This is a genomic window from uncultured Gimesia sp., assembly GCF_963972345.1.
Lineage (GTDB): Bacteria > Planctomycetota > Planctomycetia > Planctomycetales > Planctomycetaceae > Gimesia.
Window position 1 is genome coordinate 1 of the sequence record NZ_CAXAVM010000017.1, and the last position, 56,032, is coordinate 56,032.

Consider the following 56,032-nt stretch of genomic DNA (forward strand, 5'->3'; position numbering starts at 1 on the left):
ATTCTCTTTAATGTTGATTATGAGCCATAAGTCCTTTTGATTTAATTGGATATGATTATTTTGTTTTTTGGGTGTCTAAAATGGCATGGGTTGTGCAGTTAGTTGTTTCCGTCAAAATGGAAGAAAAACCCTCAAGGGGTTCAAATAACTTCATCAATCTTGTTTCTGGATTTAAGGAGCAAAAACCATGTTAAGCACACGCACACACAAATTGGGATTTCCTTTTTCTGCGAACCTTCGAAATGAATTAGACGATGCTTTCAGCCAGATGTTTGGAAAATCGTTGAATGGCCTCGAAGGTGCCTATTCTCCCTTGTCTGTCTGGGAAGAAAACAGTCAGTATCACATCGCACTTGATGTTCCGGGGATGAAAAAGGAAGAGCTGTCACTGGATATCCAGGATGGTTACCTGATTCTGACAGGAGAACGTAAAACAGTGGAAGAACGCGAATTTCTGCATAATGAGCGTCGTTATGGAAAGTTCAAACGAGTGGTGCAGCTGCCAGACTGGGCTGATCCAACCTCTGTTAAAGCAACTCTGGACTCGGGAGTTTTGACTGTGATCCTGGATAAAAAGCTCGAAATGCAGCCGAAAAAAATTGAGATTCAGGATGTACCAAAATCTGAATAATCACTGATACCATTTCGGACAGAGGAAAATATTGTTGGTTGCGCTGCCCCGGTCCGCTTGTCAAAGTGGGCCGGGGTATTTCTATGTAGTCCGGATACGAATCTTCCTGAAATCAGTTCAGTCAGTTCTCCTGGATCTGTCTAATTCCTGAGCAGCATCGCCTAAATGCTAAGTCTTCCTCAATCGCTCAGTATGAGTTCCGGATAAAGATTTCGTGGTTTTCAGATCAATCCTGCAAAAGGATGCGGGTTAAATGTTGTTTTACAGTAACAGCTTACGGCGATCAATGTTTACCGGTCATCATTCCGGTCTCCCGAATCCGGCACGGCAATTGCGAAGTCCTTTAAGTATGTTTCTTTGAAATGCGCCAAAAATTCTTCAGCAGATGCGATCTAAAATGAATTGTTCTGATGGTCAATTTGGAGTGGAAAACTAATAAGTGAATTCGCCTGTGAACGGCAGGTATTCTTCCAAGACCCGATTCAAACACTGATTTCTCAGTGAGCGCGCTCCAGCATCTGAAGATCTCCTACATGAGTCTCGACTCATTTTATTAATTCAAGGACTGAACGTGATGTTACCAGGATTTTTGATTGACATGGATGGTGTGATCTACCGTGGAACTGACCTGATTGAGGGGGCAGTTGGATTTATCAACGAGTTGAAAAAACGTGATCTACCTTTCATGTTTTTAACCAATAACAGCCAGAGGACCCGTCGTGATGTTGTAACAAAACTGTCGCGAATGGGGATTACTGTGGGCGAAGAGCATATTTTTACCTGTGCGATGGCGACAGCCCGCTTTCTGGCACAAAGCAAGCCGAATGGGACTGCCTACGTAATTGGAGAAGGGGGGCTGCTGCATGCCTTGCACAGAAATGGATATTCGATCGTGGACCATGATCCCGATTATGTGGTCGTCGGCGAAGGTCGTTCGATGAACTTTGAAATGATCGAAGCGGCAGTTCGCATGATTGAAAATGGGGCAAAACTGATTGCCACAAATATGGATCCGAACTGCCCGACTCAGAATGGGCCCCGGCCCGGCTGTGGAGCCATCGTCGCCATGCTGGAAGCAGCCACAAAAAAACAGGCTTTCAGTGTCGGTAAGCCCAGTCCGGTGATGATGCGGAGTGCCCGGCAGGAACTCGGTATATCCTCTGCCCAGACGACAATGATCGGTGATACGATGGAAACAGATATCCTGGGAGGGGTTGAAATGGGCTACCGATCGGTACTGGTTCTGTCCGGGGGAACTGCGTTGTCCGACCTGGCTAATTTCGCGTATCAGCCAGACCTGGTGGTGGATAGCATTGCCGATCTGAACAACGAAGAGTTCTTTCAGTATGAACGGACTCGATTTCTTAAGCCCGAGCGTTTACTGGCCTGAAAATCCAACTGTCGAGAGACTTTTTACCCGGTTTCGGCAGGAAATTCGCTTTGATTGATGCAGAACCCGTTGATGCGCGCATTGAGGTATTTCTGATGGTTCGCTACAATTCCTGAAAATATCACGATAATGTGATTCGATACCAGATTTACAGGATTTTGCAGGAACTTCGATGATCTGCTGTTTTCGATCCATCGAGAAAAAACAGCAGCAGGAATACTTGAATGGCACGTCTGACGCAGGCCGATTTATCAGATTTGAATGAGTCGTTTGAAGAACGGACTCCGCTGGAACTGATTCACTGGGCACAGGAAATGTTTGGCACACGGCTCGCGGCATTATCGTCGATGCAGCGTGCGGGGTGTGTTGTCGCCCATATGCTGAGTGAGATTAAAGCCGACATTCCGATACTATTCGTCGATACCGGAGTTCTGTTTCAGGAAACCCTGGAGACCCGGGATCGCCTGGTTCAAGAGTATGGCGTCAACATCGTCACACTTGAGCCTGCCAAAACCATGCAGGAACAGACTGAGGAACTGGGGGTTCTCTATCTCTCTGTTGAGGGGCAGGAGCAGTGCTGTGATTTACGGAAAACCCAGCCCTTAATCCAGGTTGCCGAGCAGTACGATGCTCTGATTGGGAGCCTGCGTCGTGCGGATGGCGGTCAGCGTGCCAATGTACCGATTCTGGCGATTGACCCGGCCATGAACTGTCTCCGCGTGAATATTCTGGCCAGTCTCTCCAAAGAGGAGTTTCAGAATTACCTTGAGGAAAACCAGGTCATTACCAATCCATTGCATCGGCAGGGATACCCGACGATCGGATGTAACCGGTGCACCACGCCGGTGATGGAAAGTGAGCCAGGTCGAGCGGGCCGCTGGCGACATCTGGGGCCCTGGTCGCAATATTGCGGAATCAATCCGACCGATGTTGCCGGTAAGCACGCACCTTCGATAGAACTGCCACAGGATCTGGTGGATCGAGTACTGGGGCGTGAAACTGATTTCATGATCTGATGGATATCATTGCGACTCTGTCGGTTCCAAGTGTAAACGGGTAGTAGAACTCCCCCAGGCGGGAATGAACCCCGCAGCGCGGCTTTTCTGAAAGAACTGTTTCCGATCAGCTTTCGTGTCTGTATAGCCGAGCGTGAAGACTGTTGTATGCCCCTGCTGCTGGATTTGCCGCAGCTCGCGTTCTTTTGCTTCGATCCATTCACCGGAATGCATGTAAGCAGATTCCCAGAGTAAACCATCCGGATTGTGAGGATGTTGCTGTTGCAGGTCTAATCCCGGCACAAAAACTCCGGCGGCATCTCCCACAAACACAGTCTTACCGATCAGATTCAATCCTCGGTTCTGCAGAATGAATTTTTCAGGTGAAACCGCTTTGATCTCCCTGATCAGGGAAATCATTGATTTCACGCTTTGTGCTCTGCGTGGGACAGGCCAGTCTTTCTTTGTGATATATAAATCAACCGAATCGATGGTGTCCAGGAACAGGCCATCGACTGGCAGTTGATAAATCTGCCTGACTCGCTGCATGACAAAATCGCGCCAGGCTGGTTGTCTGACATCCATATGCCAGGACTGGAACGTTTCGTTTTTGCTGAGACTCATCTCTGCCAGAGAAGACTGGGGCGCATGTTGCTTTAAATACTGTTGGAAATTCTGTTGTTCAATCTGACCCAGTTCTCCCACACTGAGGTATGCGATCATTTTTGCTTTAACCTGCTGCGCGCGATCAGCCAGCTTTTGAATCTGTTCTTTACTCAGCCCGCGGAGTTCGATTACCACTACCTGTCCTGGTTGCATGCGCTGCTGTAACAGGTTCAGTACTTGAGGGTCGCTGCCATAATAGAGTTGAAAGCCGACAGGTTTGGATTTATCTGTTTCCTCACCCATTATCGCTGGAGGTGAAATCACGAAGAGCATCAGATACATTACTGCTGGATTGATACGGGGCAAAATGTAATTCATGAATCGGGATCCCGAAATGTTGTTTGTATTTTCTCGAAAGCATCTGTTATTCTAAAGTAGATTACCAGCTTATCGAAAGTATCCTTTGTTGAAATCATCTGAAAGTACATCCATGAGTCTGAATCAGATCCAGCGTCACCGTCGCAGCCTATGCAAAATCATCAGTCTGACTTTACTGGTTTGTCTGTTTTCGATCCTCAGGGTAAATGCTGCTGACACGCCGCCCAATATCATATTGATTGTCAGCGACGATCAGGGATATCGGGATCTGGGCAGCTTCGGCAGTGAGGAGATTATTACACCCCATCTGGATCGTCTGGCAAAAGAAGGGGCTAAGCTGACCAGTTTCTATGTCACCTGGCCGGCCTGTACTCCCAGTCGAGGCAGCCTGCTGACGGGGCGTTATCCTCAGCGAAACGGGATCTACGATATGATTCGCAATGAAGCACCGGACTATGGTCACAAATACAAACCTGAGGAATATGAAGTGACGTTCGAGCGGATTGGCGGTATGGATGTCCGTGAAAAATTACTGCCAGCACTGTTAAAACCGGCAGGATATGTCAGCGCCATTTATGGGAAATGGGATCTGGGGATACACAAACGGTTTCTGCCCCTTGCCCGGGGGTTCGATGAATTTTATGGTTTTACGAACACCGGCATCGATTACTTCACTCATGAGCGATACGGAGTGCCTTCCATGTATCGCAATAATCAGCCGACTGAGGAAGACAAAGGCACGTATTGCACGTACCTGTTTCAACGGGAAGCGGTGCGTTTTATCAAAGAAAATCATCAGCGACCATTTTTTCTTTATTTGCCTTTCAATGCACCCCATGGAGCCTCCAGCCTGGATCCCCGAATCCGTGGCGGTGCCCAGGCCCCGGAAAAATACAAAAAAATGTATCCGCATTTGCAGGATACGCTGGTGACGAAGAAGAAAACGGGACGCTATGAATTTCGTGAAAGTCCAGGGGGGCCTGTCATTAATCAGGGGGTCTCTGCCAGCAAGCGACGACTGGAGTATGTGGCTTCCATTACCTGTATGGACGATGCGATTGGCGAAATGCTGGGATTGCTGGACGAATATCAAATCGCCGACAATACCATCGTGGTTTTCTTCTCTGACAACGGGGGCAGTGGCGGTGCAGACAACAGTCCTCTCAAAGGAAAAAAGGGGATGATGTTTGAAGGGGGAATCCGCGTGCCCTGCCTGGTACGATACCCCGCCAAAATAAAACCGGGAACGGTAAACGATGATCTGCTGACGTCACTGGAACTGGTTCCGACGTTCCTCAAAGAAGCCGGGATTCCAATGCCAGCTGATACCGTCATTGATGGTTACGATATGCTGCCTGTCCTGACGGGGAAGACGGCCTCTCCCCGGGACGAAATGTTCTGGCAACGTCGCGCCGATAAAGCAGCGCGGGTCGGGAGCTGGAAGTGGGTGGAGTCGGCGAAAGGAAATGGTCTATTTGACCTGTCGCAGGATATCGGCGAAAAACATGATCTCTCCAAAGCACATCCTGAAAAGCTTAAAGAAATGAAGGCCCGTTTTGCAGACTGGAAAAAAGCGATGGCCGATGCAGAACCGAGGGGGCCGTTCCGTGATTATTAATCCGCAGGGAGTTCGAATCAGGGTTTTGTGAGCAGTTCCAGTTCTTGTGCAGGCAGTTCTACGAGTGAATCGACAGGCAGACTCTGTTCAATCAGTTCCAGACCGCAGATCAGCGGTTCTCCTGTAAGCGCAGTGAATGTCAGGTTCAGTTTCTGATCCAGGTGGATTTGTGAAAACTCGCGCACCAGAATCTTCTGGCTGGATTTTGTCTCCTGAAAAATATCGAACTGGCTGATCAGGGGCTTTCCATTGAGCGAAATATCAAAGACCCGTTGCCCGGTGCTGGAAAACTGCGGCTCTCTGAAATAGAGCCGGACTGTGTAATCTCCGGCTTTTATTTGATTCAATCGGATTTCACGAACGCCCGTGATACCTGACGCGCCCACCCACGGCCAGCCTCGTCCTCCTTCTATCCAGAGAGAATGCTCATAGAAAGGTTTTACTGATATCGGGCTGACCTGCAGATCAAGTTCTGGAGAAGGACCACCCACGCTGGGAATATCCAGCCAGAGGGTGCCTTTGTCGGTCATTCGATCGCCGGGCGCACCAAAGTTTAAACCGACGCGATGAACCTGTTGCACATCGCTTTTTCCCCAGACCATCCATTGCTCGTGTGTCTCGGGCATCGCGATCAGGGAAAGTCCCACTGGCAGGGGATAGCTGCAGGTGCATCCCTGAAAATAGTAGGGGACGTTGAGCAATCCATTGGCGGGGACGATGCTGTTGGTACAGCCGGAACGGGGGCCGCTGATATGAATTGTGCCGCTTTCGATTCGTTTATCGTAAAACGCCGCCGTTCCTGATCGCATGGTATAAAGGTAGCTGTAGTCGACGCCTCCATCGCAGCCATAACTTTTAGGGAACGCGCGCGGCTCGGTTTTACCCGTGAGTGGGTTGGTGCGTTCTCCAATGACGGGAGGAGCCGGGCTCCAGTCGTTTTTCTGATAAGGGGGCCGATATTGACTGGGTTGTTTTTGTGCCTGGTCCAGTGTTGGTAATTCTGTAGTCAGCATTTCTGCCTGCGATGCAGTCAGTTTTCTTCCGGTATACACGTCCGCAAACTGTGGTGCGAGTAATTGATACGGTGGGCGAATGCCAGCCGGATAGCCTTGCCAGTACTTCGAATGCGAGATCATGACTCCATCTACAAACAGTGGTTGCGGTGCCCGTTTAAAATTTCCCACGCTGTCGTCATACCAGAGAACTCCGACGGGAGCTTTCACAAGTTCGTCAGGACTGGACCAGCCCCCTGTATAATTTGTTGATCCGGGGATTGCACCTGATTTTTCAAATACCGTATACCCGTCAATACGTGAAATTTTGGCTTGAGAGAGCGTTTCAAACTCTGCAGCCAGCTTTTGATGGTCGGCTTCTGAACATTTCAAAAGTAATCTGCCACCATAGGGTCTGAGTGCCGGGTAAAGAAGGGAAATCAGGTCTGAATACGATTTCACTCCCGAGGCAATGTGTTCTGCGGCGATAATCGTTTGAGCAAAGTAGGGGGGAAGTTGAATCTCCTCCAGCGTGCCGGATAGAAATGACAGTTGGGAACTGGAATGTCCCCGTTCGTGATATAGCTGACGCAGGGATTTGATCTGTCCTGCATGCTTCACTGGATAAATCAATTGCAACTGCGGTTGAGTCAGTAATGAATCGAGCAGCCTGGCATCGGGAATGCCTGCCAGAAGGACGTAACCTCCTGCCTGAAGCGGTCCTGAAAATATTTCTGGTATGGGGTTGGATTGAGGCGTGTCGGGTTGCTTTGTCGGCTGCTTCAGTAAAGGTGATTCGTAGGTGACTGGTGTGGTGGGTTCTGAACCCAGGCAATAAATGCTGCCTTCGAGAGTCACTGCGATCAGATAATCCGAGGCAACGAGCAGAGAATGGATGGTCCCGTCTACACCCGGGATGGGGGTCTGATATTTGAGGCTTTGATTGCCGACCTGAATCTGCTGCCTGAGCCCGCGCTTGCCATCGGGACCATAGTTCTGGCCATTTTCATGACGGGCTGAATTCACGTCGCGATCGAATTGCAGACTGGGAGTGGCGACTTCAGTTTCGCCTCGTCGTGCTGCTTTATCTGCTGCGGTAAACCAGCCTCCAGGGGTACGCCCCGGTTTGGGGAGTTCAAATGCAACCAGTTTTCCTGTCTGTTTATTCAGACGGGCGGGGAATGCAGTACCACAGGGAACAATCAGTTCGTTGTCAGAGATAACCAGATAACCCTGCGGTGTCACGCCTCCCAGGGCTTCTGCGGCATGGGGGTGTTGTCCATACAGGAATCCCAGGCGATCATTCATCCATTTGACTTTACCGGTCGTTGTATCGAGGGCATAAATAAAAACGCCTTCAAACGGCCAGACCCCTGCTGCGAAATAGACTGTGTCATTTTCAATGACGGGGCCTCCCCTTACAGGCCAGACTGAGATCAAGCGGCGATTGCCGAGAATCAGACGCCTGGATGGGACTGCACGGAATTTCCAGAGCAGTTTGCCGGTCTGAGCAGAGACAGCATAGAGACAGCCATCATCGGAACCAAAATACACAGCATCTTTCCAGGACACCGGTGCAAAGCGTATCGGACCCTCCGTTGTATACTTCCAGAGTTGTTTCCCCGTTTTCAGGTCAAGGGCTGTCACACTGTCATTCTGAGAGGAACCGAAAAACAGAATTTCATCTTTGACCACCGGTTCGTAGCCCGCGTCAAACTGCAGGCGTTCATTTTTATATGCCGGTTCCAGCTGGGGGAGTCGATGTACCCACTGCAGATGAAGCGACTCGGGAAGTAGCTGTTCCGTTTGTGCCGAACGAGCCGGGTCCTTGCGCCACATCGCCCAGTCACTGGCCTGAACTGCTCTCTCCTGTAGTGAACCCAGGAGAAGCAGCAGCAGGGATACTCTCAAAGCAGAATAGCGCATTCAGCCAGCCCTTTATCAGGAATGCAGGAAAGCAAAACTTGAGAAAGCGTTCTCTCAGACTTTAAAACTATCAGCTGTATCCGTTCGATTCAACTCTCTTCCTGAGTGGATTCTTCTGGATGTGGAATGGAAGAGTCCGGGTGTGATACCTGTAAACTGGCCCAGATTGCTGCCAGACAACTGAATACCAGCTCTATAGTCCAGAACAGTTGAGGCCAGGGTGCTTCGACACGCGCCACGGAGGATATCCGATGTTGCAGGTAGGACGAGACAGCCAGTAACTGTTGTTCTTTGTCTTGCCGTTCCTGTTTGGCAGCTTCGAACTGCTTCAGTACCTGATCGTATTGCTTGCGGGACTCCGGATCGGTGGGAGGTTCCCCTTGCATCATCCGGTTCAGCATCAACGAAGTTTTGTCTAATTTGAATTGCTGCAGAGTTGCTTCTTTATAACGCTGATGCGACAGATACAGGACCAGTGACTGGCCGAATACAGTCAGGCAGAGGATGGATACAAGCAGAGATCGCTTGACAGGTACATCCAGTTTGACAGCCAGGCTCGTCAGTAATCCACCTGCAATCAGACCATAGACGACAGCAAAAACGAGCAATAATTTCAGTCGTTCCGGCAGATGGACTGCCAGAATTGAAAGTGCCGTAATCAAAACCAGCCCGATACAGAACCATTGAAAAAAGCTGGACTTCGAACTGATCGTCGCCGCGGGGGATACTAAAGACGGATCCGTCATATTCTCAGTTTCATTTTGCTAAATGTTTTGATCCCAGGCCACAGGCGGCCTGAACCCGGTCCAGTACCTGCTTCCCTTTTTCTCTGGCTTTGCGGGCACCTTCAGCCAGAATATCATTCAGGGTATCGGTATCTGCAGCGAGTTGCTCTCTTCGTTCCCTGGCCGGGCCGAAGTATGCGAGGGCAGCATCGTGAACAGCCTGTTTCGCTTCACCATAACCCATGCCCCCGGCGCGGTAACGCTGCGCCAGTTCTGCCTGCTGTGTTTCATCTGCGAAGAGTCTGTAAAGTGCATAAACGGCACACGTGTCGGGGTCTTTAGGGTCTTCCAGTGCAGCCGAGTCTGTTTTGATGGACATGACTTTTTTGCGCTGCTTTTTGGGATCCTCAAATATTTCGATCACATTTTTATAACTTTTGGACATCTTTTCGCCATCAATGCCAGGTACCTTCGCTGAAGTATCCAGGACGCGTGATTCGGGTAGAATCAGTGTTTCACCAAACAGAGAATTAAAGCGTTGTGCCAGGTCACGAGTGACTTCGACATGCTGAATCTGATCCTGGCCGACGGGGACCAGATCACTGTCATAAAGTAAAATATCAGCAGCCATCAAAACCGGGTATGTAAACAATCCCGCGTCGGCGGCGATCCCTTTATCTTTCTTATCTTTGTAAGCATGACATTTTTCCAGAAGGCTCATCTGAGTGATTGTCATCAGTATCCATGTGAGATCGGTAATCTCGGGAACGTCTGACTGTCGGAACAGTGTGGCTTTCTGAGGGTCCAGTCCGAGTGCGAGGAGATCGATGGCCGCTTCCTGTGTATTCTGACGCAGGCGCTTGGCGTCCCGGATTGTGGTCAGGGCGTGTAAGTCGGCAATGAAATAGAAAGCCTGCTGATTCTCCTGCAGGTCGATGTATTGCTTGATCGCGCCAAAGTAATTTCCCCAGTGGAAGCGGCCCGTCGGTTGGATTCCAGATAACACTCGCATGAATGGATTTTCTATATAGTCTTTGAAACAGAGAGTAATTGATCAAATGGTTCTGCCACAACGGGTATTGGAAAGGGGGTCTACCGTTCCGGATACTTCAGGGAGCCCACAAGTTCACTGATATGTGAGCATTTTTCGGAGACGAGTATCTCTTCCAACTCATTGACCAGTTGTGCCGCAAGACCTGGATTGTAGAAGTTGGCAGTACCAATTTGAACAGCAGAAGCACCAGCGACGATGAATTCCATGACATCATCGATATTGGCAATACCACCTACCCCAATAATCGGGATGTCAACAGCGCGGGCCACCTGGCAGACAACCCGTAAAGCGACCGGTTTGATAGCGGGGCCGCTGAGGCCTCCAAAAATGCCACCCAGTATCGGCTTTCGACGGCGCCAGTCGATGGCTGTTCCCTGGACAGTGTTGATCAGGGAGACGGCATCTGCTCCCCCGGCAGTGGCCGCCTGGGCGATCTCAACAACGCTGGTCACATTTGGCGTCAACTTTGCGATGATGGGTAACTGGCAGCTCTCTGTGACCTGTTTGAGCATCTTTTCGGTCATCTCGGGCTGTGTACCGTAATCAACACCACCACTGACGTTCGGGCAGGAGATATTCAGTTCCAGTGCTGCAATCTGATCGGGGTATTGATCAAGTCGGGAAGCCATGACGGCCATTTCATCAATGCTGCGTCCGGCGATATTCACAATCAGCGCTGTTTCGAGGGAAGAGAGGTAGTTCAGATGCTTTTCCAGAAAGAGATCAATGCCGTCATTATCCAGGCCAATGGAATTGAGCAGGCCAGCACTGGTTTCCACCGTACGGGGAGGGGGGTTGCCGATACGTGGTTCTGTGGTAATCGTTTTGGGAATAATTCCCCCCAGGCGGGAAAAATCCAGGAATGCTGCCATTTCTTTTGCGTAACCAAAAGTCCCCGATGCCACAAGGACGGGATTTTTAAGATGCAGGCGGTTCAGGGAAACCGCTAAGGGATCCGTTTGGGTGGGAGCATTCATCTAATCAGGTCCATGTAGCCAGTGGCTACTTGCTCATTCTATTTATAAAAAATATCAGGTTGGCAGGCCAGCCATCTGGCTCTGAGGTCTATTTTCTAATCTGGAAATCCACTGAACCACATCTTAGCGTTCCTTGATGATGAGAACCAGTTAGGGCGGTATGGAAAACAGTGACCACAATAGCAAGAAAAGCTGCCGGGAATGAATTCCCGGCAGCTTTAAATATATTCGAGGCAACAGCCGGTTCAAATGGAGTTGATCCAGTCAAACGACTTGCGCGTGAGTCCCTGAGCTATAAAAACTAAATGACACCACCATGGGTGCGGTAGGGGGTGGCCACATCCGGCATATCCAGGCCCCAGATTCGCTCCCAGATTTTGGGAATGTGCCGCATACTTTCTGATTGGAAAATTAATTGACGAGCACGGTCATCTCGTGAAGATGAGTAGATAGGAACCACACATCCGACCTGAGTGAGGGACATTGCAATTAACATGCTGGCCAAAAGGAACTTACGCATTTTTTTCTCCATGATATGGTCGTGCCATATTTGCTGGTCTTGATCCCAGGCAACGATCCCTTTATTCAAACCATTGAATGGAAGGCATCAAACCGATATCGAAGGGGTTAAAGTGCTGAATTGTGAAGCGAGGAGAATGGAGAAGCAGGATTATAAATACCGCTTTTAATTTCCTCTAGGTCGTTTTATCGACATTCAGATCAGGTGACTTTGGTAAAAAATGCGGATTATTCCAATTATTTTGGTATTCTGGTTGAAGAGGATGATTTCGATTATGAAATGGCGAGAGGGCATCACATGAAACCATAGTATTGTTCCACCTGGTATTCCCGGTGCAAATGGATTGGGTGACGTCAAGGTAAGCATATCACAGTAACACGAGACACCGTCTATCTTACAACGCGATAGTGGTTGTCAATGTTCACTTACTTTGGGCAGGTGAGTCCGTAAAAAAGCCGGCCTGTTTGTGTACACTAAAACAGACCGGCTATGAGAAAGTTCATACCAGCTCTTTCAACAATAAAGTCTTTGGAGATCAGGTCTAAGGTGTATGCTGAGATCCTGAACTGTAGGAACCGTTATTGTAGGTTCCCATCGAAGGTGCTCCTGGCGTGGCACCAGGGCTCGGAGGAGCCTGTGGTGTCTGGTGCGGCGGTGGTGCCGAACCTGCAGGAGGAGGACTGGCTGGGGGCTGGGAAGCGGCCGCGTTTAAACGGGCTGCTTCTTCCTCCAGATTGCGTACACGCTTTTCCATCTCCTTGCCAGGCTTGAACGTGACGACGTATTTTTCTTCTACGTCTACACGATCACCTGTGCGAGGATTTCTGGCTTTACGCGCAGCTCGCTTTTTGACTTCAAAGACGCCAAAATTGCGGAGTTCGATTCGCTTGTCTGTAACAAGTGTATCAACAATCGCATCGAACGTTTTTTGCACAATCTCTTTTGTCTTGAGTTGTGTCAGACCAATCTCTTCCGAAATTACTTTGACAATCTCTTTTTTCGTCACGACTGGGTTCTCCCAATTTTGAGAAGCCGTCGGACAGCTACGCCCTTGGTAAGGGCACTCGAGAGCCGTCTCAACTGTAATGGGTTACACGACTTAGTGTCACAATAGATTATTTCCCACAATTGAACAGTAAGTCAAGACCGATCTTAGCTTACCGCTTTGAAACGGTGTATTATTAGACATGAATTCACTATGCCGGTGTGAATTCACAACATCGACAAAAAATGAACTATTTCGAAGAAGTATGATTGCGTATGCGTTGTAAGTATAATGATATAAATATCTTATGGTTTCTCGATGGGCCGCATACAATGAGGGCACAGAAAACTCGCAGACTTATTATTGTTCCCAAATAATAACACGAAATTATTTTTACAATCTTGAGATGAAATTGCAAAAAATGTATCTGAAACATCGAAACTGCGATCTTTCAGTGTTCCAAACTCTTTAAAAATACATACTTAATCAACAGCATTCGAGAACAAGCTTGAGCGTTAATCAAACGTCTGATTTTTGATATTCAGACGAGACTCCGTTTGGTTATGAGGAGTTCTTGGGATCAGTTTGAAAGATCGTTCGCGGTAACAATCATTTGTGAAGGAGGTTACAAGTCAGTTTTCTCAGCCTGGATCCGGATGTCTTCGAAACTGACAAAATTTCCTTTACCTGCGCCCGGGCAATCCGGAGAAAGTGACTCCCAGCTCGCACGGCTTTCCAGATTTGAATTCCAGAAGGGCCACGTTTTGCACTGAGTCGGACGAGCTTCATAGATAGTACAGCAACGTTTTTCGGGATCGAAAAATGTGCAATCTCCATTGGCATATTCAGTTAAGGAACGTCTTCCGCCATACAGGCGGGTATGCATTAACAGAATTTCTCCTGTCGATTTTCCCGTTACTTCTGCAATTGCCTTGATTTCTGATTCATCCACCCAGACGACACCAGGCGCGCCGGTACAACAATTACCACACTGCGTACAGGAAAATTGTAGCCCGTCACGATACCATGGTTCCTGTTCAGAATTTTGATCACTCATTTTTCAGATCACATCACTATAAAATTAGATAAACTGAAACTTAGAAGTTCTTTTTGTAAGTAACCCGGACGAGTATGTCAAACACAAACGGTCAGATCAAAGTCGGTGGAATGATTCTCTGCGGGGGCGAAAGCATGAGAATGAATTATCCCAAAGCGTTATTACCATTGGGCTCAGAGCTGATGTTACAGCGCATCATTCGCATTGTGTCTGAAGTGGTATCTCCTGTGATCGTCGTCGCCTCCCCCGGGCAGACTTTGCCGGAAATCCCTTATTCGGTTCGCGTTGTGTATGATGTCAAACCAGGTGCCGGGCCTCTTCCAGCAATTGCACAAGGTCTTCGTGAACTGGAATTCGATTGTCAGGCGGCCTTTGTGTCAGCCTGCGATACACCACTGATACAAAGAGAGATGATACGTGCGATTCTCTCAAGGCTGCCAGATCACGATCTGGCGATCGTCAGGGAAGGCAAAAGGTACCATCCTATGGCAGCTGTGTACCGGACATCACTGCTGGAATTGATAGAGGAAATGCTGGCCGAAAATGTTCAAAGGCCCATTGATCTGGTAGAGCGGGTTCATAGTGCGTTTCTCGAAGCGGAAGAGCTGAAAAATGTCGATCCCGAATTACTTGGATTACGTAATATCAATACTCGTGAACAGTATTTCGAACTACTGCGTGAGACCGGGTTGGCAGCAACTACCACTGTTCCCTTTGTCCGATGACCTGACTGGCTTTCTGATCCCACAATGATCTCATTACGGGGACTGCAAACTTCTATTCGCCTGCATCACAGCAGTCCGCCAGCGCGCGATGTCTTCGGGGGTTAAGTCATAGTAGTTGATCGAATATCCCAGTTGCGCTTCGGGTTCAAAAAATCGGAAAAATCCCAATGCGTCATGCTGCAGGTTATAACGGCTGCCATCCTGTCTGCGCAAGGTATAAGGCCGCCCCTGAAGAATGCTGGCGCTGATGGCATATTTCCCGGGAACGGGGCGGAATTCAGCAGGGAATTCATATTTGATCCCCAGTTTTCCGGGGGGAATTGTGCCAAAATAGGCGAGTCTCAGATCTTCAACCGGGTGTTCCTCCAGGTATTCCTGAAGTCGATAGAGATCCTGCCCCCAGTCGATATTGGAATCGACCAGATGGGTATCCCCCAGTTCCGGCCCTCCTGCCAGTTCATTAAAGTAGGCCAGGTGATCCGGAGCATACCGGAGTGAGAGCGGGAGTGAAAGAATGGCAATGGTCACCAGATAGGAGAGGATTTTACGTCGTTCAAAATCCAATTGCTCTACCAAAGGAGCGCACAACAGAATCAGGAAGGGAAAGATCGGCAGCACATAGCGCAGGCCCAGCTGGTTATTCGCCAGACTGGCGATGGTTAACAGCAATACAACTGGTGTCAGCAGGACGGCCAGGGTTCGTCTCGGGAGCAGGCGAGGGTTTTTAAGCCAGCTGTAAAGAGCGATGACAATCAGAAATTGAAAACCGTGTGGCAATTTATAAAGCAAGGTATAGAGGTAGTACGAGCGAAACCCATGTTGTTCCCACTGATTATCCAGAAAGGTGGGGTGGGATTGCTGCATGATAAAACGTTGCAGGTCAAAGCCCATGATGTAGTCACGGGGAACAGGCAGGGGGAAACTCTGCAGAACTTCAGGAAGTGCTGTCAAAAATTTGAGCTCGGAGCTTTGGAACTGATAGCTGCTTACAGGCTGGAAGGTCGATTGGAACAGATAACCGGCATTCAGGATGAAAAGGCAGGAGAAAACAAGTATTCCCCAATACATGGCGAGTGTTTTTTTAGCCTGTCGCTCCCGGATTTCTGGATTCTTATATCTCACGAGAATCCACTGAATCACAAGTAGGGGAGCTAACAGAATCGCCGTATATTTTGTCAGTTGAGCCAGGCCTAAAACAACCCCTGTCACTATGGCCCACTTCCAGGAGGGGAGGCAGGCAAACTTCCAGCCACAGTAGAGGGCGGCCAGAAAGAAGCCCGTGATCGCCAGGTCCTGGGTACCCAGGGCCGCGCTGGCCAGAATATTCGGGCTCATTGCCCACAGGAAAACTGCAAAACAGGCTGCCTGAGAACTAAACAGCTCACGTGTCCAGAGTGCCAGCAACAGTCCCGATGCGACAGCCAGTAACAGGATCATGCAGCGACCAAGGAAATAGAAGTGTTGATAATCTACCGGATTGGCATCCAGGAAGGCATCTCCATAATCAGCAGGATCAGAGGAGAGATCTGGAGATCCACTCTGAGCAGACGTCATCAGTAAAGGCAGAGCCGACCAGCTGCGAATTAGCGGAGGATTGAGCCGATCATAGTCAAAGCGACTGGTTTCCAGACTCAGGAATCCGACCGGCAGATGCCAGTACTCATCATGGGTGACACTCAGTTGTCTGGCAGAATACACGCCCAGGCAGAATTGGATCAGCAGAAGAAAACCGACGACAGACCAGAAGACCGGAGGGCGTTGTATTACTTTCTGTAGAGAAGCCATGACTGTCCGAAGTTTGAGGTAATAGACTGTGTCCCGTTTTACTGTAGCGTTTCCGAGGCCATTTGGGCCGAGTGTAATAGATAGCGAGACGCCATGGTTAAATGTGACGCGCACTAGATATCTGAAGCTTCGATGATATCCTGACCAGTATCGCTACGAAAGGGTTTTCAGGACAGGAGAAGAGGACGAGTTGAAGATTTTGAATCTACAACAGGCTGAGAAATGTTGAAGGCAGGTGGCTCCCCCTCCAGCCAGTTAAAGACGGGCGTCATCACTCTGGCTGGAGGGAAGCCTCAGTTTCTGTTGAAGCTCAGTAAATAATTAATGAGGCTTCAATTCGACAGGCAGCTCAACATAATGCAATGTCTGTGCCACTACCGAGAATTCTCTCCAGTCCCTAAACATACCGTTTTCCAGTTAAGAAACAGGGGCTACTCAGTGGACTGGTAAAGCGTAAAGAAGACCGAGTCGGAATAAGCGACAGGTCTGTCTGTTTCTGCAACAGGAGAGGAGTGAGCGAATTCAGTTCCGATTGATCCAGGTTTTGATGTCGCGAGTCACATCGCGCATGATGATTTCCTGTTCTGGAATTGCCTGGTAGAAGTGCAGTTCGGCCTGTTCGTAGTCTTCCAACTGCAGGTTTTTCGAAGCAATTTCAAGGATCCGATCGCCCATCTGCTGGATTTCCTCATCCTTTTCATGCGGATTGAAGGGGACCGCCATCGTCACGCGAAAGGTAAGAGGATTCTGCTGTTTGCCTTTGAGTCGTCCCCCTTCTACGCGGGGACGTGATTTGGGAAATTCCTTCGCCAGGGCGTTCTGAGTATCAGCAAAGTGATACGTATTGATTGCCTGAAAAACATACAACGATCCTGACATCACCAGCCCGAAGAGTAACAGGCCGAGAACAATGGTTCTGCCTTTGACTATCCGGGGTGCTGATTCAGGATCGTATGTAGTCATTGATCACCAGGTCCAGTAGAGAAAGTGTACTCAGTTTTCCAGTTTTGCAGCTGCTTTGTTGATGGCCTGCAGATAGGCTTTGGCACTGGATTCGATGATGTCTGTACTGACGCTGCGGCCAGTGAATAATTCACCATTGATGCGAACTTCGACGCGTACCTCTCCCTGGGCATCCTTACCGCTGGAAACACTGCCGACGTGGTACTGGTCCAGTACAGCAGTAATGCCTGAGATGCGTTCCAGTGCCCTGAAGACGGCATCAACAGGGCCATCTCCGGTAGCTGCATCACAGTGGATTTTGCCTGTTTCATCTGACAGTTCAATCGTCGCGGTCGCGATGGTGCCGGTTCCGGCGGAAGTGTGGAAGCGGGCAATTTTCCATTTCTCCGGTGCATCGGTGACCTGGTTCTCGATTAAGGCGACAATGTCGGAATCGTAGATTTCCTTTTTCTTGTCAGCCAGCGTGATAAACTCATTGAAGATCCGCTCAAATGTTTCATCATCCAGGGTATGGCCCAGGGTCTGAATTCGATCGCGGAATGCATGACGGCCACTGTGTTTGCCGAGGACCAGGTTAGTGCCTACATAACCAACATCTGCAGGAGACATGATTTCATAGGTTGTGCGTTCCTGCAACATGCCGTGCTGATGAATGCCTGCTTCGTGTGCAAAAGCGTTTCTCCCCACGATCGCTTTGTTGCGTTGTACCGACATCCCGGTGACTGTCGAGACCAGATGGCTGATCGGATACAGGCGTTTTGTATTGATATTAGTGTGTACGCCGTAATAGTCCGCGCGGGTTTTCAACGCCATTACGACTTCTTCCAGTGCGCAGTTTCCAGCACGTTCCCCCAGGCCATTGATCGTACATTCCACCTGGCGGGCGCCCGCTTCCACAGCGGCGAGGCTGTTTGCGACGGCGAGTCCCAGGTCATTGTGACAATGCGTGCTGATGATGGCCTGCTCTATGTTTGAAACATTTTTTTTCAACGTGGTGATGACATCATGGAAATGGGCGGGAGTCGCATAACCGACGGTGTCGGGAATATTGACGGTGCTGGCTCCGGCTTCGATGGCGCGTTCCACCACTTCACAGAGGAAATCTTTCTCGGTTCGGGCAGCGTCCTCTGGTGAGAATTCGATATCCGGGCAGTAGTCTCGGGCTCGCTTGACCATTTCGACCGCCGTCTCCACGATCTGTTCTTTCGTCATTTTGAGTTTATGCTCCATGTGGATGGAACTGGTTGCGAGGAAGACGTGAATCCGCGACTGCTTTGCCTCTTTTAATGCTACCCAGGCCCGGTCGATATCGTCTTTTCGGCAGCGGGCCAGAGCGCAGATGGTCGTCTGATCGCCAAATTCATTTGCAATTTTGCGAACGGATTCAAAATCGCCGGGAGAGGCAATCGGGAAGCCTGCCTCAATGATATCGACCCCCAGTTTGACAAGTTCCCGGGCGACTTTCATCTTTTCCGAAGTGGTCATACTGCAGCCAGGTGACTGCTCACCGTCTCTCAACGTGGTGTCGAATATCTTTACTGTATCATTGGACATTGGGTTTCTCCGCGAGTCAATTTCCGCTCCCGATCAGGGAGCTAATGAGAGACCAGAATAGTACCAGCAGGCAAAATAAAAAACCCTGAGGCCGATCTGGTCTCAGGGTTTCGCTGTTTTTTGATTAACAATCGTACAAAGAACCTAAGACCTGGCTTAAAGAAGCAGGTTTCGTAGCAGGCTCAGGTTTAGTAGATTGTGAATGTGCATTTTATTTTGTTTTTTCAACTGGTTTAAACTGGACAGTCTTAGACTGCCTTACCGCTCTGACAATTTACCTGCTCAATCGACCATGGTCAACCCGTCGTTGATTGAATTTGTCAAAATCAAAGACCGCCTCAGTAATGAGAGGTTCAGTAAAATTTCACTTCTGGCGGGATTACAGATTATTTCGCAGCGAGTCCTGCTTTCTCCTGTAATGCTTCTTTCCCCATTCTGTGACAGAAATCACCAAAGGATTCTCCTGCCTGACGCTCTTCCTTGAAGCATTCCAGAAGTGGAGAAATTCGACCGGTGATTTCGGCTAAGGGAACCATATCGTCATACACAAAGGCCAACCTGTTGCCGAGCGAGTTTCCACCCAGGTAAAGTGTGTATTTTCCGACGGCCCTTCCTACGAGTCCAATATCGGGAACATAGGGGCGGGCACAACCGTTTGGACAACCGGTGGTGTTGACGGAGATTTTTTCGTTTTCCAGCCCCAGACGTGCCAGTTCCTCCTCGAATTCGGTAATTAAAGCAGGCATGACCCGTTCCGATTCAGTGATGGATAATCCACACATGGGGAGTGCGGGGCAGGACATGGAAAATCGACGAATCAAAGTGAGTTCATCCGCTTTTTTCATCCCGTGATCGGTCAGGATCTGATCAATTTCGGAACGCAGTGAGGGGTCAATGTCACAGAAGATGACACTTTGTTTTGCGGTGATGCGGGCATTGAATCTGTAGGTTTCCAGGATCTTTCGGAGACCGGCTTTGATCCGAAGCTCTCCTTCATCCTTGATGCGGCCATTTTCGATGTTCACCCCGAGAAAGAGCTTGCCATCTCCCTGTTCATGCCAGCCCATATGGTCTTCCATACCCGTGACTTCAATATCACGTGGGGCTGCTATGCTTGAACCATAATGTGCTTCCACTTTCTCACGGAACGTTTCGATGCCCAGGTTATCGACCAGATACTTCATACGCGCCAGTTTACGGTCTTCACGGTTTCCGAGGTCACGTTGTACTTTGACAACCGCTTCTGCAACGGCGAGTACGTGCTCGTTTTCGACGAATCCCAGTGGTTTCCCCAGGGCGGGATAGGTTTTTTTATTACTGGGAGTGACTCCCATACCGCCACCGACGTAAAAGTTATAACCGACGATAGCGTCATTTTCGACAATGCCCAGCAAGCCGATATCCTGTGTGTAGATATCGACACAGTTGTCTTCGGGCAGGGCGATCCCGATTTTAAACTTGCGCGGTAGATAGGTTTTGCCGTAGATAGGCTCCTCGACGGGCTGGTATGCGGCTTCATTGGTTTGATTGCCTTCTTCGTCGGTAATCCACAGGTCGAAGTAGGCGGTGGTTTTGGGGCGCAGGTGTTCTGCCAGCGCGTAAGCCATATCCTGCATGGAGTCGAAGATGGCATTGTTTTTATAAGGGGCAGGGCAGGCCATCACGTTTCGGTTGACATCGCCACAGGCTGCCAGCGTGGTCAGTTTAGTATCGTTGATCCCTTTGATGGCTGCTTTGAGATTGCCTTTGATCACGCCATGTAACTGAAAGCCCTGTCGCGTGGTGAGTCTGACCGTTCCATCTCCATACTTGTCACACAGGTTGAGTTCAGCCAGGAATTGATCTGCAGTCACTTTACCGCCGGGCACACGAGTACGGATCATGCAACTGAATGCTTTTCCTTTGGGTGTACCATCCGGATTTTTGGCTTTTCTGAGGTCACGATCATCCTGCTGATAGGTACCGTGATGTTTCAACAGTTGTGTCGAATCGCCGGAGAATTCATCACTGTCGTTGAGCAACTCTTCCGCGATGGTACCACGCAGCTGATGACTGCCTTCTTTGAGAAACTCCATTTTGGAAAGCTTGGGGCCTTCTTGGGATGTCATAAGATCAATCCTGGTTGATTTTGTCAAAACGACATTCAGATCCGCACTTCACCGGAAGCTTTTCTGAATGACTGGGTAGGTTTTATTGGAATCCAATTGGAAAATATGAGCACTAACAAGTACGATTTAGAAAATCAAAACACTCAATCACGTCGATTAAGGCCGATCTTTCTGGATAGCTGCAAAGACAGGGGTGTGTTCCCATGTTCATTTTTCGCAGGGTGGGTCGCACATACAGGAAGTATAAACGACTTCCATAATCTTGAATAGTGACTTTTCCGTGTCCTTCACAGCAGAGAATTTGCTGACCAGATATTTACCACAAATGAGAAACATCAAGCAGCAAACGATTTTACTGTGTGCCACAGGCCTGGGAATTGGTTGGATTCCGCGTGCTCCGGGAACATTTGGCAGCCTGCTGGGGCCCCCCCTGGTTGCTGGTCTGTTATGGTTTGATCCAGCCTGGCCTGTGTATTTGTTTCTTTCGGTGATCATCTTCCTGCTGGGAGTTTATTTCTGTGATCGGGGGGCTAAAATTCTGGGATTAGATGATCCGGGATGTATCGTCTTCGATGAAATCGGTGCTTTCACAGTCGTATTATTACCTGCTTTCCACCATGAACTCAATTTACGGTTCTGGTGGATCTCTTTGATCGGCTTTCTCTGGTTCCGTCTGTTTGACATCTGGAAGCCGTGGCCGGTTCGATATTTTGACCGAATCCATGGAGGCTGGGGCATCATGTCTGACGACTATGTAGCCGCGATTTATGCCGCGATTTGTCTTTACGTGACATTAATTCTTTTGGGGTGGTTTTAGATTTCCTGCTGATAAGTTATCTTGGGGGCCGATTGAGAGTTTCCCCCTTATTTTACAAGGAAATATCAGCGTGTCAGCAGAGATCATCGATGGTAAAGCGCTTGCCGCCACTTTTCGCGGGCAGATCGCTGAGCAGGTCAGTCAGCTCAAGCAAGAAAAGAACGTTGTCCCTCATCTGACGGCTGTTCTTGTCGGTGATGATCCGGCAAGTGCCGTGTATGTCCGTAATAAACAGCGGGCCTGTGAAAAAGCGGGTATACAGAGCACTCTGAAGCGCTTGTCGGCTGACACAACCGAGGCTGAATTAATTTCAATCGTGGAATCACTGAATGCAGATTCCGGGGTGCACGGCATTCTCGTCCAACTTCCTCTCCCGAAACATATTAACGAGACTGCGATTCTGGACGTGGTCAATCCTCTAAAGGATGTGGATGCGTTTCATCCGGAAAATGTGGGACTGATCGTGCAGGGACGTCCCCGCTATCTGCCCTGTACTCCCTATGGAATCCAACAAATGATCCTCTCCACCAAAATGGAGACCGCTGGAAAACACGCAGTGGTTCTGGGACGCAGTGAGATCGTAGGTAAGCCAATGGCCATGCTGCTGGTTCAGCGTGGACCGGGAGCAGATGCGACCGTAACCATCTGTCACAGCAGGACCCGGCACCTCAACGAAATCGTAAAAACCGCGGACATTATTATCGCCGCTATTGGCAAACCTGAGTTTGTGACCGCCGATATGGTCAAGCCGGGAGCTGTCGTGATTGATGTCGGCATCAATCGGGTCGACGACAGGCTGGTAGGTGATGTCGATTTTGAGGGCGTCAAAGAAGTGGCTTCTGCGATTACCCCGGTTCCCGGTGGTGTAGGCCCGATGACGATTGCCATGCTGTTAAAGAATACTTTGATGGCGGCCCGGATTCAGTCCGGAGGCGAGTAAACTTTCCCGCTGTCCCATTTCTCCAGGTATAAAATTATACCGACTCGATCAATAAAAAAAGCCCTCCCGGAAGGGGGAGAGCTTTTTTCGTTTTTCTTCAGCTGTTGCTGAGGATCTGTTCGACTCAATCAGGGAGTCTTAGGATCTGCTGTTTTAGGGTCAGCTGGAGTCTCTGGTTTGGGCTCTTCAGCTTTAGGGTCAGCTGGTTTTTCTTCAGCTGGTGTAGCAGGATCTGCTGCTGGCTCATCAGCTGGCATTGCTGGATCTTCTACAGGTGTTTCAACTGGTGCAGGTTCAGGAGTTGTCGCAGCTTTATCGCCACAACCTACTGCGAACAATGTCAAACCCAGCAACGTAAAGAGTGTCGAAAGTAATTTCATCTCTGTTCTCCATTTCTCGATTAGATATCTGATCTGTCAGACTGAGAATCTCACAAATCGGGTTTAATTCAGGAATATATTGAAGGAAACCCTGTAATCAGGCTGTTTTTACTGTTCAAACAAGCCCCCCTGTTAAAGATAAGAGTCCGGCTGTCGCAGGTTTATTCCCTGGATTTATGAAATTTCCAAAAAGATTTCAAATTGCTCAGCCAGTGAGGAAGCTGCTTCTTCAGGTGGACAGAACCAACCCGGGAGAACCTGATAATCCAATTTGCATGTTGCAGAGACAAAATGACATATATTGACTTCCCGATCGGTCAAACCTATCGTGAATACCAGAGCGAACAAGTATTGTTCCTGGGAATTCAGTAAGCTGTTCCTGTCCGCATATGTTCCACATTTTATGAAACTGTTGAACCTGGGATTGATTCAGTCTGAGTTTTCGAAACTGCTGGTCTCTTTATTCACCTGCCCCAAAGCTCTCTCATGAATAACAGACTCAGTCGAATGGCAATATCAGTTCGATCCACATTATCTGATAGATAAAGTTGTGATTGACCGGGCCTCAATCTTTAGCGCTGTTTTTCTGTCCCCTGATACGTCTCCTTCCGTTCTTTAGCGAAGGTTCTGTTGTTTGTGACTGCCGGTACGTGAGTCCGGATGTTACAGCAAATGAAATTGATGTGATCGATGAGACTGTTCAGGGATTACAGAGTGGAATTCTCAGCTGGCAATTCTACAACTGAAGTCGAGTTGTTTTAATTTAACCAAAATGAGATTGATCAGGAAAAGACGGCTTACTGTCACCCTGCAATCCCATACATGAGGTCGATCGGAAGGCTCACTGGTTTCCTGATCGAACAGGTGTAAGTGATGAGGCAATACCTAAAGCGAACAGGTGTGATATTTGCATTTCTGGCAATGCTGGCTTTCAGTCAGGCTGACAGTTTTGCTCAACGAGGCGGCCAGGGCGGCGGACGCGGGCCCGGAGGTGGTGGCGGACACAGAGGCGGTGGACATGGGGGCGGAATGTCTCGTGGCAGCGGCAGTCACCAAGGGGGAATGTCGCGGGGGAGTTTCTCACGAGGCAGCAGTTCACGAGGCAGCAGTTCAAGAGGGAACAGTTCAAGAGGTAATTCCCATTTTGGCAATTCTTCACGCTCCGCTGCTCCCTCAAGAAATCATTCTTTCTCCAATCGCAGTTCTTCTGTACCTCGACAGAGTGCCCCTTCGCGATCGCTCAATTCCTCTTCGAACCGAACTTCCAGGTCGACTATGAAACCTGGACAAGGAGTTGATTTCTCCAGAGGAAGTCGGTCTGGTTCAGCGCGGCAATCGGGGGACATTACTTCTCGCCGGAGGAGTGGGGTTAGTAACCCCGGCTTAAGTTCCGGGAGTAGAGCAAGAGGCAGTTCAGGATTTTCTCACTTCAACAGTGGTTCACATAACCGAGGCAGCATTGGTTCAAATCAGCGGGGAAATAATCCGGGATTACGACCAGGCAGCAGCCGATTCAGTAACGGCAGCAGAAACAGTTTTGGCAGTCATCGCTTCCATGGCGGCTCTGGCTTGAGTTCCAGTAGGAATCATCACGGAGCTGGAAGCCATCACTCTGGTAACCCTGGTCTGAGACCGGGGGGGAACCGACATGGGAATCATCATGCTTCTCACGGTACGGGACGACGACACGATGGTGCGAATCGACATGGTGGGAACTACTCGCGATATGGAAACAACAGATACCATTACCGGCCTGGTTACTGGTCCGGATATCGATCACGGTATGCCCTGGGGTATGGGTTTGGGAGAGGCTATGGTTATGGATATGGCTACTATCCTTATTACCATTATCGTCGCTATGGCTATCGTCCGTGGGTCTGGACCACGTTTGGGGGACTGTCGACCTGGATTGGCTATAACAACCTGAATCCAGTGATCTATGATTACTCACTCAATGATGGTTACATTTACAATGATGGTGTGCAGATGGCACCGGTCACCGCATATGAATCTCAGGCTGAAGAAATTGCAGATAGTGTACCTCCGCCAGACGATGCGACCGAATGGATGCCGGTAGGAATTTTTGCCATTGTTCCCCAGGGGACAACTGAAGTGAATGTGACCGTACAACTTGCTGTTGGCAAAAATGGTGCGGTCGCTGGTACCTATTTCAATAAAGACGGGAATATTACATTACCCCTTCAAGGAGCCATCGATCAGTCAAAACAGCGTGTTGCCTGGAAAGTGGGTGAGGAGGACACGATCACCATGGAAACCGGACTGGATAGTCTGACCAAAGATAAATCGAAAGTGATTATCTATTTTACAGGAGGGACATCTGAAGTCTGGGAGATGCTGCGCATTGATGAGGAGACTGCGAAGCTTGCTCAGCAGGAACTTCAGGTAGACGATTTGAAATACGAACTGCTGGGGTCGTTTCAGGAACTGGAACAGACTCTGGACGATGCCTGGAAAGATTATCTGGCTCTTCCGGAAAATTTCTCGACAACGGGCACAATTCCTTCCGTAGAAGAACTGGAAGCGATTGTGAAAAATTATCAGCAGATACAGCTTGATTCCTCGTATCAGGTTATTACCAATCGCCAGGAGTTTCAGAACACGTATCAGTTACTCACTGATTATCTGAAAAGTCTGAAAGAACAGCAGGAAATTACCGTGCAGAAAAAACTGCCGACACCTCCCCAGGGAGCACCGACAGTCATTGCACCTTCTGTACTGGAAGCGCCCAAACCCCTGGAGCCGGCTGGACCCGATCAGTAATTCAGCGTCTGGCTGTTAATCAATAAAAAAACGTCCTGGAAACGGGACGTTTTTTTATTGAGAGTCTCGGGTACTCTGTTGCTGCAAAAGCGGATAGCGAGACCAGAAAGTGTCAATGGGGGTTCTGTTGCAGTTGTTTTGAAACTTGTTCGGCTTCGCGCAGTACCCGCATCAGATTCTGGCCCATGATCAGTTTGATCTGCTGGTCTGAATAACCCCGATCCAGGAGAGCCTGCGTGATGAGAGGATAAGTGGAGACATCTTCAAGTTGAGCGGGCAGGGTGGAAACACCATCAAAGTCAGAGCCGATGCCGACGTGCTCCACGCCGGCGACTTTGACGATATGGTCGATATGATCCACTACATCATGGATTGTCCCCGGTTTCATTTTATGGTTGCTTCGCCAGCGATTGTATTCCCGGTTGTAATCCGTTTCATCTGGATATTTCTGTTTCAGTTCCCGTCTGATATGAAACATTTCCGTCATCTGTCGGGCTGATTCAGGAACCACGAATCCGGAGAAGTAGTTGACCATGATCACGCCGCCATTCTGTTTCATTTTGACGAGGATTTCATCGGGAACATTCCGCGCATGATCAGCGATGGCACGTGCGGAAGAGTGCGAGGCGATGACAGGAGCTGTACTCACCCGCAGAACATCCTCCATCGTCGCTGGAGAGACGTGTGAAATATCTACCAGCATTCCCAGTTGATTCATGGTTCGGACCACTTCCTCTCCAAAGGGAGACAGCCCGTCACTGATGGCGGTGTCGGTGGCAGAATCGGCCCAGTCGAGTGAGTCAGAATGGGTCAAAGTCATATATCGAACGCCCAGGCCGTAGAAAATACGCAGCAGAGATAAAGAATTTTCAATCGAATGTCCTCCTTCAACACCAATCATGGACGCGATTTTTCCCGACTTGTGCATACGTTCGATGTCGTCTGCCGTAGACGCCATCTCAAATGTTTCAGGATATCGCTTGATCATGCGGTGGATCAGGTCGATCTGTTCCAGAGTGTAGTGTGCGGATCTTCGTTCTTTTTGTGTTTCTGAGGGGACATAGGCCGACCAGAATTGTGCGCCCACATTCCCCTGTTTGAGACGTGGAATATCTGTATGAAACTGAGGTTGAGGCAGAGCAATGTCAGCCTGTTTAAAAGATGACGCCGCCTTTTCCCGCATTGTCCAGGGAAGGTCGTTATGCCCGTCAATCACCAGGCATTGCTGATGCAACTGTCGCGCCCGGTCTGTCAAAATGACCGGTTTGCGCGCTGGTGGATCGGCTGCCTGCCCTGATTGAATCAGGTTGATAAAGACCAGTGGCAGCAATAGACCTCGAATAATCTGAATCCACTCTTGAAAGGCGATTTTCATTGAATCAGTTCCCGAATCTGAATGACGAATCTCAGTAGTTGCTCAGAAGCACATCTCAGTATGAGATACAGCAGTCTTGGAATCCACGATTCCCTGAATGACGTTTTCTGCTTCTCTCGTGAAAGTCAGAATTGATATTGATGTCTAAACCGTTTCCGGTTAGCTTGAATCAGTGCAAGATTCGCTTGTGACTGACTGTTAAGCGCTTCCTGCGGGATTACAACCGCTGGGATGGTTTGTCTGAGGATTATAAAGATGAGTGATAGCCTGGAAACAGTGTATTCGACTACGAATGCAATGGAAGCGGAATTTATTAAAATGACACTGGAAGGCGAAGGGATTCGCTGCCTGCTCGAAAATGAACTGCAGGCTGGCCTCACAGGTATTTTCGAAATCAAAGTTGATGTCATGAGTTCGAACGTGGATCGTGCCCGGCAAATCATCGATGAAATTCGTGAGTCATCTGAGTCGCATGAGGATACATCAGAAGAAGAGTGATTCTCATTACCTTGTTTAACGGACTTAAATGCACTCAGACAAGGGAACTTCAGATCGTCAGGGATCATAGTATGCTTGACTCCGCGCTTGCTGGCTTAAGCCTGGTGACGACGAACAGGCGCGGGGCCTCCGTCGATTGAGTATTGGGAAGAATCAGTTGCGTTTTGAACTGTGAATGCTCCAGTTGGCTCAAGAGAGTGGCGACGGCGCTGGTCTCTGCAGCGCCCCCCGGATGACCGGGGTAAGCCAGAATCGTGATGATGCCTCCCGGCCTGATCAGCGTGAGTGCAGCTTCGATTGCAGGTAGAGTTGATAATTCGTCTGTGATTTGCGCGTGATCTCCTCCAGGCAGGTAGCCCAGGTTAAACATGATGGCACCGATATGCCCGCGATGTTCAGAGGGGATTAATTCTGCGAGCAGACAATGGTTACCGCAGATCAGTTCAAAGTTATGGAATTCTGAATCCTGGAGCATCACAGCAGCCTGGTCCAGAGCCTGCTGTTGGATGTCGATCGCAAAGACCTTACCGGACTGGCCCGCCAACTGACAGAGAAAACGTGTGTCGTGCCCATTACCAGCAGTGGCGTCGATCGCCGTTTCGCCAGCCTGGAACACTTTGGCAATCAGAGCATGAGCCTGGTCTGTGAGACGCATCATGAGAAGCTTCATTTTAAAGTTTGTGGACGAGATCGAGTGATTTATCAGGTGTGGCTTTGCCTTCCAGAATATCTGCAAAATGATTTGCCATCCAGGGAGTCTGCAAACTTCCTTTTGAGGCAAAGCCGTTGAAGAATCCAATTTGAGGCTGCTGAGGATGCAGACCCATAATGGGTAAACGCCCCCGGATGACAGGGCGGACAGCAGCACGATGGTCTATAACCTCCACAGGAAGTTTTAGAAATTCGGACAGGCGCGAGCAGATTTCTTCTCTGCCTGCGAGAGTCGGTTCACAGTTAAGGTGTTCTCGATCATAGGTTGAACCGGCCCGGTAGAGATCCTCTTTCCAGTGAGCCAGCCAGATACCCCGGTGGACCACGCGTCGTTCCTGCAGTCCTGGAATTTTCAGAGTGAGTATTTCCCCTTTGGCTCCCTCAAATGGAATGGTTTTGAACCAGGGGTTTTGCTGACTGTGGATTCCTTCACAGAAAATGATTCTGTCAGCAGAAACGTTCCAACACGGCAGAATCACACGGTTGGATTCAAATTCAAGATCGTTAGCTGTGTCGAGGTTTGCTTCCAGAAAACAATCCTGTTTTATGAAATGCGCGCGGGAGAGACGAAGATACGTCGGCACATCCAGTTGTCCGCCGCCGGTCATCTCAAAGCCGCCTTGACTCATCTCAAACGCACTCTTGTCGGCGAGTGGCTGCGGTACCGAAATCAGTTTTGGGAAGTGTGTTTGCGAACGTTGTCGATATTGTTCCTGCTCCTGTTCTGAAGAAAACAGTCGCAGCATCGGTTTCAGTTCAAAGAATCGTGCGTCTGTTTCTTGTTCTATGCGACGATAGAAGTCAGTCGCGAACGGCAGAAATTCGTCAAGTCGCCAGGAAACAACCAGCCGCAATCCAGTGATCGGTGTAATCAGTCCCGCCGCGATCTGGGAAGAAGTCGTCGGCTCACAGCGATCAATCAACAGCACACCATACCCACGCTGTTGTAACGTCCAGCCCAACGCAGTGCCTGCCAGGCCTTGTCCCACAAGGATCAAATCAAATTCTGTTCGCTGGGGCATGTGGCACGTTTAAATGATTCAAGAAATGGGATAGAGCATGACTAAGGTAGTGAGAAAAATCGAGTTTCATTCATCCTCGCCGGGTAAGACAGTAACAATAATGATGGGTAAAGCAACAGCACCAAGAAAACAAACGATAAGCTTAGTGCCCCGGTAGGGGGATTTTCCTGGGCCGAATACATTGAAAGTCTCATAAAGTGCAGTACCGAGCATCAATAAGGAAACGAGTATTGTGATACAAAGAACACAGGTTCGGAACAGCCGTGTGCTTGTTTTCATTAATGCATCCCCGTTGAGCCTTTCGCGATCAACCTGACAGTAAATCTCACAAGTACAACACGGCTCAGTTTCCGATACAGTACAAAAACTCCTGTCGTTTGCCTGATTCACTGCTGGCGGCCCGGTGGAAAATCTGATTGCCGCAGATTGCCGGCGTTGCGAAGCCTTCATCGCCGAGCTGGTTTTCTGCCAGCAGTTCGAATTTTTCAGGGCTCGCCCGGAAGACGAATGTTTTGCCTTGTTCATTCGTCAGATAGATCTGATCGTTGGCCAGAACCGGAGAAGAAGATACTTTCCCACCCAGGCGGCTTTTCCACTGTTCCTCCCCCGTTTGTGCGTTCCAGCAGAAAGCGATGCCATTATCATCGATCGCATAGAGATATCCCTGATAAGCCAGCATCGATTGTTCATAACATTTCACGCGATTTGTCCAGACAATTTTTCCAGAACCGTCGGCTTTGACGGCCATTGTTCCTTTTAAAGGGAAACCGCCACTGGTAAAGACGAGATCACCGTCCCAGACCATCGTGCCGCAACTGACGATCCACATCGCCGGGGCGGACCAGAGATCGCGTCCGGTCTGGGGATCAAAGCTGGCAACTTTTGCGTTGCCGCTGAGCAGCATCTGGTCGCGACCCGCGATCCGTGCCACAATCGGCGTGGAAAAATTCATCTTCTCCGGCCGGTTGATGCGCCAGACTTCGCGGCCCGTTTGTTGATCAAAGGCGGCGATGAAACCATTCTTTTCGTATTCGGATGTGACGATCACGGTCCCCTGATACAACAGGGGAGAAGGGGCATAACCAAACTGGTATGCGAGTGGCAGATAGCCGCCGGCTTTGATCTGCCATTTTTGCTTCCCATCCAGATCGAGAGCCGTCAATTGAACCTGGTCGAACTGCGGAAAGACCGCAAAAACCGTTTCCCCATTCGAAGCCAGGGTGGGCGAAGCATGGGTGTTTTTCTGATGAATTTTCGGGGCAAAATCCCCCTGGCTGACGTCCGTTTTCCAGAGCTGCCGTCCGGTGGAACGATCGAAGCAGACCACTGATTGAACTTGTTTTGCTTCGTCTGCAGTGGAAATCAGAACGCGGTCATTCACCACAATCGGCGAGCTATGCCCCCGACCGGGAATAGCTGCCTTCCAGCGGATGTTTTGTGATTCACTCCATTTGAATGGAGGTGTTTCACCCTCGGCTGCGATATTATTCGCATTCGGACCCCGCCAGGTACGCCAGTCATCTTCTGCGGCGGCAAAGGGAGTGGTCAGGCAGAGCATCAGAATGCAGAGTACGAAGTACTTGAGGGTCGGTAGAGACATCGCAGGGCCTTTATTTTCCAGAATCGTGGCAGAGCTTAGGGGATTTAAGAATCCAGCCTGTTTATTGTGGTCGCGGTGACGACCTGGTGCAAGGCGATTCAACGGTCTTCCTGGAGTCCTGAAAAAATGAAAGCGTGGTAGCGAAATGTACAATCGATGTCGGAGCCATCATTTATTGTTTCCCGGTGACATTATTATTTAGTACGTGACAGATTGACTTTGAGTTTGTTAGAATGAATCAGTTCGAAGATGCGTTGAGTATGCGCCAGCATTTCAAATCACATTCCTGTGATACCAGCGCTTTTTAAGCAAGGCAATCCATTCAAAGCTGAATACGTTGTGACGAGACCTGATTTTTCTGATGAAAATTCAGGGTGGGCTTTTTGCGCCCGCAGTGTCTACAGGATGCGGAAGTGAGGGCCGGGATGATTTATGTCAGAGATCTTACGCGGGTTTTCGAGTCCGGCAATCAGGATGTGCTTGCCGTCGATCAGGTTTCATTTCATGTCAAACCAGGTGAAGTCTATGGATTGCTGGGCCCGAATGGAGCCGGCAAAACGACGACTCTGCGGATGATCCTGGGGCTTTTGAAGCCAACCAGTGGGGATGCGGAGGTGGAAGGATTCCTGGTATCCACTCATCCCGATGAAATCAAACGTCGTGTGGGACTGGTGTCAACCAGTGCCGGTCTGTATCAATGGCTGACTCCCCGTGAGATTCTGACATTTTTTGCAGACGTGTATGGTGTCCCGGCGCTGCAGGCAGCGGATCAGGTGGAAAAGCTCTCGCGTCTGTTTGGGCTCTCCGCCTTTATGGACCGCCGCTCGGCCACTTTAAGTACGGGACAGAAACAACGGGTCAATCTGGCTCGTTCGCTGATTCATGATCCCCCGGTGATGCTAATGGATGAACCGACGCGAGGCCTGGATGTTGTGGGGAGTAAGGTGATTTTCGATTATATCGACCTGCTCCGTGACGAGGGAAAAGCTGTGATTGTCAGCACGCATCGACTGGATGAAGCCGAACAGCTCTGTGACAGATTTGGTCTGTTGCATAATGGAAAGAAAGATTACGAAGGCACACTGGCAGAACTGCAGCAGTGCACTTCCTGTCAAACATTGACTCAAATATTTCTGCAATTACTCGATGCGCCCGTTGAGAATGCAAATCAGGTACCCGCTGCGCAAAGGGAGTTGATTTGATGGCTTCACCTTACGACCAGGATTCTGATGACCGCATCTACACGCCCACGAGATCTTTCCGGTTTTCGGGACTGCTGCGAAAAGAACTTCGCGAAATTCTTCGGGATCGACGGACCGTCATCACACTGATTCTGATGCCATTGCTGGTCTATCCTTTACTGGGTTTGATGCTGCAGAAATTTTTTCTGAGTCAGGCCTCTCAACTCCATGAAATTGAATATCGGATTGTTCTACCTAATGAACCGGAAGCGCAGATGTTTCGTGCGCTGTTTGAAGACGGGGATAAAATCTTTGAGGAGCGGAATCAGTCCATTACGAAAGTGGTGCCTGTAAAAGAAAATCAGACTGACAATGCGCTGGCTGCCTTTCAGGAAGTCAAACCCGTAGTGAAATTCATGATTGCCGAATCAACGGGCGAGAATCACAGCATTCTTAAATTGATTCGAGAAGGTGTGGTCGATGTTGGCGTTCGTTATTTCCCGATCGAAGTCAAAGATAATCAGGCACAACAGAAAGAACACAGTGGGCGGTTTCAGATTATTTATGGCGCTCAGTCCAACCATAGTCGTCGCGCAGCAGAATATGTAGAAGAACGGCTGCAGGCTGTTCGCTGGAATTACCGGGACCAGATGTTGACGAATCTGGGTGAGAGTCAGACCGTCCCTTTTATTACGTCGGTCTCTTCCGTGAAATCAGAAATGGGACAGGGAAAGTCGCTGGTTACCATTGTTCCCCTGATTTTGATTCTGATGACAATGACGGGAGCTGTTTATCCGGCCATCGATTTGACTGCAGGCGAACGGGAACGGGGGACTCTGGAAACTCTCATCTCGGCACCCCTTCCCCGGATGTGGATTTTGGGTGCCAAGTTCATTACGGTACTGGTGGTTGCCGTGATGACGGCGCTGGTCAATATGACGGCGATGCTGGCGACTGCCTATGCGAACGGACTGGAAACCGTTCTGTTCGGCGAAGGTATGACCCTGTTGGTATTGATGGAGATCTTGCTGCTACTGGTGATTTTCGCAGCTTTCTTTTCCGCTGTTCTGTTATGTATCACGAGTTTTGCCCGCAGTTTTAAAGAGGCCCAGGCCTATCTGATCCCCTTGATGCTGATTTCGATGGCTCCCGGAATTCTGGGAATGGTACCCGATCTGAAAATGACGCCGATGTGGGCGGTGATTCCACTGGCAAATATTGTGTTGTTAAGTCGTGATTTTTTACTTCATGAAGCAGAACCGCTTTTATTTTTTATATCGGTGTTTTCAACTTTGTTTTATGGCATCGTCGCACTCAGTCTGGCTGCACGGATTTTTGGTACGGATACCATTCTTTATCAGAGTGAAACTTCCTGGGCCGATTTTTTTAAACGATCCCGCAAAACTCATCAGTATCCTGCATTGAACAACGCCATGCTTTGTCTGGCTGTGATGTTTCCCATATTTATTCTGTCAGCAGCGTTTGTGGGACGTCTCAGAGAGCTGACAATTTCCCAACGACTTCTGGTTTCGGGGACACTGACATTTTGTCTGTTTCTATTGATTCCTCTGCTGTTCGCCTGGCTGGGCGGGGTGAATCTCAAAACCGGCTTTCGCTGGTTTAAACCGCGTCTGGTTTCCTGCCTGGGGGCGGCACTTCTGGGATTCACTTTATGGCCATTTGCTTATGAAATTGAAATCTTTGCGTTAACCGATGCCCGAATTGAAACGCTTTCACGTCTGTTTGAATCGATGAAAATTGAACTGGACGCCGTTCCGTTGTGGGTCAAGTTGATATCACTGGCAGTGATGCCGGCGGTTTGTGAAGAGCTGTTTTTCCGCGGGTATCTGTTAAGTTCACTCTTACATCGCTTTTCAAAATGGTGGGCGATTCTGGCGTCTTCCATCCTGTTTGCTTTATTCCACGTCATCGTTCGTGATTCCCTGTTTATCGAACGCTTTTTCCCCAGCTTTTTTATGGGGCTTTGCCTGGCATACGTAAATGTGCGTTCGCGGAGCGTCATTCCCGGCATCCTGCTGCATATGATTCACAATGGTTTATTAATCACCATCGCCAGTTATCAGAATTATTTCGCTGACTGGGAAATCAATATTGAGAATCAGAAACACCTGCCTGTCAGCTGGTTAATCGGTTCTTTGCTGGCCGTGGTGATCGGGTTCTCGCTGGTGCGTCTCAGTAATCGAAGGCCGACACTTTCTGCCTCTGAAACGGCTGCTGCAGAGATGGCTACCAGTTGACTACGATCCGGCTTGTCGTATAAAACTCCTAAGTGGTCAGTTTCTTGCCAGTCTGAATCTGTTTAGGATTTTAATGAATAATTCTTTCATTCCAAAACGGGAGATTCCATGACCTTGAGATCAGTCTTTTTCTGCCTGTTGATTTTCACCCCCGGATTTCTGTTCGCCGCGCAGCAGCCTCAGCCAAATATTGTGGTGATACTGGCTGATGATTTCGGTGTGGGTGATATTCAGGCTCACTATCCCGACAATAAAATTCGGACCCCCTGTCTGGATCAACTGGTTAAAGAGGGAATGAGTTTTACAGACGCGCATAGCGGGTCGGCAGTCTGTTCACCGACCCGTTACGGGCTATTGACCGGTCGGTATAGCTGGCGAACCCGATTGCAGGAATGGGTGATCGCAGCTTATGAACCTCCTCTTATTTTTGATGATCGACCAACCCTGCCGGCGCTGCTTAAGCCGAGGGGATACCAGACAGCATGTATCGGGAAGTGGCATCTGGGCTGGAACTGGCCGGGGCCGCAGACAAGTCAGATGCGGGAGCAGAAAAACAGTCAATGGAAATACGAATGGGATTTTACAAAACCGATCAAGGGAGGACCCGTTGATCGGGGATTCGATTATTATTTTGGAGTTGATCTTCCCAACCTGCCTCCGTTTACCTTTATTGAAAATGACCGCGTGTTCGTACAACCGACGGCCGAATATCAACTGGATCACAGTGAAGGGATCGTACTGCCGCGGGGATTTATTGGGGCCCCGACTGCGCCTGACTGGCGTATGCAGAACATTTTACCGGAAATTACCAGGCGGGCGGTAAGCTATATCGATCAGCAATCTCAGAAAAAATCACCTTTCTTTCTCTATTTTTCCATGACATCTCCACATGAACCAGTGGTTCCTTCAAAAAAATTCCAAGGCAAAAGTGGGATCGCTCCCATTGCCGACTTCGTCATGGAAACGGACTGGTCCGCAGGGCAGATCGTCCAGGCAATAGATCGGGCTGGCATTAAAGAAAATACGGTTGTCATATTCACAGCAGATAACGGCCATTCCCATTACACCGGCTGGAATGATCTGGTGGAATCCGGTCATCAACCGAGCGGTCCCTATCGCGGACATAAGGGGGATATCTGGGAAGGAGGACATCGTGTTCCTCTGGTGGTACGCTGGCCAAACCATATTCAGGCGGGCAGCAGTAGTCAGCAGATGGTTTGCCTGACCGACATAATGGCGACCTGCGCCGAGATTCTGGGAACAGATCTTCCTCAGAAGGGAGCTGAAGACAGTATCAGTTTTCTCGCTGCTCTACTGGGGGAAGCGAATCCGGAATCGCGCCAAACTCTGGTAAGCCATTCCAATCATGGAGAATTTGCTTATCGTGATGGTCCCTGGAAGCTGGTCTTTAAATTGAGCGGTCGCAACCTGGAACTGTCGCGGGGTAAGCCGACGATCGTTGAACTATACAATCTGGAGTCCGATATTGGTGAGGAACAGGATCTGGCAGAGAAGCATCCCGAAATTGTGAGTCGGATGACCACTGATTTTAAGCAATTAATAGAGCGGGGCAGCAGTCGATCAGGACAGAAAGCCGCTAATGATACACAGGTTCGGTTCGATATCACCCAGAAACAACGCTGGGCACCAGTATTGAAAGACTGATGATATTGCGTTGTTAAGACGACGTTTCTTCTTGAGAGTCTTCGCTGGAAATTCGATTGCCTCGGGTAATGGAATCGCTTCCAAAACGACTGGCGATCTGATCTCTGACCTGGTCCAGGCGAGAGAATTTCTGTAATTCCTCTTCATCAAACAGCGATTTCTGTTGTAACGCACCGCTTTGAAAGCCCGTCACTCCTATGCCAATCAACCTGATCGACAGGGGACGATCTGGTAACTTCTGATCCAGCAATTGTAAGGCGGACTGTTCAATATCCCTGGTAAGGTCTGTCGGTTGAGATACGGTGATGGACCTTGTGAATGTCGAGAAGTCATCGTAACGGATTTTCAACTGAATGGTTTTGCCCCGCAGTTTATTTTTGCGTAACCGCCGTGCTACATCTTCCACCAGACCGATCAAGACGGTTTTCAATATTTCCAGGTCATTGATGTCACTGGAAAATGTCGTTTCGTGCGAAATGGATTTGGCCTGTCTTTCCGGAACGACTGCCCGATCATCCAGTCCCTGGGCGAGGTGCCATAAGTGAGATCCCTGTTCGCCGAACAGTTCGGACAAAACTTTTTGTTCCATGACTCTCAATTGCGCGATGGTTTTGATACCCAGGCGATCAAAACGCTGTGTGGCCACTTTTCCAATCCCCCAGACCCGGGAAACAGGCAGCGGATCGAGAAACTCCTGGATTTTATCCGGTTCGACAACAACCAGCCCGTCGGGTTTCTCCGCATCGCTGGCAATTTTGGCGAGAAACTTATTGGGAGCGACACCGACCGAGGCAATGAGCTGTAAACTCTGGTTGATTTCCTGTTTGATCGCGGTTGCAATTTCTCTTCCGTTTCCAAAGAGCAACTGGCTGCCACTTACATCCAGAAATGCTTCATCCAGCGACAGTGGTTCCACCAGGGGAGTATATTTACGAAAAATTTTCTGTATTGAATGGGAGATCTCAGCATACGCGCTCATTCGAACCGGGAAAAAATGTGCCTGGGGGCACAGTTGCCTGGCTGTTTTCATTGGCATGGCACTATGCACTCCGAATTTGCGGGCCGGATAATTGGCTGCCGAGACCACGCCCCGGTGATCAGCGCGCCCTCCAACGATGATGGGCTGCCCTCGCAGCTTCGGGTGGTCCCGTTCCTCAATGGACGCGTAAAACGCGTCCATATCGACGTGAAGTATTGTTCGCATGTTGAGGACCGGTTTTGTTCCATTACTTAAGATCACTTAAAAACAGATCGCCTCCTGTCCGATTCTGCTTTACCATGCTCAGTCTTGTTTACGGTTGACTTACAGTTTAAGTCAACTTGATTTTCCAAGTTTCATTTTAGCATGGAATTCCTGGAAGACGTATAGAAAAGAATAAAGTCGAATCAGATATAAACGCGGCTTGATCTTTGCAAAGCACTTTCCCAGTGCTTTATAATAATTGATTATCAGTCCTGTTCCTGCCTGAACGCAATTCGCTGATGTGGATTGTTGTTTCAATTCTTAGTCGATAAGGAGACTTCAGTGAGTAATCAAAATCAGAATCGTCGCGACTTTTTGAAAACTTCCGCGGCTGCCGTTGCGGGTGGCAGCGTTCCCTTCTGGTTCCAGATTGATCCGGCCAGTGCCTACAAATTTAAGGCAGCCAATGATCGTCCCCTGGTCGGTTGTATTGGAACCGGCAGTCGCTGGAATGCAGTGGGGCCGAATGCGATGAAGTATGGCGATGTTGTTGCGGTTTGTGATGTGGATGCCGCTCACGCCAATAAGGCTCACGATAAGGTAAAAGAGACCCAGGGCAAGAAAGGTAACAATAAAGAAGTTGCTGTATTCGAAGACTACCGGAAGATTCTGGAAAACCCTGATATTGATATTGTGACAATCGTCACGACCGACCACTGGCATACCAAGATCGCGATTGAAGCGATGAAAGCGGGCAAAGACGTTTACTGCGAAAAACCTTTGACACTGACCATCGATGAGGGGAAGCAGATTATCAAAGCTTTGAAAGAAACGGGCCGCGTCTTTCAGGTGGGAACACAGCAGCGCAGTGAAATGGGACAACGGTTTCTGAATGCTCTGGGAGTGATCAAAGAAGGTCGTCTTGGAGATATCACCGAAGTGGAATGTGTGATCGGCGGTGTTGATCCCAGCGGTACCATTCCTGTTGCCGAAGTTCCCAAGACTTTGAACTGGGAAAAATGGCTTGGTCAGGCCCCCTTGACCGACTATCGCTGGAAAGCCGGAGAAGGAGAGAAGGGGAGTCCCAAAACACGCGGTCATTACGAATTCCGCTGGTGGTACGAATACTCGGGAGGCAAAATGACCGACTGGGGTGCTCACCACGTCGATATCGCGCAGTGGGGAATTGGAATGGATCATTCCGGTCCCACGCAGGTTATTCCTATCTCAGTCGAGCATCCCATTCCCTTGAAAAATGGAATGCCGACCAAAGACGATGCGTACAATGTCGCATCCCGGTTCGAAGTTCAGTGCAATTTCCCTAACGATGTCAAAATGACGATCAAAAGTGACGGACGAAACGGAATTCTGTTTACCGGAACGAAAGGACGGATGTTTGTCAGTCGTGGGGACCTGACAGGAAAACCGGTTGAAGACCTGAAAGATAATCCGCTCTCCAGTGACACCATTAAGAAGCTCTACAAAGGTCGTCAACCTGGCGATCATATGCGCAACTTCTTCGAGTGCGTTGAGGCGCGGGAGCAGCCGATTTCTGATGTAATGACTCATCATCGTGCCATTACAACCTGTCATCTGGCCAATATTGCCATTCGTTTGAATCGCTCGCTGGAATGGGATCCCCAGACCGAGCAGATCATCGGCGATGACGAAGCCAATCAGTGGCAAAGCAGAGAGCAACGAAAAGGTTACGAAATCAACGCATAGTTTACTGTTGAAACACAGCAGACCAGGAGTCGGCCTGGAGGGTGATTCGTTGCCCTTCAGGCCATCTTCATTTCTGAGTTGCTGTCGCGAAGGAGTACTCTGCAGGGAAATTTCATCTGTGTCCCGTTTTGCTGCAGCGTCTGCAGAGCCCGATTAGATCTGCAATCAGAAATCTCTCAATTCAAACTTGAATTCTGTATCGAGCGTCACAGCATCAGGCAGGGGCGACTAAAGAAGAATGCCAGATCTGCATTTACATCCAGAGGTGAAGGCGGGATTGCAGATCTTCAGGCAACCGTTTTTTAACCGCATTCATAACCTGGTTGTCGTGATAGCGCGTGCTGAAGTGAGCGAGGATGATCAATTCGTTCTGGAATCGTTCTGCACGTTCGACGATATCATCCAGATGCATGTGTCCGAACTTATGAATTTTTTCCCGACGGTGTTCGGGACGGTAGAAAGTCATTTCTGTAATCAGGACTCTCGATTCATAAGCCGTTTCAAACTGATCCAGTCCGGCAGGGGCTGTGTCACCCGTGTAACAGACCAGGGGCACGCGAATTTCTTCACTGACCTCGATACCAGAGATGCGCGCATCACGAATTTCGGTTTCCGCTTTTCCTTGAAATTCCTGTTTCAACTTTTTCCGGCAGTCCCAGACCTGGAAACCCAGTGAAGGCACGGTGTGTTTGGTCTGAAATGCAGTGACAGCATGTTCCCTCGAAAGCTGCACTTCTTCCCCATCCTTTAAACCAATCAGTTCGCATTCCATTCGGCCCCGGTCCAGCTTTTGCCAGCTTTTCAGCATGTTCCAGACAGGGTCAACCACTTCTTCAGGCAGGTAGATCAGTGGAGGGCTCATTTTCATCATCCGTCGACGTGCAACAAATGCAGGGAGAGCCGCCATGTGGTCGAGGTGGGCATGGCTGATGAAAAAAATACCAGTCCCCATAAAAGACCAGGGACTTCCTCCGAGGTCAAATCCCAGTTTGAGCTCCGGAATTCTCCAGTAACTTTGAACGGCTGCCCGTGAGTAGCCCTCAATGGTGAGGCCTTTGTATTTCACAGATTGCAGAGGAAGATTTTCTAACATAGTCGTACTGGTGAATTCACCGATTTTTTATTGGTCTGAATACTCGATCGACCTTGATGTGGTTGTTCGGTTGTTGTTCAGAGAATTGATAAGACTGGTATTAAACAGGCAAACATGATTTTCAACTGGCGGAAGACTGTCAGATTAACTCAAATCATACCGTATACCAATAAATACACCGCCGGAATTCGTGAAGCGTTCGAGATTCGGCGGTGAGTTCTCGGTTATCTTGATCTGACAGGCAGTGATGACACTTATTTGACTGGAATGGATCGGCCTGTCTGGATACTTTTTGCCTCAGCATAACAAATTTTCAGCGCGTCTCTTGCCAGGGAACCTGATAATGCCTCTGGTTCCTCGCCGCTTTGGAGCGCATCGACGGCAGCCTGTAACTCCAGGGTGAACGCCGCACACCAGGCATCGCCTCCCTTGAGTTTCGGATGTTTGAGTTGACCGTTTTTAGTAATCAGTGTCAGGGGTTGACTGACGATCCACTCTTTGTTTTTGCCAACTCCCATCGTGCCGGCACCAAACAGAATGGTTGCATCTTCAAAATAGAGTTCATATCCGTGCGCAAATTCCAGGCCTCTGGTCGCAATTCCCCCACTGACACAACTGACCGCCAGATTCGGATCCTCGTAATCATAAACCGTGTGGACGTGGTTGATAAAACCTTTGCTTTCAATTCCTCTTGAAGTGACTTTTTTCGGCACACCGCACATTAAACTGATCAAGTGGTTATCATGGATGTGCAGATCGATTCCCCAGCCACCAAGTTTCTGGAAGTCTTCGATGTTCTCCGACCACTTCGGAGGAGCCATCACCCGGCGGAAATGGGCTGCCAGCAGTTTTCCGAATTGATTACTTCTGACGCATTCCACGGCATATTGAAATTCGGGGAAAAAGGGCAGGACCTGGGCAACCATGAACTGGACGCCGGCTTTCTCCGCAGCTTTCACCATTTTATTGGCCGCTTTCAGGTCGATGGCAATCGGTTTTTCGACAAGGGTGTGTTTCCCGGCCCGGATCGAATCCAGTGCGACCTGTTCATGCATTTGGGTGGGCAGGCAGATATCTACCAGGTCGATATCGGGGTCATCCAGCAGCTCGTGATAGTCGCTGTATTGTTTTACTTTCGAAAGGTCGACCTGAGTTCCTCGGGGACCAAAATTTCCTTCAATGCTGCTCCAGTCGCCAGCCAGTTTCTTGGAATCGCGAGTTGAGATCGCCGTGACCTTCGCTCCTTTGAGTTTTCTGGCTCCTTCGAAGTGAGCCATTCCCATAAAACCGATGCCAATAATTCCAATACGAACCATGATGTTCCCCTGGTCATGTGGTCGAAAATCTGAGTTAGTTAATCCTGTTGCTAAAGACTGACGACCGTTGCCGCAATCGTCAAGCTTTTCACAATTGGTTTTTCAGCATCTTGTTCTAACTGTCAGATCGCTGAAAGAAGAATTCCGATCGATAAGAATAAATGATTGGAATCAAGGGAGAATGTGAGTCCGAATTAGTATCTCCAAATCCCTAATGAGGCTGACTGTCCATTATACTGGATGGCAGGTGAATGCAGCTAAATGCATGCAGTTTCCAATACGCAGTGCCGGTTTTTTGTGCAGATTCGCGATTGCGTAATAAATAGGCATTAATCTGGGCTGGGTGAGTGGTTTGGCGGCGGTTTTTTGCTGTTGCAGGGCTTGTCTCGTAATTTTTCAGTCTGGGCTAGACATCAGAAAATGAAAAGTGTTATCATACTGATGTCGACATCGTAGTGATGGCAGTTTGCTGAGGTTAAAGGCTGTTTTCAGCAAATTGTCCAGATGAGTACTCTTTAACTACCCTCATCCTGCAAGTTGCTTCAACCTTATTCGTAAGGTAACAGGGAAGTATGAGGGGCCAGACAACGAAGGATTCGAAAAGAAATGCTTGTATTATCACGAAAACCCGGTGAACGAATTCGAATTGGCGATGACGTAACCTTGACGATCGTTCGAATCGGTCCGAATTCCGTCAGATTAGGCATTGATGCTCCACGCAGCATGAGTATTGTGCGCGAAGAACTGTGTATTGAATTTTCGGATCTGCCAGAAGCAGGCCAGTTCACGGAAGAACCTTCTTCACCTTAGTTCTGCCGCCTGTCCGTTGTCATACCCAGAGGCGGTCCGTCTCACTTGATCGCACACTCGTTGCAGATCTGAACCATCGCGTTCATTAATTACTTCCATTTCGCTTATTAAAGCAGTTGGCATGTTTGCTGAATCAGAGCAAGTCGATTCACCGGCCCGCGTCACATTACGCGCCATTTACCAGGGGCGCGTGCAGGGAGTGGGGTTTCGCTACCGCACCACGCGGCTTGTGCAGCAGTATCCGATATATGGGTATGTGAAAAATCTGTCAGATGGCACGGTGGAAGTGGTGGTTCAGGCGGAGGATAAAACTGTTCTAGAGCAGTTTTTTGATGATATGATGCTTACGTTCGCAGCGAATGTGACAGATGTATCAGTTGAGGAAATCGATTGTGAAATTCATTTTCAGCAGTTTCAGATCCAGCGATAAAGCCTTCTGATTACGCATTTTCGAGTTGGAATAGCGCCAGTTTGGCAAATTATAGCGAACGTACCTTCCAGATTGGGGAAATCAGGGCACGATTAACCCTGTATTCTTTACTTTCCCCACCCCTTCTCGGTAAAGTAATCGGTGTCCGATGGACTGGTGGCAGTAATAGCAGGACAAAATCCCTGTGATTACCCAAGTTTAAAAATAAAACCAACATCCGGGTCAATTTAATCGTAAACAGCGGGGAGAATCTGTGCCTGGCTTCAGGTATGGACAAGTTCTTTTTTGTGGCCTCAATACATTCTTAACTGATTGGTGAATGAACGATGGAAAGCCTCCTGGTTTTTTCAGCAGAAACAGCTGACCTGACGGTTCAATGGTGGTTAACCGGAGCAGGAGTTCTGCTCTATTTTGTACTGTTGTTTGGTGTGGTTTCATTTACCCAGGCAGGTGTCATTGCCAGGGCGACCACAAAAGAAGCGATTCGTCAGCCGGTCTTCCTGTTACTGATGGCGATGGGCCTGCTGTTGCTGTTGCTGAATACATTCCTGCCATTCTTCTCCATGGGCGATGATGTCAAGATGTTAATGGACTGTGGTCTGGCAACAATTTTGATTTGCAGCCTCCTGCTGGCCGTCTGGTCTGCCAGTACCAGTGTGGCAGATGAAATTGAAGGCAAGACGGCAATGACCCTGCTTTCAAAACCGATCAATCGTCGGCAGTTTATCATCGGTAAATATCTGGGGATTCTCAAAGCGGTCGTCTGGCTGATGTTGCCAATGGTGATCACTTTCCTGCTGCTGGTTTACTTCAAGGTGGGTTACGATGCCCGTGAAGCTTCGCGGGACGCACCGACCCATGCAGAGAAGATGGCTGCTGTCTGGCTGATTCTGCCTGGAATTCTGTTGATTTATATGGAAGTTGCAATCCTGGCCGCCATCAGCGTCGCTATTTCTACCCGTCTGCCGATGATGGTGAATATGATTATCTGTTTTGGAATCTACATCATTGGCCACCTGACGCCCAATCTTGTTCAGGCCAAGTCAGAGGGACTGGAGTTTGTGAAATTTACAGGGCAGCTGATCGCCACAATTCTGCCAAATCTGGATAACTTTAATATGTCACCAGCGGTGGCAACAGGAACGGTAGTACCGCCAGTCTATATTGGTCATTCGGCATTAAGCTGTCTGCTCTACTCCGGAATTGCGATTCTGGTTGCCTTTATTCTTTTTGAAGACCGTGACCTTGCCTGAGTAGCAGGGGGCGGGCTTCTTCACACTTAATAAATTAAAACAGATTCGGTGGGTCCTGTGTCAAATCGTCAGCCCAACGCATTTCATCGTGCTTTCCCCGCTCGGGAATTCTTTCGTGGGTCTGCCAGATCTGTTCTGTTCTGGTCGCTCTTCAATGGCCTGCTGCTTATTTTGTTGCTGGTCGATCTGTTTCTGATCATAGATCTACTTGATCACCGGGGGCGAATCACACTCCATGGCGAGCAGAACGTTCAGTTGCTGCAGGAACTGAGGACTGCACCCGTACCTCCGAGTCTGCCTGAAGACAACGAATCGGAAGAATCAGATCCCCTGGCGGAAAAGGGGCAGGCTGATGCAAAGCCTCCCGTGGCTGATGAAGAGCCCGAATCGAAAGCACCGCCTTCAGCAGAAATGCCCCGGTTACAGATGGTGAGTCTCAGTGACTCAGGGATTTTGCCATCGATCTGGTGGACAAATTCAAAATATCAGCTTGGTTTATTGCCACGATTGTATCAGAGTGTTCCTCTGTTGCAGGAAAATCAGTCGGCATTGTTTACGTTGATCTGTTTTGCTCTGGTGGTCGCCAGTATTCGGGTTTTGATCCGCTGGAGATCTCGACAGAAGAGTCTGAAAATCTCGCATCAGGTTTCCATGACTCTGCGAAATATGATTCATCGGCAGGCCCTGCGACTGGGGCCGGGTGACCTGTCGGGTAAGGAGACCGAACAGGCTTTTCAACTGTTTATCCGGGATGTGGGTGCGGTCCAGCAGGGAGTGTTTCAATGGGTTTATGGTCTGTCGCGCCATCCGGTTACTCTGCTGATTCTGCTGCTGTTTACGGTATCGATTGACTGGAGGCTGACTCTGCAATGTATGATTCCTTTGGCTGCTGCCTGGTACTTTTTATTACAGCATCGTAAGAACTACGAACAGCAGCAGGCAAAAACACTGGTTGCGATTGAATCAGAGTTATCGCTCCTGGCAGAAAATCTGCGGAGTACCCGCCTGGTACGTGGTTTCGGAATGGAAACAGCAGAACACGACCAGTTTCAAAAACACCTGAAAAAGTATACGGATAATATCTCAACCCTCAAACGTGTAGAGGGCTGGGGGCATCGTGTGGCGCGAGGACTGGCAGTGTTCTGTTCGTGCATGGTACTGTTTCTGGTGGGTTATAAGGTGCTCGTGAGTCCGGACAGTCTGCCTCTTTCTGCTGCTGTTTTGATGACGGGTGTCTTTGCCTTTTTCTATCTGCCGGTAAATGGTTTGTATCAACTGATTCAGACTCGGGATGAAGCGAACATCGCGGCCAGTTCAATCTATCGTTACCTCAATCAAATACCCACTGTAGGTCAGGCTGTAGGAGCCAAATTTCTGGAACCCCTGTCGCAGGCACTCCAGTTTGAAAATGTCAGCTTTCAATTAAATTCCAACAGCCCCCCGTTACTCAAAGGTTTTGATCTGAAAATACCTGCAGGGACCAGCACGGCGCTGGTCTCCCTGGAGAAACTGGCTCCACGTGCAGTGAGTTATCTGATACCCCGCTTTATTGAACCTCAGTCGGGGCGGGTTCTGATGGATGGTGAAGATACAGCCTGGGTGACACTGGAATCATTGCGCGCTGAAGCGATCTACGTGAGCGGTAATGATCCCTGCCTGACGGGGACCGTCAAAGAGAATATCCAATGTGGTGATGAAAGGTATTCTCTGCAGGAGGTGATTGCGGCTTCTAAAGAAGCACACGCGCATCAGTTCATTCAGAATCTGTCCCAGGGGTATGAGACCGCACTGGGGCAGCATGGTGAAGAATTGACTGTGGGCGAAAGTTTTCGGCTGGGGCTGGCACGGGCGTTATTACGCAAGCCGGCCCTGCTTATTATTGAAGAGCCGGAAGGTGTGCTGGATGAAGATACCAAAACTCTGCTCGAGGATGCCTATTCACGAATCTTTCAGAATCGTACGGTTCTGGTGATCCCCTCGCGAATTACGACCCTGCGGCGTGTCAATCAGGTTGTATTAATCCATGAAGGCAAGGTGGAAGCGGTCGACAGTCAATCGAATCTGTTGAAAAAATCAGCCTTGTATCGCCACTGGGAGTACACGCGTTTCAATCAGTTCAGGCATATTCAGGAAACTTCGAACGAACGTTGAGCCAAAGATACCGATATGGATACGCTTCATTCACCTGTGGTCGAACATGCGATTCGGCTGGCTGCGGTGGCACATAAGTCTCAAAATCGCAAATCTTCCGGCATTCCTTATATTGCGCATCCCATGAGTGTCTGCCTGATCCTGATGAAAGCCGGGTTTGATGATGAATCGATTCTGGCAGCAGCAGTACTACATGACGTGGTAGAAGATACGGAATTGTCCATCGAAGACCTGCAAGAACATTTTTCTGCAGACGTAGTACGTTATGTGGAGGAAATGACAGAAGAAAAAGAGACGGAAGAAGGAGCGAAACGGAGCTGGCCGGATCGAAAACGGACTCACATTGAAGTGATGCAGCAGGCGACCCTGGGGGCACGCGCGATCGAACTGGCGGATAAGCTGCATAATCTGGAAGCAATGCTGTTTGATCTGCAGACCGAAGACAGGCAGAAGTTCTGGGGGCATTTTGGAGCCAGCCCCGATGAAATCATTCAGTATTATCGTTCGATGATCGAAGCTGCCGGCCAGTCAGATTCAGAATTAAAATCACTGGTCGAGAACTGCAACTCCCGGCTTGAAGAATTGAAAAAATACCTGCCTTCTGAATGAGTCGGCTTGCTGGAACTATCGGGGTTGCTGTTGCTTTAGTTTAATACAGAGGTGTTAACTGCGCTTCCCTCTGATGACCTCAATGATCGGGCTGTGACAGCTGTATTAATAGAAAGCGAGTACGCCATGCAAGGCAAACAGGAATATCCTGACTGGTTTCTGTGGTTGTGGGAGAAGTGGTTTGTTCTCTTTCTGTTGCTGGGGGCTCTGACTCTGGTTTTTATCGGGGCCGCTGTTTATCTGGACAATCGATTTACGCAGGTCCAGAACCAGCTCGAGTATGTTCCCCCCCGCAGTTATCAGCCACCAGATCTGAAGAATTATCAGGCCGAGAAAACTGACCTGGAAAAACTGACTCGCAGCCGATCTCTGTATGTTCCCTGCTATTCCCACATCTATTATCACGGCGGATCTCCGTTTCTGCTGGAATCCACTTTAAGTATTCGAAACATTAACCGTCATCAATCTGTGTTCATCACTACCATCGATTATTTCGATACGGATGGCAAACTGGTAAAATCATACCTGGACCAGCCCATCAGGCTCACTCCATTTCAGACGATCGAATTTCTGGTGGAAGAGAAAGACAGCAGTGGAGGTTCCGGTGCTAATTTTCTGGTAACCTGGACTGCGGGTGAAGGTGTGAATCAACCACTGGTAGAAACGGTGATGATTGGTACTTCCGGACCCCGTGCAATTGCTTTCAGCAGAACAGCAATCGAAATTTCACCAGACGAACGTTGATTTATTCTCAGGTCCTTCTGCTATTTTGATTCAATGGATTGCGTTTGCAGAGTCAAGGTTTGGGAGGGGAGTTAACTTCAGGTCTTTGGGCGTCACTGAAAGCTGCCAGACTCTACGCTCAGGGAAGTAATCGATCAGTTTCTGGTTTTCTGCATCGCTCAAGGGCAGAGCCCAGACCACTTCTGCGTTATCGATATCTGCGCGGTTATAGACCCAGTCAAAATACAAATCATGATCAGAGGAGTAATTCACAAAGATCAGGTCTTTTTGAGGATTCTGTTCGAGCTGTTGAATCAGTTTTATACGACTGGAGCCTAATTTATACCGAGAGGGTAAGTTTGGATCTGATAAATAGTGAAATATCTGGGTCTTTAGTAAAGCAAAATAGAAAATACCCAGTACGAATAAAAACACGCGTCCCTGGTTATGATTATTCCAGTTTGCAGCGTTCCAATGTCGTGCCCCTTGGATCAGGACATAAAAGACAAGAGGTATTACAGGCGCAAGGTAATAAACTTGAAAAAAGGTCATGCAGAGTAAGTGAATCAAAAGCACCACTAATAGAATTGAGAGGGCGATCTGTATCCAAGGGTTTTTAAGTACCCAGGGTAAAGTTAATAGCAGGGCGCTTAATGGAAAAAATAGCATCTGAACAATAAACTTCTGACTTTTTCCAGACACAGAAAGCAAGTATCCTCCAGAATCCTGATGTTTCTGATATTCATCGAAAGACCATCCAGAGTGAAATCTTTCAAAATGAGGTAAGTCATTTTTTACCTCACGGGGAGTGCCCCAGATGAACAGAGGTGTTTGAGAGTAAGTTTCTTCATGGACCTGGTAAGGAAATCGAAAGAAGTTTTCTGTAACGCTCCAGTTATAATAAGCAAGGGATCCTACGATAAAAGTTGATATAACACTCAGAGGGAGAATAACCACTTGAAAAATAGTTCGTATTGCATACTTTCGTTGTGTGGCTAGCCACACGATAAAGATCATCATTGAAAAGACAGCAGTTATAAAACCTTCAAATGGCCGACTGATAGCCAGTATGAACAACCCGGCTCCCAAGATAAATGTGGTGTGAATTTCGGGAGAAATCATCAATCTACGCAATGCTCCAAATAAGAGAGCCGCTCCCAGAATGGCGACTCCCCCCCCAAAGTAGTTTTGTCCCCAAAGAATCAGTAAGGGGTGGAATGTCGACATCAACCCACCCGCAAGTGCCCATTTTGGCGGGACCCAGGCCTGCAACATCCAGCAGGTCGCGGCATTAGCCAGGCTGACACTGAGCCAGACTCCCACGAGCGGGTTTCCTGTCATCACCTGACCCACGGCCAGAAACAGACCCTGACCTGGTGGGTATTTGGAGGCATAGGTCGGTTTCTGAATAATGTGGAAGGATTGAAAATGTTTCCAGAAGGGGTGAGTCGGGTTGGTCAACCTGCCCTGTGCGAATGTATCAGCTGCTAACAGATAGCTGAATTCATCGTGAATACGGGGGACTGGTTTTTTATATGTCGATAATGTAGCCGCCAGTGTAAATGAAAGAATAAATACAGTAATGATCGATACTCGGGGTCGGCTGAAAAACTGAATGGTTCTGCGAAACCGATTCAATAACTGGGTATGAATCCATCGACATGGCAATAATTTGACTATCAGAATCAATCCGGCAAGAATGAGACCGTTTTTCAGAAGTAGAGCAAAAATCATTGAAAGCAGCCCAGAGTGAATTGAATGCAGAATTAATTTCAGGGGGGGAGTTAAATTGCCATTCAGGCTTTCCGGGGAGTGATGGATGTGAATGATAAAGCTTAATTGGCACCTGAGCGGCAGGTCGAATTTTGTTGACCAGGCTACCCAGGTTTCCTTATTATGCATAGGTTACCAAACAGGAATCAAGTATATTCTCATGTTTCGGGTCTCTTCAATCAGTGACTCACGTCTGCAAATTATATTCGGAGATAGCTTTAAGTGTCTGAAACTAATTGGCTTACGATTGTCATACCAGCTTTAAATGAAGAGGATGCCATCGGCGGGACAATTGCGCGTTGTCTCGAAGCCCGCGAAGAAATTTCGCATCAGTCGGGTCTGGATGGTGTGGAAATCATTGTTGTAAGCGATGGGTCGACAGACCGGACTGCTGAAATCGCACAAAGTTTTGAAGAGATCTCTGTCATCATCTTTGAACAAAACCGAGGTTATGGGGCGGCGATTAAAGAAGGTTGGAGACGCGGTCGTGGCGATTATGTCGGTTTTCTGGATGCAGATGGCACTTGCGACCCGCGTTTTTTTGCTGCACTCTGCCAGACAGCGATTACTGAAAATGCGGATGTTACTCTCGGTTCCCGTCTGGGGGCAGACTCACAAATGCCGGCAATTCGCAGAGCCGGGAATCGTGGTTTTGCGTTTTTAATGGGGTTGCTCTGTGGTCGAAATGTGACCGATACTGCCAGCGGAATGCGAGTTGTACGCCGCGATTCACTTAAGTATCTGTATCCTCTGCCGGACGGGCTGCATTTTACTCCCGCCATGAGTGCCCGGGCATTGATGAACCATCTGCGAATTATTGAAATTCCCATGAAGTATGAAGAACGGATTGGTGAAAGTAAGCTGAACGCACTATGGGATGGGTTTCGATTTCTTAAAGCCATTGGGGAAGGGGTCCTCTGTTACCGACCTGAGAAAATATTTCTGACAGGTTTCAGTATTTGCATGCTGGTTATTCTGATTCTGGCAGCTTACCCCACCGAGTTTTACTTTCAGAATCATCGGCTGGAGGAGTGGATGATCTATCGATTTGTTGTCTGTCAGTTTGCAGGATCCTTTGGAATCACCCTGCTGTTGGCTTCGGCGCTGTCAAATCGAATGGCTCGAATGAGCTCAAGACGCGAAGATTCAGTCGGCTTCTGGTCCTCTGTCGTAGCCAGTCTCTTTACAGGAACACCCCTGGTTGTGATTACGGGGCTTCTGACTCTGCTGGGAGTCGGCTTTCTGTGGCCGGGAATCGTGGAATTTATTTTATCCGGTAAAATTACATTACACTGGTCCCGATTAATTGCAGGTGCTTTCACATTATTTACTGTATTACAGATATCGATCTTTTTCGTACTAATGAAAGTTGTGGAAATCTGGAGCGTGGAGCAGAGATCTGTCGAGAAAAACTATCTTGAACACTGTCGAAAAGAATCGGTTCTGCCTCGAAATGTGTCTGGTCCTGATACTACTCCGACCTTTAAGACCACGCAGCCGGTAATCAAATGAAAATCCTTCAGCAAATACATTCGAATACGGTTCACAGCAGACGGGTTGAATCACTTTTAAATCACATTCTTCCTTTACTGCCGAAGGAAGGGCTGGTTCTGGATGTCGGGTGTGGTGATGGTTTACTGGGAAGTCTACTTCAGTCAAAGGCGCAGGGAGTTGAAGTAAAAGGGCTTGATGTTCTGATCAGAGAAAATATCAAGATCCCGGTAATCTCTTTCGATGGTAAAACCATTCCATTTCAGGATAAGAGTGTCGATACGGTTCTACTCATCGATGTTCTCCACCATACAAGCGATCCTGCTGTGATTCTTAGAGAGGCCAGACGAGTGGCCCGGCAGGCAATCATTATTAAGGATCATACAAGAGATGGTTTTTTGGCCAGATCAACACTACGTTTTATGGACTGGGTTGGTAATGCTAGCTATGGCGTAGCATTGCCTTATAATTATCTCTCCAGTCAGGAGTGGGACAGTTTGTTTGCTGAACTGGATCTCAAACCATCTGACTGGAACGGAAAATTACAAATTTATCCCAAACCAGCGGATTATCTTTTTGGTCGCTCCCTCCATTTTGTAGCCAGGATTAAACTCAGTTAGTTTTTTATCAGACGAAGCAACACACAGCAGCCTCAGGAAATTCATTTGAATTCTGTACCATCTAAAATTATATACTGGCATGACGGAAGCGAATGTTGTGACAAGATCTGGGAGGCTGCCTACCGACGATTTGAGACGCCTCTGCAGGAATTGAAAAAGTTTCAGAAGCGTTTAACACAATTAGGCCTCTCTGCGTGGGATAAAGACCTGGATGTAGTAGAACTGTTCTGCGGACAGGGAACAGGTCTGATAGCACTGGAAAAAATGGGATTTAAATCCATTTCTGGAGTCGATCTTTCTCCCCATTTGCTTGAGCAGTATCAAGGAGCGGCAAAATTATACGTAGGTGATTGTCGTGATCTGAAGTTTGATAACAGCCGTGATGTCCTGATTGTGCAAGGTGGATTGCATCATTTACCTGTTCTGCTGCCCACTGATCTTGAGCAAACTTTACAATAGATGCATCGAGTGTTGCGGCAGAATGGACGTATTGAGATTGTCGAGCCGTGGATAACACCATTCCTTCAAGCCGTCCATTTCCTCTGCAAGAATCATTTTATCAGGAAGATCTGGCCGAAGTTGGATGCACTTAGTGTTATGATAGAACAGGAACGATCAACTTATGAGCAATGGTTATATCAGCCCGAAGTAATACTGACATTATTAAAACGTGATTTCCAGCCAGAGCAGCAACTGATCGGGTATGGCAAGCTCATGTATGTAGGACGTAAGCAGTGAGTCTGACAGCTTTACGTCCCCGATCTCTCTTGATATACCGGGTGTTCGATATAGATCATGAAAACGCAACTTTCGAAAAGACGTGTCTGAGAAAATAATCATGCAGCAGTTTACTTTGCTCCTGTTAGTGACTGTATTGATATGCTTGTTTCACAGCGAGGCGACTGCGGAACAGCCCAACATCATCGTGATCATGGCGGATGATCTGGGGTATGGTGATGTTTCCTGTTACGGTGCCACAGAACTGAAGACTCCGCACATTGACCAACTGGCAGCAGCAGGTTTGCGATTTACCAGCGGCTATTGTTCTGCTTCGACCTGTACTCCCACTCGTTATTCCTTTTTGACCGGTACTTACGCTTTTCGAGGGGGACGGACCGGCATCGCGCCTCCCAATGCCCCTGCGATCATTCAACCGGGAACAGAAACGGTTGCCTCTATTCTGAGCCGAGACGGTTATGCTACCGCGGTGATCGGGAAATGGCATCTGGGACTCGGGGGGGAAGCCGGGCCGAACTGGAATGGACAACTGAAACCGGGACCTCTGGAAATCGGTTTCGATACCTGCTTTCTGCTGCCGACGACCAATGATCGGGTACCTCAGGTCTATGTCAAAGATCATCGCGTACTCAATCTTGATCCTGCTGATCACCTATGGGTCGGGAATAAAAAACCGAGTTCCAATCACCCTACCGGTCTGACCCATCGAGAGACGCTTAAAATGGACTGGTCGCACGGGCATAACTCGACTATTCATAATGGCATCAGCCGCATCGGTTTTTATACTGGCGGTCATGCTGCCCGCTTTCGCGACGAAGATCTGGCTGACAAGTGGGTCGAGAAATCAGTCGAGTTTATTGAGCAACATCAAAACCAACCTTTCTTCCTGTTTTTTGCCTCACATGACATTCACGTTCCACGGATGCCTCATGAACGGTTTCAGGGAAAGACCAGCCTGGGCTTCCGTGGCGATTCGATCATTCAGCTTGACTGGTGTGTGGGGGAATTGATGAAAACATTAGATCGCTTGAAACTGGCTGAAAATACGCTGGTAGTATTCTGTTCCGACAATGGTCCGGTTCTCGATGACGGATACAAAGACGGAGCGATCAAAAAGATCGGAACCCATAGAGCCGCAGGACCTTATTCGGGAGGAAAGTACAGCGTCTATGAAGGGGGAACCCGGACGCCATTCATTACTCGCTGGAAAGGCCGCATCAAACCGGGCGTGAGTCAGGAACTGGTTTGTACGATTGACTTACCCGCGAGTCTGGCTTCTTTGACGGAGCAGAAACTGTCACCAGGGAGTTGTCGGGACAGTTTCAATCTTCTGGGGGCTCTGTTGGGAGAAGTGAACTCCAGGGGGCGCGCAGAACTCGTGCAGCAGAATAACGGTAATAACGGAACCTATGCGTTACGAGCCGGAAATTGGAAACTGCATCGCTATGACAAACAGACTGCGCGAAATGTGGTGGTGGAACAACAACTGGAAAATACGGTTGTTCCCCGATTTCAACTTTTCAATCTGGAAGAGGATCCCGCAGAGAAGAACGACGTTTCAGCAGAGCATCCGGAAGTGGTCGAGCGCCTGAAGCGTCGCCTGACAGAAATCATACAGCAGGATCAAAGTCGTCCTGAAGCTCAGTCTGCAGACAGGAAAAACTGAGATGTGAAAGCTTTTTCGATCCGATTCTATATAGAACTCTGCATGGCTCTGCTGGATGCCAAACGTGCCGTTCGTCTGGTGAGGCATCATACAAACGAATGGGGGCTGGATTCGTATCAAATCGGGATCGCCGGTTATTCCGCGGGAGGAAATCTGGCAATGAATCTGGCTGCCAATTTTGACAGCGGAGATCCACAGGCAACTGACCCGGTTGAAGGTGAAAGCAGTCGTCCCGACTTTGCGATTGGTCTGGCGACCTGGCATTGGAGACAGAAGACATCACCATTTACATTTCGAAAAGACAGTCCTCCTGTATTTCTGGTGCATGCGACAAATGATGGAATCAAGGGCGGAGCGCCGATCGAAATGCCGAAAGAAATCGAGGCAGATCTTCTCAAACTGAGTGTGCCGGTTAAGCTGGCCCTCTTTGATGTAGGCGCACACGGCGTGGGAAATCTGATCCCTCAACGTGTGAAAAGAGGATTTCCTCCAGCGAAATGGCCTGAGCTGTTTTTAAGCTGGTATCAGAGTTTGAACTGAAACCCGATTGTCGCGGGAAGGCTTCAGGTATATCCTTTTGACCGAATTCATGAAGACTCTTAGAAAAGAGCTGGCATCATCTGGGAATTCAGTTCGTTCCAGCGTGTTTGTAATTCGATTCGCTTCTTAGTATTTTCCGTCGCGAGATCAATTGTTTCGCTCTGATCACTGGCGAGGTTGTAAAGCTCCCAGACTGGTTTCTCGAGTGTTCCCCGCATCTGGACGATCTTCCATGCACCGCTGCGGAGTGCAGCTCTGCGTCCCTGTCGCCAGAAGAATTCCGAGTTTGATAACTCTGTTTCCTGTTTCAACAGGAAGGGAAATAAATTGCGGCCATCGAGATTTTGAGGGAGCGCCGCTCCAGCAAGTGCCGCCGCAGTCGGAAACAGATCCAGGCTACTGACAGGTACATTGACAGTCTGTTTTGGTGCGAGTGTACCAGTCCAGCGCATCAGAAACGGGACACGCAAACCACCTTCATACATGCTCCCCTTCTCGCCGCGCAACGGAAGGTTACTGGAAGTCAGTTCGCGGGTGGGGCCTCCATTGTCACTCAGAAAAATTATCAGTGTTTTTTTATTCAATCCTGACAGCTTAACCTGCTTGAGAATTTTACCAACGCTTTGATCCATTGAAGAAAGCATCGCTGCAAAGATCCGCCGGTGGATATCTTCGATCTGTGTGAATCGCTGCATATCTTCCTTTTTTCCCTGCAACGGGCTATGTACAGCTTATTGATAAACCACAAGTCTCATTTATCATCAATTTCCGCAAAAAAGCAGCCTGAAAAGGGGAAAAATGATGAAAGAGATACTTATTGTGGTGTTACTGATTGTGGTTTGTTTGGTTGGATTGATGATGTTTAAACATGAGGTAAATACTGATGTATTAGGAGACCCTCTAACTATGGATCAGACTGCTGATCCTCCATCAGCTCTTGTCCATGAGATAATATCGATCACGAGTGAGTATGGATGGAAAGATGATCCAACAAAATTAAAACGAGTCCTTGAACTTGAAAAGATGATTAAGAATAAGTCTGATATTAACATTGATAATTGCGATTTTGTCAAAATGAAATAATCCTTGGAGAACAAATGAACGAATTAAAAAAGAAAATGGCTCAGATCAAACGCAAACTTAAATATCATGGATTTAATGTTGATACCATGTGGGCGGATGATGTTGTTAATCATCACATTCATTTTGCAGTTTATTCGGGCAATAATAAAGAGGTTGCATATTGTACGGTCTATCGAGATAAAAAAGACAAGTGGAAAATCAAAATGGACCCAAGCCCATTTCTAAAAGATCTGATAGAATCTTAAAGCAACTTTAAGCCCCTCTTAATGAGGGGCTTTTTTGTTGATGGCTGCGAGAAATTAGCAGCAACTATAACAACTGCTAATTTGTGTGATCGGCGTGAGAAATTAGCAGCAACTATAGATTAAACTAATTTGTGAGCATAAATACCATATGCCATCAGATCAACAATACTTACAGATCCTAGCTCAACATTGTAAAGACGATCCTAATACAGTCTTCAAAAATGCGGAAAATAAACAACAAGCCATTGCGTATGGTAAATGGATTCACGAGTACAATAAGGTTAAGCAGCAACAACAACCAATTTTAAAAGCTGCGATAGCCCAAGACTGGCGGACTCCCGAAAAGTGAATTATGCGGCCAGTTGT

General features: G+C 48.7%; 48 protein-coding genes. 27 read left to right on the forward strand and 21 right to left on the reverse strand.

Going from position 1 to position 56,032, the window contains the following annotated elements; translation table 11 throughout:
• Window positions 1-187: 187 nt before the first annotated feature.
• From AACZ40_RS04615 to AACZ40_RS04625, 3 genes are all read left to right on the forward strand, one after another.
• Window positions 188-631 carry an Hsp20/alpha crystallin family protein gene (locus tag AACZ40_RS04615; protein ID WP_291167257.1) on the forward strand — a complete coding sequence of 148 codons (444 nt, stop codon included), beginning with the start codon at window positions 188-190 and terminating at the stop codon, window positions 629-631.
• Between the two features lie 574 nt (window positions 632-1,205).
• Window positions 1,206-2,021: an HAD-IIA family hydrolase gene (locus tag AACZ40_RS04620; protein ID WP_291167260.1), complete on the forward strand. Its 816-nt coding sequence runs from the start codon at window positions 1,206-1,208 to the stop codon at window positions 2,019-2,021.
• 224 nt (window positions 2,022-2,245) lie between these two features.
• Window positions 2,246-3,037, forward strand: a complete 792-nt coding sequence (locus AACZ40_RS04625; protein ID WP_291167263.1) for a phosphoadenylyl-sulfate reductase — start codon at window positions 2,246-2,248, stop codon at window positions 3,035-3,037.
• Between the two features lie 6 nt (window positions 3,038-3,043).
• On the opposite strand, the gene AACZ40_RS04630 is transcribed toward AACZ40_RS04625, so the two are convergent.
• Window positions 3,044-4,000 (reverse strand): endo alpha-1,4 polygalactosaminidase, encoded by a 957-nt coding sequence (locus AACZ40_RS04630; protein WP_291167266.1) that lies wholly within the window; start codon window positions 3,998-4,000, stop codon window positions 3,044-3,046.
• A 112-nt stretch (window positions 4,001-4,112) separates the two neighbouring features.
• Between AACZ40_RS04630 and AACZ40_RS04635 the strand changes: the two genes are divergently transcribed.
• Complete coding sequence (locus tag AACZ40_RS04635) at window positions 4,113-5,618, forward strand: sulfatase-like hydrolase/transferase (RefSeq protein WP_291167269.1); 1,506 nt, start codon at window positions 4,113-4,115, stop codon at window positions 5,616-5,618.
• A 17-nt stretch (window positions 5,619-5,635) separates the two neighbouring features.
• On the opposite strand, the gene AACZ40_RS04640 is transcribed toward AACZ40_RS04635, so the two are convergent.
• From AACZ40_RS04640 to AACZ40_RS04665, 6 genes are all read right to left on the reverse strand, one after another.
• Entirely contained in the window at window positions 5,636-8,536 is a 2,901-nt protein-coding gene (locus AACZ40_RS04640; RefSeq protein WP_291167271.1) for a PQQ-binding-like beta-propeller repeat protein, read from the reverse strand.
• An 89-nt stretch (window positions 8,537-8,625) separates the two neighbouring features.
• A complete protein-coding gene (locus tag AACZ40_RS04645) occupies window positions 8,626-9,282 on the reverse strand; it encodes a hypothetical protein (protein WP_291167273.1) in 657 nt (218 codons plus the stop codon).
• A 10-nt stretch (window positions 9,283-9,292) separates the two neighbouring features.
• The gene (gene trpS / locus AACZ40_RS04650; protein ID WP_291167275.1) at window positions 9,293-10,273 is read right to left on the reverse strand and encodes a tryptophan--tRNA ligase; all 981 of its coding nucleotides are present in this window, start codon (window positions 10,271-10,273) and stop codon (window positions 9,293-9,295) included.
• Window positions 10,274-10,353: 80 nt separating this feature from the next.
• On the reverse strand, window positions 10,354-11,292 hold the full coding sequence (locus AACZ40_RS04655; protein WP_291167277.1) for a dihydroorotate dehydrogenase: 939 nt from the start codon (window positions 11,290-11,292) through the stop codon (window positions 10,354-10,356).
• Between the two features lie 1,061 nt (window positions 11,293-12,353).
• Complete coding sequence (locus tag AACZ40_RS04660; protein WP_291167281.1) at window positions 12,354-12,818, reverse strand: HU family DNA-binding protein; 465 nt, start codon at window positions 12,816-12,818, stop codon at window positions 12,354-12,356.
• Window positions 12,819-13,422: 604 nt separating this feature from the next.
• Entirely contained in the window at window positions 13,423-13,854 is a 432-nt protein-coding gene (locus AACZ40_RS04665) for a YkgJ family cysteine cluster protein (RefSeq protein WP_291167284.1), read from the reverse strand.
• Between the two features lie 74 nt (window positions 13,855-13,928).
• Here AACZ40_RS04665 and AACZ40_RS04670 point away from each other — a divergent pair, with 74 nt between their 5' ends.
• Entirely contained in the window at window positions 13,929-14,579 is a 651-nt protein-coding gene (locus tag AACZ40_RS04670) for a molybdenum cofactor guanylyltransferase (RefSeq protein WP_291167287.1), read from the forward strand.
• Window positions 14,580-14,612: 33 nt separating this feature from the next.
• Here the strand turns inward: AACZ40_RS04670 and AACZ40_RS04675 are convergent, their stop codons facing one another.
• The 4 genes from AACZ40_RS04675 to AACZ40_RS04690 form a co-directional block, all read right to left on the reverse strand.
• On the reverse strand, window positions 14,613-16,364 hold the full coding sequence (locus AACZ40_RS04675; protein ID WP_291167290.1) for a glycosyltransferase family 39 protein: 1,752 nt from the start codon (window positions 16,362-16,364) through the stop codon (window positions 14,613-14,615).
• 522 nt (window positions 16,365-16,886) lie between these two features.
• Window positions 16,887-17,327 (reverse strand): hypothetical protein, encoded by a 441-nt coding sequence (locus AACZ40_RS04680; protein WP_291167292.1) that lies wholly within the window; start codon window positions 17,325-17,327, stop codon window positions 16,887-16,889.
• Window positions 17,328-17,357: 30 nt separating this feature from the next.
• Window positions 17,358-18,881, reverse strand: a complete 1,524-nt coding sequence (locus tag AACZ40_RS04685) for a 2-isopropylmalate synthase (RefSeq protein ID WP_291167295.1) — start codon at window positions 18,879-18,881, stop codon at window positions 17,358-17,360.
• Between the two features lie 386 nt (window positions 18,882-19,267).
• On the reverse strand, window positions 19,268-20,989 hold the full coding sequence (locus AACZ40_RS04690; protein WP_291167298.1) for an NADPH-dependent assimilatory sulfite reductase hemoprotein subunit: 1,722 nt from the start codon (window positions 20,987-20,989) through the stop codon (window positions 19,268-19,270).
• A gap of 325 nt (window positions 20,990-21,314) precedes the next feature.
• Here AACZ40_RS04690 and AACZ40_RS04695 point away from each other — a divergent pair, with 325 nt between their 5' ends.
• Entirely contained in the window at window positions 21,315-21,806 is a 492-nt protein-coding gene (locus AACZ40_RS04695) for a phosphatidylglycerophosphatase A (RefSeq protein ID WP_291167300.1), read from the forward strand.
• 70 nt (window positions 21,807-21,876) lie between these two features.
• Window positions 21,877-22,746 (forward strand): bifunctional methylenetetrahydrofolate dehydrogenase/methenyltetrahydrofolate cyclohydrolase FolD, encoded by an 870-nt coding sequence (folD, locus tag AACZ40_RS04700; protein WP_291167303.1) that lies wholly within the window; start codon window positions 21,877-21,879, stop codon window positions 22,744-22,746.
• 128 nt (window positions 22,747-22,874) lie between these two features.
• Here folD and AACZ40_RS04705 read toward each other — a convergent pair whose 3' ends face one another.
• Entirely contained in the window at window positions 22,875-23,126 is a 252-nt protein-coding gene (locus tag AACZ40_RS04705) for a hypothetical protein (protein ID WP_291167306.1), read from the reverse strand.
• A 1,569-nt stretch (window positions 23,127-24,695) separates the two neighbouring features.
• On the opposite strand from AACZ40_RS04705, the gene AACZ40_RS04710 reads away from it, so the two are divergent.
• Window positions 24,696-25,907: a hypothetical protein gene (locus AACZ40_RS04710; RefSeq protein WP_291167308.1), complete on the forward strand. Its 1,212-nt coding sequence runs from the start codon at window positions 24,696-24,698 to the stop codon at window positions 25,905-25,907.
• 112 nt (window positions 25,908-26,019) lie between these two features.
• Here the strand turns inward: AACZ40_RS04710 and AACZ40_RS04715 are convergent, their stop codons facing one another.
• Window positions 26,020-27,282, reverse strand: a complete 1,263-nt coding sequence (locus AACZ40_RS04715) for a dipeptidase (protein WP_291167310.1) — start codon at window positions 27,280-27,282, stop codon at window positions 26,020-26,022.
• A 255-nt stretch (window positions 27,283-27,537) separates the two neighbouring features.
• Between AACZ40_RS04715 and AACZ40_RS04720 the strand changes: the two genes are divergently transcribed.
• A complete protein-coding gene (locus AACZ40_RS04720; RefSeq protein WP_291167313.1) occupies window positions 27,538-27,780 on the forward strand; it encodes a DUF2007 domain-containing protein in 243 nt (80 codons plus the stop codon).
• Between the two features lie 64 nt (window positions 27,781-27,844).
• On the opposite strand, the gene AACZ40_RS04725 is transcribed toward AACZ40_RS04720, so the two are convergent.
• The 3 genes from AACZ40_RS04725 to AACZ40_RS04735 all read right to left on the reverse strand — a co-directional run bounded on the left by AACZ40_RS04725 (window position 27,845) and on the right by AACZ40_RS04735 (window position 31,215).
• Complete coding sequence (locus AACZ40_RS04725) at window positions 27,845-28,438, reverse strand: class I SAM-dependent methyltransferase (RefSeq protein ID WP_291167316.1); 594 nt, start codon at window positions 28,436-28,438, stop codon at window positions 27,845-27,847.
• Window positions 28,439-28,451: 13 nt separating this feature from the next.
• Window positions 28,452-29,513, reverse strand: a complete 1,062-nt coding sequence (locus tag AACZ40_RS04730) for an FAD-dependent oxidoreductase (RefSeq protein ID WP_291167319.1) — start codon at window positions 29,511-29,513, stop codon at window positions 28,452-28,454.
• 343 nt (window positions 29,514-29,856) lie between these two features.
• Complete coding sequence (locus AACZ40_RS04735; RefSeq protein WP_291167325.1) at window positions 29,857-31,215, reverse strand: PQQ-binding-like beta-propeller repeat protein; 1,359 nt, start codon at window positions 31,213-31,215, stop codon at window positions 29,857-29,859.
• A 323-nt stretch (window positions 31,216-31,538) separates the two neighbouring features.
• Between AACZ40_RS04735 and AACZ40_RS04740 the strand changes: the two genes are divergently transcribed.
• The 3 genes from AACZ40_RS04740 (at window position 31,539) to AACZ40_RS04750 (ending at window position 36,217) form a co-directional block, all read left to right on the forward strand.
• Window positions 31,539-32,315: an ATP-binding cassette domain-containing protein gene (locus AACZ40_RS04740; RefSeq protein WP_291167328.1), complete on the forward strand. Its 777-nt coding sequence runs from the start codon at window positions 31,539-31,541 to the stop codon at window positions 32,313-32,315.
• Complete coding sequence (locus AACZ40_RS04745; protein WP_291167331.1) at window positions 32,315-34,552, forward strand: ABC transporter permease subunit/CPBP intramembrane protease; 2,238 nt, start codon at window positions 32,315-32,317, stop codon at window positions 34,550-34,552. Before AACZ40_RS04740 ends, AACZ40_RS04745 begins: the two co-directional genes overlap by 1 nt.
• A gap of 108 nt (window positions 34,553-34,660) precedes the next feature.
• Entirely contained in the window at window positions 34,661-36,217 is a 1,557-nt protein-coding gene (locus tag AACZ40_RS04750; protein ID WP_291167334.1) for an arylsulfatase, read from the forward strand.
• A gap of 13 nt (window positions 36,218-36,230) precedes the next feature.
• On the opposite strand, the gene dinB is transcribed toward AACZ40_RS04750, so the two are convergent.
• Window positions 36,231-37,421: a DNA polymerase IV gene (gene dinB, locus AACZ40_RS04755; protein ID WP_291167336.1), complete on the reverse strand. Its 1,191-nt coding sequence runs from the start codon at window positions 37,419-37,421 to the stop codon at window positions 36,231-36,233.
• A 321-nt stretch (window positions 37,422-37,742) separates the two neighbouring features.
• Between dinB and AACZ40_RS04760 the strand changes: the two genes are divergently transcribed.
• Window positions 37,743-39,125, forward strand: coding sequence for a Gfo/Idh/MocA family oxidoreductase (locus tag AACZ40_RS04760; RefSeq protein WP_291167339.1), 1,383 nt, complete (start codon window positions 37,743-37,745; stop codon window positions 39,123-39,125).
• 253 nt (window positions 39,126-39,378) lie between these two features.
• On the opposite strand, the gene AACZ40_RS04765 is transcribed toward AACZ40_RS04760, so the two are convergent.
• Together AACZ40_RS04765 and AACZ40_RS04770 are read right to left on the reverse strand one after the other, a co-directional pair.
• Window positions 39,379-40,218 carry an MBL fold metallo-hydrolase gene (locus AACZ40_RS04765; RefSeq protein ID WP_291167342.1) on the reverse strand — a complete coding sequence of 280 codons (840 nt, stop codon included), beginning with the start codon at window positions 40,216-40,218 and terminating at the stop codon, window positions 39,379-39,381.
• Window positions 40,219-40,472: 254 nt separating this feature from the next.
• On the reverse strand, window positions 40,473-41,534 hold the full coding sequence (locus tag AACZ40_RS04770; protein ID WP_291167344.1) for a Gfo/Idh/MocA family oxidoreductase: 1,062 nt from the start codon (window positions 41,532-41,534) through the stop codon (window positions 40,473-40,475).
• Window positions 41,535-42,140: 606 nt separating this feature from the next.
• On the opposite strand from AACZ40_RS04770, the gene AACZ40_RS04775 reads away from it, so the two are divergent.
• The 6 genes from AACZ40_RS04775 to AACZ40_RS04800 all read left to right on the forward strand — a co-directional run bounded on the left by AACZ40_RS04775 (window position 42,141) and on the right by AACZ40_RS04800 (window position 47,531).
• Window positions 42,141-42,344 (forward strand): carbon storage regulator, encoded by a 204-nt coding sequence (locus tag AACZ40_RS04775; RefSeq protein ID WP_291167346.1) that lies wholly within the window; start codon window positions 42,141-42,143, stop codon window positions 42,342-42,344.
• Window positions 42,345-42,465: 121 nt separating this feature from the next.
• Window positions 42,466-42,774, forward strand: a complete 309-nt coding sequence (locus tag AACZ40_RS04780) for an acylphosphatase (RefSeq protein WP_291167349.1) — start codon at window positions 42,466-42,468, stop codon at window positions 42,772-42,774.
• Between the two features lie 326 nt (window positions 42,775-43,100).
• On the forward strand, window positions 43,101-44,027 hold the full coding sequence (locus AACZ40_RS04785; RefSeq protein WP_291167351.1) for an ABC transporter permease subunit: 927 nt from the start codon (window positions 43,101-43,103) through the stop codon (window positions 44,025-44,027).
• Between the two features lie 57 nt (window positions 44,028-44,084).
• Complete coding sequence (locus AACZ40_RS04790; RefSeq protein WP_291167354.1) at window positions 44,085-46,178, forward strand: ABC transporter ATP-binding protein; 2,094 nt, start codon at window positions 44,085-44,087, stop codon at window positions 46,176-46,178.
• A 15-nt stretch (window positions 46,179-46,193) separates the two neighbouring features.
• Window positions 46,194-46,787 (forward strand): HD domain-containing protein, encoded by a 594-nt coding sequence (locus AACZ40_RS04795; protein ID WP_291167357.1) that lies wholly within the window; start codon window positions 46,194-46,196, stop codon window positions 46,785-46,787.
• A 93-nt stretch (window positions 46,788-46,880) separates the two neighbouring features.
• On the forward strand, window positions 46,881-47,531 hold the full coding sequence (locus AACZ40_RS04800; protein WP_339673462.1) for a DUF3124 domain-containing protein: 651 nt from the start codon (window positions 46,881-46,883) through the stop codon (window positions 47,529-47,531).
• 30 nt (window positions 47,532-47,561) lie between these two features.
• Here the strand turns inward: AACZ40_RS04800 and AACZ40_RS04805 are convergent, their stop codons facing one another.
• Window positions 47,562-49,412, reverse strand: coding sequence for a hypothetical protein (locus AACZ40_RS04805; protein WP_291167361.1), 1,851 nt, complete (start codon window positions 49,410-49,412; stop codon window positions 47,562-47,564).
• A gap of 93 nt (window positions 49,413-49,505) precedes the next feature.
• Between AACZ40_RS04805 and AACZ40_RS04810 the strand changes: the two genes are divergently transcribed.
• The 5 genes from AACZ40_RS04810 to AACZ40_RS04830 all read left to right on the forward strand — a co-directional run bounded on the left by AACZ40_RS04810 (window position 49,506) and on the right by AACZ40_RS04830 (window position 54,338).
• Window positions 49,506-50,795 (forward strand): glycosyltransferase family 2 protein, encoded by a 1,290-nt coding sequence (locus tag AACZ40_RS04810; RefSeq protein ID WP_291167364.1) that lies wholly within the window; start codon window positions 49,506-49,508, stop codon window positions 50,793-50,795.
• Window positions 50,792-51,394, forward strand: a complete 603-nt coding sequence (locus tag AACZ40_RS04815) for a class I SAM-dependent methyltransferase (RefSeq protein ID WP_291167367.1) — start codon at window positions 50,792-50,794, stop codon at window positions 51,392-51,394. Before AACZ40_RS04810 ends, AACZ40_RS04815 begins: the two co-directional genes overlap by 4 nt.
• A gap of 45 nt (window positions 51,395-51,439) precedes the next feature.
• A complete protein-coding gene (locus AACZ40_RS04820) occupies window positions 51,440-51,853 on the forward strand; it encodes a class I SAM-dependent methyltransferase (RefSeq protein ID WP_291167370.1) in 414 nt (137 codons plus the stop codon).
• Between the two features lie 379 nt (window positions 51,854-52,232).
• The gene (locus tag AACZ40_RS04825) at window positions 52,233-53,798 is read left to right on the forward strand and encodes an arylsulfatase (RefSeq protein WP_291167372.1); all 1,566 of its coding nucleotides are present in this window, start codon (window positions 52,233-52,235) and stop codon (window positions 53,796-53,798) included.
• A 3-nt stretch (window positions 53,799-53,801) separates the two neighbouring features.
• Entirely contained in the window at window positions 53,802-54,338 is a 537-nt protein-coding gene (locus AACZ40_RS04830; protein WP_291167375.1) for an alpha/beta hydrolase, read from the forward strand.
• Between the two features lie 59 nt (window positions 54,339-54,397).
• Here the strand turns inward: AACZ40_RS04830 and AACZ40_RS04835 are convergent, their stop codons facing one another.
• Window positions 54,398-55,033 carry a sulfatase-like hydrolase/transferase gene (locus AACZ40_RS04835; RefSeq protein WP_339673466.1) on the reverse strand — a complete coding sequence of 212 codons (636 nt, stop codon included), beginning with the start codon at window positions 55,031-55,033 and terminating at the stop codon, window positions 54,398-54,400.
• 103 nt (window positions 55,034-55,136) lie between these two features.
• Between AACZ40_RS04835 and AACZ40_RS04840 the strand changes: the two genes are divergently transcribed.
• From AACZ40_RS04840 to AACZ40_RS04850, 3 genes are all read left to right on the forward strand, one after another.
• Window positions 55,137-55,421 carry a hypothetical protein gene (locus tag AACZ40_RS04840; protein WP_291167381.1) on the forward strand — a complete coding sequence of 95 codons (285 nt, stop codon included), beginning with the start codon at window positions 55,137-55,139 and terminating at the stop codon, window positions 55,419-55,421.
• Window positions 55,422-55,435: 14 nt separating this feature from the next.
• On the forward strand, window positions 55,436-55,666 hold the full coding sequence (locus tag AACZ40_RS04845) for a hypothetical protein (protein ID WP_291167383.1): 231 nt from the start codon (window positions 55,436-55,438) through the stop codon (window positions 55,664-55,666).
• A gap of 148 nt (window positions 55,667-55,814) precedes the next feature.
• On the forward strand, window positions 55,815-56,015 hold the full coding sequence (locus AACZ40_RS04850; RefSeq protein ID WP_291167384.1) for a hypothetical protein: 201 nt from the start codon (window positions 55,815-55,817) through the stop codon (window positions 56,013-56,015).
• The last annotated feature ends 17 nt before the right edge of the window (window positions 56,016-56,032 follow it).

Excerpts from the sequence above, each read along its gene's own strand:
- AACZ40_RS04615 (WP_291167257.1), top strand. The coding sequence starts at position 188 with ATGTTAAGCACACGCACACACAAATTGGGATTTCCTTTTTCTGCGAAC.
- AACZ40_RS04620 (WP_291167260.1), top strand. The coding sequence starts at position 1,206 with ATGTTACCAGGATTTTTGATTGACATGGATGGTGTGATCTACCGTGGA.
- AACZ40_RS04625 (WP_291167263.1), top strand. The coding sequence starts at position 2,246 with ATGGCACGTCTGACGCAGGCCGATTTATCAGATTTGAATGAGTCGTTT.
- AACZ40_RS04630 (WP_291167266.1), bottom strand. The coding sequence starts at position 4,000 with ATGAATTACATTTTGCCCCGTATCAATCCAGCAGTAATGTATCTGATG.
- AACZ40_RS04635 (WP_291167269.1), top strand. The coding sequence starts at position 4,113 with ATGAGTCTGAATCAGATCCAGCGTCACCGTCGCAGCCTATGCAAAATC.
- AACZ40_RS04640 (WP_291167271.1), bottom strand. The coding sequence starts at position 8,536 with ATGCGCTATTCTGCTTTGAGAGTATCCCTGCTGCTGCTTCTCCTGGGT.
- AACZ40_RS04645 (WP_291167273.1), bottom strand. The coding sequence starts at position 9,282 with ATGACGGATCCGTCTTTAGTATCCCCCGCGGCGACGATCAGTTCGAAG.
- trpS (WP_291167275.1), bottom strand. The coding sequence starts at position 10,273 with ATGCGAGTGTTATCTGGAATCCAACCGACGGGCCGCTTCCACTGGGGA.
- AACZ40_RS04655 (WP_291167277.1), bottom strand. The coding sequence starts at position 11,292 with ATGAATGCTCCCACCCAAACGGATCCCTTAGCGGTTTCCCTGAACCGC.
- AACZ40_RS04665 (WP_291167284.1), bottom strand. The coding sequence starts at position 13,854 with ATGAGTGATCAAAATTCTGAACAGGAACCATGGTATCGTGACGGGCTA.
- AACZ40_RS04670 (WP_291167287.1), top strand. The coding sequence starts at position 13,929 with ATGTCAAACACAAACGGTCAGATCAAAGTCGGTGGAATGATTCTCTGC.
- AACZ40_RS04675 (WP_291167290.1), bottom strand. The coding sequence starts at position 16,364 with ATGGCTTCTCTACAGAAAGTAATACAACGCCCTCCGGTCTTCTGGTCT.
- AACZ40_RS04680 (WP_291167292.1), bottom strand. The coding sequence starts at position 17,327 with ATGACTACATACGATCCTGAATCAGCACCCCGGATAGTCAAAGGCAGA.
- AACZ40_RS04685 (WP_291167295.1), bottom strand. The coding sequence starts at position 18,881 with ATGTCCAATGATACAGTAAAGATATTCGACACCACGTTGAGAGACGGT.
- AACZ40_RS04690 (WP_291167298.1), bottom strand. The coding sequence starts at position 20,989 with ATGACATCCCAAGAAGGCCCCAAGCTTTCCAAAATGGAGTTTCTCAAA.
- AACZ40_RS04695 (WP_291167300.1), top strand. The coding sequence starts at position 21,315 with ATGAGAAACATCAAGCAGCAAACGATTTTACTGTGTGCCACAGGCCTG.
- AACZ40_RS04705 (WP_291167306.1), bottom strand. The coding sequence starts at position 23,126 with ATGAAATTACTTTCGACACTCTTTACGTTGCTGGGTTTGACATTGTTC.
- AACZ40_RS04715 (WP_291167310.1), bottom strand. The coding sequence starts at position 27,282 with ATGAAAATCGCCTTTCAAGAGTGGATTCAGATTATTCGAGGTCTATTG.
- AACZ40_RS04720 (WP_291167313.1), top strand. The coding sequence starts at position 27,538 with ATGAGTGATAGCCTGGAAACAGTGTATTCGACTACGAATGCAATGGAA.
- AACZ40_RS04725 (WP_291167316.1), bottom strand. The coding sequence starts at position 28,438 with ATGATGCGTCTCACAGACCAGGCTCATGCTCTGATTGCCAAAGTGTTC.
- AACZ40_RS04730 (WP_291167319.1), bottom strand. The coding sequence starts at position 29,513 with ATGCCCCAGCGAACAGAATTTGATTTGATCCTTGTGGGACAAGGCCTG.
- AACZ40_RS04740 (WP_291167328.1), top strand. The coding sequence starts at position 31,539 with ATGATTTATGTCAGAGATCTTACGCGGGTTTTCGAGTCCGGCAATCAG.
- AACZ40_RS04745 (WP_291167331.1), top strand. The coding sequence starts at position 32,315 with ATGGCTTCACCTTACGACCAGGATTCTGATGACCGCATCTACACGCCC.
- AACZ40_RS04750 (WP_291167334.1), top strand. The coding sequence starts at position 34,661 with ATGACCTTGAGATCAGTCTTTTTCTGCCTGTTGATTTTCACCCCCGGA.
- dinB (WP_291167336.1), bottom strand. The coding sequence starts at position 37,421 with ATGCGAACAATACTTCACGTCGATATGGACGCGTTTTACGCGTCCATT.
- AACZ40_RS04765 (WP_291167342.1), bottom strand. The coding sequence starts at position 40,218 with ATGTTAGAAAATCTTCCTCTGCAATCTGTGAAATACAAAGGCCTCACC.
- AACZ40_RS04770 (WP_291167344.1), bottom strand. The coding sequence starts at position 41,534 with ATGGTTCGTATTGGAATTATTGGCATCGGTTTTATGGGAATGGCTCAC.
- AACZ40_RS04775 (WP_291167346.1), top strand. The coding sequence starts at position 42,141 with ATGCTTGTATTATCACGAAAACCCGGTGAACGAATTCGAATTGGCGAT.
- AACZ40_RS04780 (WP_291167349.1), top strand. The coding sequence starts at position 42,466 with ATGTTTGCTGAATCAGAGCAAGTCGATTCACCGGCCCGCGTCACATTA.
- AACZ40_RS04785 (WP_291167351.1), top strand. The coding sequence starts at position 43,101 with ATGGAAAGCCTCCTGGTTTTTTCAGCAGAAACAGCTGACCTGACGGTT.
- AACZ40_RS04795 (WP_291167357.1), top strand. The coding sequence starts at position 46,194 with ATGGATACGCTTCATTCACCTGTGGTCGAACATGCGATTCGGCTGGCT.
- AACZ40_RS04805 (WP_291167361.1), bottom strand. The coding sequence starts at position 49,412 with ATGCATAATAAGGAAACCTGGGTAGCCTGGTCAACAAAATTCGACCTG.
- AACZ40_RS04815 (WP_291167367.1), top strand. The coding sequence starts at position 50,792 with ATGAAAATCCTTCAGCAAATACATTCGAATACGGTTCACAGCAGACGG.
- AACZ40_RS04825 (WP_291167372.1), top strand. The coding sequence starts at position 52,233 with ATGCAGCAGTTTACTTTGCTCCTGTTAGTGACTGTATTGATATGCTTG.
- AACZ40_RS04835 (WP_339673466.1), bottom strand. The coding sequence starts at position 55,033 with ATGCAGCGATTCACACAGATCGAAGATATCCACCGGCGGATCTTTGCA.
- AACZ40_RS04840 (WP_291167381.1), top strand. The coding sequence starts at position 55,137 with ATGATGAAAGAGATACTTATTGTGGTGTTACTGATTGTGGTTTGTTTG.
- AACZ40_RS04845 (WP_291167383.1), top strand. The coding sequence starts at position 55,436 with ATGAACGAATTAAAAAAGAAAATGGCTCAGATCAAACGCAAACTTAAA.
- AACZ40_RS04850 (WP_291167384.1), top strand. The coding sequence starts at position 55,815 with ATGCCATCAGATCAACAATACTTACAGATCCTAGCTCAACATTGTAAA.